The organism is Pantoea sp. X-Soil-YNGN-775 (assembly GCF_059730575.1).
The window spans coordinates 2000342-2056830 of the sequence record NZ_AP035945.1 but is presented as its reverse complement, the minus strand read 5'-3'; the positions used below and the strand labels follow the sequence as shown (position 1 = coordinate 2056830).

The 56489-nt window shown below is 58.0% G+C and carries 55 protein-coding genes (2 of these 55 running past the window's edge); 32 read left to right on the top strand and 23 right to left on the bottom strand.

The features are described 5' to 3' along the window. A protein-coding gene (locus AC6I8I_RS09725) for a methionine aminotransferase (RefSeq protein ID WP_312757031.1) crosses the window boundary here: on the top strand, positions 1 to 378 show its end. Its footprint begins 789 nt before the window's first position; only the last 378 of its 1167 coding nucleotides appear in the window; its start codon lies off the left edge, out of view; the stop codon is at positions 376 to 378. 85 nt (positions 379 to 463) lie between these two features. Further along, positions 464 to 1240 (top strand): transporter substrate-binding domain-containing protein, encoded by a 777-nt coding sequence (locus AC6I8I_RS09720; protein WP_312054713.1) that lies wholly within the window; start codon positions 464 to 466, stop codon positions 1238 to 1240. Between the two features lie 36 nt (positions 1241 to 1276). Here AC6I8I_RS09720 and pepT read toward each other — a convergent pair whose 3' ends face one another. After that, entirely contained in the window at positions 1277 to 2503 is a 1227-nt protein-coding gene (gene pepT / locus AC6I8I_RS09715; RefSeq protein WP_497828619.1) for a peptidase T, read from the bottom strand. Positions 2504 to 2630: 127 nt separating this feature from the next. On the opposite strand from pepT, the gene AC6I8I_RS09710 reads away from it, so the two are divergent. After that, positions 2631 to 4226, top strand: a complete 1596-nt coding sequence (locus tag AC6I8I_RS09710; RefSeq protein ID WP_497828618.1) for an ABC transporter substrate-binding protein — start codon at positions 2631 to 2633, stop codon at positions 4224 to 4226. A 57-nt stretch (positions 4227 to 4283) separates the two neighbouring features. Here AC6I8I_RS09710 and AC6I8I_RS09705 read toward each other — a convergent pair whose 3' ends face one another. Further along, positions 4284 to 5204 carry a LysR family transcriptional regulator gene (locus AC6I8I_RS09705; RefSeq protein WP_497828617.1) on the bottom strand — a complete coding sequence of 307 codons (921 nt, stop codon included), beginning with the start codon at positions 5202 to 5204 and terminating at the stop codon, positions 4284 to 4286. 164 nt (positions 5205 to 5368) lie between these two features. On the opposite strand from AC6I8I_RS09705, the gene AC6I8I_RS09700 reads away from it, so the two are divergent. After that, the gene (locus AC6I8I_RS09700) at positions 5369 to 6790 is read left to right on the top strand and encodes a M20 family metallopeptidase (RefSeq protein WP_312757024.1); all 1422 of its coding nucleotides are present in this window, start codon (positions 5369 to 5371) and stop codon (positions 6788 to 6790) included. After that, a complete protein-coding gene (locus AC6I8I_RS09695) occupies positions 6787 to 8055 on the top strand; it encodes an MFS transporter (RefSeq protein ID WP_497828616.1) in 1269 nt (422 codons plus the stop codon). The genes AC6I8I_RS09700 and AC6I8I_RS09695 overlap by 4 nt, the downstream gene beginning before the upstream one ends. 35 nt (positions 8056 to 8090) lie before the next feature. Here the strand turns inward: AC6I8I_RS09695 and aldA are convergent, their stop codons facing one another. After that, the gene (gene aldA, locus AC6I8I_RS09690; RefSeq protein ID WP_312054564.1) at positions 8091 to 9527 is read right to left on the bottom strand and encodes an aldehyde dehydrogenase; all 1437 of its coding nucleotides are present in this window, start codon (positions 9525 to 9527) and stop codon (positions 8091 to 8093) included. Between the two features lie 196 nt (positions 9528 to 9723). Between aldA and AC6I8I_RS09685 the strand changes: the two genes are divergently transcribed. Then, complete coding sequence (locus AC6I8I_RS09685; RefSeq protein WP_312054565.1) at positions 9724 to 9990, top strand: DksA/TraR family C4-type zinc finger protein; 267 nt, start codon at positions 9724 to 9726, stop codon at positions 9988 to 9990. A gap of 3 nt (positions 9991 to 9993) precedes the next feature. On the opposite strand, the gene AC6I8I_RS09680 is transcribed toward AC6I8I_RS09685, so the two are convergent. Beyond that, the gene (locus AC6I8I_RS09680) at positions 9994 to 10092 is read right to left on the bottom strand and encodes a YoaK family small membrane protein (RefSeq protein WP_008925225.1); all 99 of its coding nucleotides are present in this window, start codon (positions 10090 to 10092) and stop codon (positions 9994 to 9996) included. Between the two features lie 44 nt (positions 10093 to 10136). Next, positions 10137 to 10460 carry a hypothetical protein gene (locus AC6I8I_RS09675; protein ID WP_312757017.1) on the bottom strand — a complete coding sequence of 108 codons (324 nt, stop codon included), beginning with the start codon at positions 10458 to 10460 and terminating at the stop codon, positions 10137 to 10139. 360 nt (positions 10461 to 10820) lie between these two features. Between AC6I8I_RS09675 and rhaT the strand changes: the two genes are divergently transcribed. Further along, entirely contained in the window at positions 10821 to 11855 is a 1035-nt protein-coding gene (gene rhaT, locus AC6I8I_RS09670; protein ID WP_312054567.1) for an L-rhamnose/proton symporter RhaT, read from the top strand. Between the two features lie 49 nt (positions 11856 to 11904). Here rhaT and rhaR read toward each other — a convergent pair whose 3' ends face one another. Continuing rightward, positions 11905 to 12777 carry an HTH-type transcriptional activator RhaR gene (rhaR, locus tag AC6I8I_RS09665; protein ID WP_312054568.1) on the bottom strand — a complete coding sequence of 291 codons (873 nt, stop codon included), beginning with the start codon at positions 12775 to 12777 and terminating at the stop codon, positions 11905 to 11907. A gap of 11 nt (positions 12778 to 12788) precedes the next feature. After that, the gene (rhaS, locus tag AC6I8I_RS09660; protein WP_312757345.1) at positions 12789 to 13610 is read right to left on the bottom strand and encodes an HTH-type transcriptional activator RhaS; all 822 of its coding nucleotides are present in this window, start codon (positions 13608 to 13610) and stop codon (positions 12789 to 12791) included. A gap of 295 nt (positions 13611 to 13905) precedes the next feature. On the opposite strand from rhaS, the gene rhaB reads away from it, so the two are divergent. Genes rhaB through rhaM form a run of 4 tightly spaced genes read left to right on the top strand, consistent with a single transcriptional unit; the run spans position 13906 to position 17783 of the window. Further along, a complete protein-coding gene (rhaB, locus tag AC6I8I_RS09655) occupies positions 13906 to 15378 on the top strand; it encodes a rhamnulokinase (protein WP_312054569.1) in 1473 nt (490 codons plus the stop codon). Continuing rightward, the gene (locus AC6I8I_RS09650) at positions 15371 to 16627 is read left to right on the top strand and encodes an L-rhamnose isomerase (RefSeq protein WP_312054571.1); all 1257 of its coding nucleotides are present in this window, start codon (positions 15371 to 15373) and stop codon (positions 16625 to 16627) included. Before rhaB ends, AC6I8I_RS09650 begins: the two co-directional genes overlap by 8 nt. Positions 16628 to 16636: 9 nt before the next feature. Then, positions 16637 to 17479, top strand: coding sequence for a rhamnulose-1-phosphate aldolase (gene rhaD / locus AC6I8I_RS09645; RefSeq protein WP_312054572.1), 843 nt, complete (start codon positions 16637 to 16639; stop codon positions 17477 to 17479). Further along, positions 17469 to 17783, top strand: a complete 315-nt coding sequence (gene rhaM, locus AC6I8I_RS09640; RefSeq protein ID WP_312054574.1) for an L-rhamnose mutarotase — start codon at positions 17469 to 17471, stop codon at positions 17781 to 17783. The genes rhaD and rhaM overlap by 11 nt, the downstream gene beginning before the upstream one ends. Positions 17784 to 17848: 65 nt before the next feature. Here rhaM and AC6I8I_RS09635 read toward each other — a convergent pair whose 3' ends face one another. Beyond that, on the bottom strand, positions 17849 to 18499 hold the full coding sequence (locus tag AC6I8I_RS09635; protein WP_312054576.1) for a TetR/AcrR family transcriptional regulator: 651 nt from the start codon (positions 18497 to 18499) through the stop codon (positions 17849 to 17851). A 298-nt stretch (positions 18500 to 18797) separates the two neighbouring features. On the opposite strand from AC6I8I_RS09635, the gene bhsA (AC6I8I_RS09630) reads away from it, so the two are divergent. After that, positions 18798 to 19055, top strand: coding sequence for a multiple stress resistance protein BhsA (bhsA, locus tag AC6I8I_RS09630; RefSeq protein WP_312054578.1), 258 nt, complete (start codon positions 18798 to 18800; stop codon positions 19053 to 19055). A gap of 24 nt (positions 19056 to 19079) precedes the next feature. Further along, complete coding sequence (bhsA, locus tag AC6I8I_RS09625; protein ID WP_312757008.1) at positions 19080 to 19337, top strand: multiple stress resistance protein BhsA; 258 nt, start codon at positions 19080 to 19082, stop codon at positions 19335 to 19337. A 43-nt stretch (positions 19338 to 19380) separates the two neighbouring features. On the opposite strand, the gene AC6I8I_RS09620 is transcribed toward bhsA (AC6I8I_RS09625), so the two are convergent. The 4 genes from AC6I8I_RS09620 to ynfM all read right to left on the bottom strand — a co-directional run bounded on the left by AC6I8I_RS09620 (position 19381) and on the right by ynfM (position 23073). Beyond that, positions 19381 to 20565 (bottom strand): sugar transporter, encoded by a 1185-nt coding sequence (locus tag AC6I8I_RS09620; protein WP_312054582.1) that lies wholly within the window; start codon positions 20563 to 20565, stop codon positions 19381 to 19383. Positions 20566 to 20740: 175 nt separating this feature from the next. Then, the gene (cybB, locus tag AC6I8I_RS09615; RefSeq protein WP_312054584.1) at positions 20741 to 21283 is read right to left on the bottom strand and encodes a cytochrome b561; all 543 of its coding nucleotides are present in this window, start codon (positions 21281 to 21283) and stop codon (positions 20741 to 20743) included. 102 nt (positions 21284 to 21385) lie between these two features. Further along, positions 21386 to 21646, bottom strand: coding sequence for a hypothetical protein (locus tag AC6I8I_RS09610; protein ID WP_497820072.1), 261 nt, complete (start codon positions 21644 to 21646; stop codon positions 21386 to 21388). Between the two features lie 173 nt (positions 21647 to 21819). Beyond that, positions 21820 to 23073, bottom strand: a complete 1254-nt coding sequence (gene ynfM, locus AC6I8I_RS09605) for a multidrug efflux MFS transporter YnfM/SxtP(Kp) (protein WP_409519739.1) — start codon at positions 23071 to 23073, stop codon at positions 21820 to 21822. Positions 23074 to 23168: 95 nt separating this feature from the next. Between ynfM and AC6I8I_RS09600 the strand changes: the two genes are divergently transcribed. From AC6I8I_RS09600 to AC6I8I_RS09585, 4 genes are all read left to right on the top strand, one after another. Then, the gene (locus AC6I8I_RS09600; RefSeq protein WP_312054586.1) at positions 23169 to 24062 is read left to right on the top strand and encodes a LysR family transcriptional regulator; all 894 of its coding nucleotides are present in this window, start codon (positions 23169 to 23171) and stop codon (positions 24060 to 24062) included. A gap of 130 nt (positions 24063 to 24192) precedes the next feature. Then, complete coding sequence (gene mlc / locus AC6I8I_RS09595; protein ID WP_312054588.1) at positions 24193 to 25410, top strand: sugar metabolism global transcriptional regulator Mlc; 1218 nt, start codon at positions 24193 to 24195, stop codon at positions 25408 to 25410. 114 nt (positions 25411 to 25524) lie between these two features. Beyond that, positions 25525 to 26223, top strand: a complete 699-nt coding sequence (bioD, locus tag AC6I8I_RS09590; RefSeq protein ID WP_312054590.1) for a dethiobiotin synthase — start codon at positions 25525 to 25527, stop codon at positions 26221 to 26223. A gap of 181 nt (positions 26224 to 26404) precedes the next feature. Then, complete coding sequence (locus AC6I8I_RS09585) at positions 26405 to 27793, top strand: nucleobase:cation symporter-2 family protein (protein WP_497828615.1); 1389 nt, start codon at positions 26405 to 26407, stop codon at positions 27791 to 27793. 44 nt (positions 27794 to 27837) lie between these two features. Here the strand turns inward: AC6I8I_RS09585 and osmV are convergent, their stop codons facing one another. From osmV to AC6I8I_RS09565, 4 genes are read right to left on the bottom strand one after another with little or no spacing between them, the layout of a single operon-like run. After that, a complete protein-coding gene (gene osmV, locus AC6I8I_RS09580; RefSeq protein ID WP_069728336.1) occupies positions 27838 to 28974 on the bottom strand; it encodes an osmoprotectant ABC transporter ATP-binding protein OsmV in 1137 nt (378 codons plus the stop codon). Beyond that, positions 28974 to 29621, bottom strand: a complete 648-nt coding sequence (gene osmW, locus AC6I8I_RS09575; RefSeq protein WP_069728335.1) for an osmoprotectant ABC transporter permease OsmW — start codon at positions 29619 to 29621, stop codon at positions 28974 to 28976. The genes osmV and osmW overlap by 1 nt, the downstream gene beginning before the upstream one ends. Before the next feature lie 9 nt (positions 29622 to 29630). Beyond that, entirely contained in the window at positions 29631 to 30503 is an 873-nt protein-coding gene (locus tag AC6I8I_RS09570; RefSeq protein WP_312054716.1) for a glycine betaine ABC transporter substrate-binding protein, read from the bottom strand. Positions 30504 to 30559: 56 nt separating this feature from the next. Continuing rightward, positions 30560 to 31276 (bottom strand): ABC transporter permease, encoded by a 717-nt coding sequence (locus AC6I8I_RS09565; RefSeq protein ID WP_312054597.1) that lies wholly within the window; start codon positions 31274 to 31276, stop codon positions 30560 to 30562. Between the two features lie 391 nt (positions 31277 to 31667). Between AC6I8I_RS09565 and AC6I8I_RS09560 the strand changes: the two genes are divergently transcribed. Then, positions 31668 to 33134, top strand: a complete 1467-nt coding sequence (locus AC6I8I_RS09560) for an MDR family MFS transporter (RefSeq protein ID WP_312054599.1) — start codon at positions 31668 to 31670, stop codon at positions 33132 to 33134. A 34-nt stretch (positions 33135 to 33168) separates the two neighbouring features. Here the strand turns inward: AC6I8I_RS09560 and AC6I8I_RS09555 are convergent, their stop codons facing one another. Together AC6I8I_RS09555 and AC6I8I_RS09550 are read right to left on the bottom strand one after the other, a co-directional pair. Further along, a complete protein-coding gene (locus tag AC6I8I_RS09555; RefSeq protein WP_159859395.1) occupies positions 33169 to 33465 on the bottom strand; it encodes a DUF1161 domain-containing protein in 297 nt (98 codons plus the stop codon). A gap of 45 nt (positions 33466 to 33510) precedes the next feature. Continuing rightward, on the bottom strand, positions 33511 to 33834 hold the full coding sequence (locus tag AC6I8I_RS09550) for a DUF1283 family protein (protein WP_497828614.1): 324 nt from the start codon (positions 33832 to 33834) through the stop codon (positions 33511 to 33513). Positions 33835 to 33967: 133 nt separating this feature from the next. Here AC6I8I_RS09550 and AC6I8I_RS09545 point away from each other — a divergent pair, with 133 nt between their 5' ends. Further along, on the top strand, positions 33968 to 34294 hold the full coding sequence (locus AC6I8I_RS09545) for a YnfA family protein (RefSeq protein WP_031376729.1): 327 nt from the start codon (positions 33968 to 33970) through the stop codon (positions 34292 to 34294). A 28-nt stretch (positions 34295 to 34322) separates the two neighbouring features. On the opposite strand, the gene ydfG is transcribed toward AC6I8I_RS09545, so the two are convergent. Continuing rightward, positions 34323 to 35069, bottom strand: a complete 747-nt coding sequence (gene ydfG, locus AC6I8I_RS09540) for a bifunctional NADP-dependent 3-hydroxy acid dehydrogenase/3-hydroxypropionate dehydrogenase YdfG (RefSeq protein ID WP_312757000.1) — start codon at positions 35067 to 35069, stop codon at positions 34323 to 34325. 410 nt (positions 35070 to 35479) lie between these two features. On the opposite strand from ydfG, the gene guaD reads away from it, so the two are divergent. The 5 genes from guaD to dcp all read left to right on the top strand — a co-directional run bounded on the left by guaD (position 35480) and on the right by dcp (position 43470). Further along, a complete protein-coding gene (gene guaD, locus AC6I8I_RS09535; RefSeq protein WP_312756999.1) occupies positions 35480 to 36808 on the top strand; it encodes a guanine deaminase in 1329 nt (442 codons plus the stop codon). After that, a complete protein-coding gene (xdhA, locus tag AC6I8I_RS09530) occupies positions 36805 to 38247 on the top strand; it encodes a xanthine dehydrogenase small subunit (RefSeq protein ID WP_497828613.1) in 1443 nt (480 codons plus the stop codon). Before guaD ends, xdhA begins: the two co-directional genes overlap by 4 nt. Next, on the top strand, positions 38237 to 40603 hold the full coding sequence (xdhB, locus tag AC6I8I_RS09525; RefSeq protein WP_497828612.1) for a xanthine dehydrogenase molybdopterin binding subunit: 2367 nt from the start codon (positions 38237 to 38239) through the stop codon (positions 40601 to 40603). Before xdhA ends, xdhB begins: the two co-directional genes overlap by 11 nt. Beyond that, positions 40590 to 41366 (top strand): xanthine dehydrogenase accessory protein XdhC, encoded by a 777-nt coding sequence (gene xdhC, locus AC6I8I_RS09520; RefSeq protein ID WP_312756993.1) that lies wholly within the window; start codon positions 40590 to 40592, stop codon positions 41364 to 41366. Before xdhB ends, xdhC begins: the two co-directional genes overlap by 14 nt. A 61-nt stretch (positions 41367 to 41427) precedes the next feature. Further along, positions 41428 to 43470: a peptidyl-dipeptidase Dcp gene (dcp, locus tag AC6I8I_RS09515; protein ID WP_497828611.1), complete on the top strand. Its 2043-nt coding sequence runs from the start codon at positions 41428 to 41430 to the stop codon at positions 43468 to 43470. Between the two features lie 53 nt (positions 43471 to 43523). Here dcp and hpxO read toward each other — a convergent pair whose 3' ends face one another. Further along, a complete protein-coding gene (gene hpxO, locus AC6I8I_RS09510) occupies positions 43524 to 44681 on the bottom strand; it encodes an FAD-dependent urate hydroxylase HpxO (protein ID WP_312054614.1) in 1158 nt (385 codons plus the stop codon). Between the two features lie 301 nt (positions 44682 to 44982). Here hpxO and AC6I8I_RS09505 point away from each other — a divergent pair, with 301 nt between their 5' ends. From AC6I8I_RS09505 to AC6I8I_RS09480, 6 genes are all read left to right on the top strand, one after another. Then, a complete protein-coding gene (locus tag AC6I8I_RS09505) occupies positions 44983 to 45237 on the top strand; it encodes a hypothetical protein (protein WP_497828610.1) in 255 nt (84 codons plus the stop codon). A gap of 74 nt (positions 45238 to 45311) precedes the next feature. Next, a complete protein-coding gene (locus AC6I8I_RS09500) occupies positions 45312 to 46499 on the top strand; it encodes a glycosyltransferase family 4 protein (RefSeq protein ID WP_312756988.1) in 1188 nt (395 codons plus the stop codon). A gap of 67 nt (positions 46500 to 46566) precedes the next feature. Beyond that, entirely contained in the window at positions 46567 to 46812 is a 246-nt protein-coding gene (locus AC6I8I_RS09495; RefSeq protein WP_312054618.1) for a hypothetical protein, read from the top strand. A gap of 31 nt (positions 46813 to 46843) precedes the next feature. Then, positions 46844 to 47983, top strand: coding sequence for a class C beta-lactamase (ampC, locus tag AC6I8I_RS09490; RefSeq protein ID WP_497828609.1), 1140 nt, complete (start codon positions 46844 to 46846; stop codon positions 47981 to 47983). 218 nt (positions 47984 to 48201) lie between these two features. After that, complete coding sequence (locus AC6I8I_RS09485) at positions 48202 to 48654, top strand: Xre family toxin-antitoxin system antitoxin (protein ID WP_031376718.1); 453 nt, start codon at positions 48202 to 48204, stop codon at positions 48652 to 48654. Next, positions 48654 to 49127, top strand: coding sequence for an RES family NAD+ phosphorylase (locus AC6I8I_RS09480; RefSeq protein WP_312756985.1), 474 nt, complete (start codon positions 48654 to 48656; stop codon positions 49125 to 49127). The genes AC6I8I_RS09485 and AC6I8I_RS09480 overlap by 1 nt, the downstream gene beginning before the upstream one ends. A 29-nt stretch (positions 49128 to 49156) precedes the next feature. Here AC6I8I_RS09480 and AC6I8I_RS09475 read toward each other — a convergent pair whose 3' ends face one another. From AC6I8I_RS09475 to AC6I8I_RS09465, 3 genes are all read right to left on the bottom strand, one after another. Next, positions 49157 to 50980 carry a glycoside hydrolase family 15 protein gene (locus AC6I8I_RS09475; RefSeq protein WP_497828608.1) on the bottom strand — a complete coding sequence of 608 codons (1824 nt, stop codon included), beginning with the start codon at positions 50978 to 50980 and terminating at the stop codon, positions 49157 to 49159. A 92-nt stretch (positions 50981 to 51072) separates the two neighbouring features. Next, entirely contained in the window at positions 51073 to 51966 is an 894-nt protein-coding gene (locus AC6I8I_RS09470; protein ID WP_312054628.1) for an SDR family oxidoreductase, read from the bottom strand. Positions 51967 to 52231: 265 nt separating this feature from the next. Next, entirely contained in the window at positions 52232 to 53266 is a 1035-nt protein-coding gene (locus AC6I8I_RS09465; protein WP_497828607.1) for a LacI family DNA-binding transcriptional regulator, read from the bottom strand. 225 nt (positions 53267 to 53491) lie between these two features. Between AC6I8I_RS09465 and AC6I8I_RS09460 the strand changes: the two genes are divergently transcribed. Both AC6I8I_RS09460 and AC6I8I_RS09455 read left to right on the top strand, forming a co-directional pair. Further along, positions 53492 to 54520: an ABC transporter substrate-binding protein gene (locus tag AC6I8I_RS09460; RefSeq protein ID WP_312756981.1), complete on the top strand. Its 1029-nt coding sequence runs from the start codon at positions 53492 to 53494 to the stop codon at positions 54518 to 54520. An 88-nt stretch (positions 54521 to 54608) separates the two neighbouring features. Continuing rightward, a protein-coding gene (locus AC6I8I_RS09455) for an ABC transporter permease (protein ID WP_312054632.1) crosses the window boundary here: on the top strand, positions 54609 to 56489 show its 5' portion. Its footprint extends 339 nt past the window's final position; the window shows 1881 of its 2220 coding nt (coding positions 1-1881); it begins with the start codon at positions 54609 to 54611; its stop codon lies off the right edge, out of view.

Below are 56489 nucleotides of genomic sequence, written 5' to 3'. Positions count from 1 at the left end.
CAGTTTATGATGTACGCCGCAGACACGCCGATGCAGGTGGGATTTGCCCATTATCTGCAGACGCCGCAACACTATCTGTCACTGTCATCCTTCTACCAGCAAAAGCGCGATCGGCTGATTGCGCTGATGCAGGATTCACCGTTTAAGCTGCTGCCGTGCGCCGGCTCGTTCTTTATGCTGGCCAGCTACGGACATTTCAGTGACGAACCGGACAGCGAGATGGTAAAACGTCTTATCGTCGATCACCGGGTGGCCACCATCCCGCTGTCGGCGTTTTATATGGATGGCACCGACAACAAACTGATCCGTCTTTCCTTTGCCAAAGACGAGGCAACATTAGAGGCTGGCGCGGCTGCGCTGTCGGCGTTCCGGCAGTAAGCAACTGGCGGACACAAGGTTGCCCGACTGACGCACGGTAAAGCAGGGTAGCGATCGGTTAAAAACAATAATTTCGGGGTAAATGATGAAAAAACGCAACGCACTGTTTCTGGCACTCGGCATGATGACTTCGGTATCGGCGCTGGCGCAGGATTTACGTTATGGCCTGGAGTCACAGTATCCGCCATTTGAAAGCCGTAACGCCCAGGGGGAACTGGAAGGTTTTGATATCGAACTGGGTAACGCGATCTGCCAGGCCGGTAAGTTTAACTGTCACTGGGTGGAGAGCAGCTTCGATGCGCTGATCCCGGCGCTGCAGGCGAAAAAGTTCGATGCGATCAACTCGGCGATGAATATCACCGAAGCGCGGGCGAAAAGCATTGGCTTCACCCAGCCGATCTACCGTATTCCGACCATGCTGGTGGCGAAAACCGGTGAGAAGCTGGCGCCCACCGCCGACGCGCTGAAGGGCAAAAACATCGGCGTGTTGCAGGGATCAATTCAGGAAACCTACGCCAAAAAACACTGGGAGTCGCAGGGCGTAACCGTGACCTCTTATCAGGATCAGAACCAGGTCTACAACGACATGGTCGCCGGGCGTCTGGACGGCACACTGGTGATGTCAGCCGCCGGTCAGTCGGGCTTCCTTGACAAACCACAGGGTAAAGGCTTCGGCTTCATCGGTAAGCCGGTCGAGGATGATGCAATTCTCGGCTCGGGCATCGGCTTTGGCCTGCGTAAAGATGACACGCAACTCAAACAGTCACTGGATACGGCGATCGCCAAAGTCCAGACCGATGGCACCCTGAAGAAGCTGGCGGAGAAATATTTTCCGGGCATTGATGTCAGCGTGAAGCCATAAGTGACAATCGGGCGCGTGCTGCGCCCGATTTAATTGTTACTCCGCTGCCAGGTAGCAGAGTTTTTCCGCCACCTGATAGGATTTCACAAACGACGGCAGCGGTAAGAACTCAAAGCGCGAATGGAAGTTGTGCGCACCGGTGAAAAAGTTCGGCGTCAGTAAGCCCTTAGCCGACAGCGCCGCACCGTCAGTGCCGCCCCGCATCGGAATCACTTTCGGTTCGATATCCAGCGCGCTGAACGCTTTGAAAATCAGGTCGATGGCCCGACGATCCTCGCCCAGCGCATTGCTGATATTGCTGTAGATATCGGTAAGGGTGATCTCTACCTTGCCGGTCGGGTAGCGGGCAGCAATCGCCTGCGCCTGCTGCTGTAGCTGCTGCTTACGCTCGGCAAAGCTGGCCAGATCAAAATCGCGAATAGAGGCTTTCAGGATCGCCTGGCTGGCGTTGGCCTGGATCTCATTGAACCAGATATAGCCTTCACGGCCCTCGGTCTGTTCCGGGGTCTGCTGGCGATCAAACTGGCTGATGTAGTCATGTGCCATCAGCAGCGGATTGACCAGCACCCCTTTACCCGACATCGGATGCGCCGGTACGCCGGTAAAGCGGATTTCGGCGGCGGCACCGTTGAAGTTCTCATAAACCACTTCGCCCAGTTCGCAGCAGTCGATGGTCCAGGCGAAATCGACATTAAATCGCGTTTCCAGATCGAGCGCTTTGGCTCCGCGCAGGCCAATTTCTTCATCGGGCACAAACGCCACCACGATATCGCCGTGATCGCCGTTGAGGTTCTCCATCAGCGTCATCACCACCGTCACCGCCGCTTTGTTATCCGCGCCCAGTACGCTGGTGCCGTCGCTGAAAATGATCTCCTGACCGATATAGGGAGCGATCTCCGGATGCCGATCGCGGCGCAGCCAGATATCCTGGTCGGCATTCAGGCAGAGATCCTGATCCTGCCAGCGCAGTATCTGCGGTTTGATATCGGGTGACAGACCGACGTCAACGGTATCGATATGGGTGATAAAGCCGATACGCGGCGCAGCGGGACGATTACCCGGTTTCACCGCCGTGACCGTCGCATGCTGGTCAATCACCACCTGTTCCAGCCCCAGCGCACGCAGCTCCGCCGCCAGCAGTTCCGCCATCGCGTGCTGGCTCGGGGTACTGGGCAGAGTGGTCGATTTCGCATCGCTCTGACTGCTGACGGCGAGGTAACGGAAAAAGCGTTCGGTAAGTTGCGTCTCAAGTTTGTCGGTCATCACTATTCCTTATTAGTCAGCCACGGGCAGGGTTCGCTATGGTGCCGAATCGTGCTATCAATGAAGCATCTGAATGATTCATTTAGGTATTCTGATCACCGGAAGTCAATACAAAGCGAGGATGATAATGAAAATGAAGATAGCCACCTTAGCGCTTGTTACGGCTGGGATGACGCTGGCGGCCAGCGTGAACGCCAAAACGCTGGTCTTCTGCTCGGAAGGATCGCCAGAGAATTTTAACCCGCAACTCTATACCTCAGGCACCAGCGTAGACGCCAGCGCGGTGCCGGTATTTAACCGGCTGGTAGACTTCAAAGTCGGCACCACGGAACTGATCCCCAGCCTGGCGGAAAGCTGGCAGATCAGCCCCGACGGCACGGTTTACACCTTCCATCTGCGTAAAAACGTCAAATTCCAGAGCAACAAACAGTTCAAACCGACGCGCGATTTCAATGCAGATGATGTGATTTTCTCCTTTATGCGCCAGATGGACCCGAAAAATCCCTACCACAACGTCTCGGGCGGCACCTATTCCAACTTTGAAAGCCTCGAACTGTCGACGCTGATTAAACAGATTGATCGGGTGGATGACCATACGGTTCGCTTCACGCTGTCGCACCCTGAAGCGCCGTTTCTGGCCGATCTTGGCTGGTACTTTGCCTCGATTCACTCGGCTGAATATGCCGATAGCATGCTGAAAGCCGGAACGCCGGAGAAGGTCGACATGAACCCCATCGGCACCGGGCCGTTTGAGCTGGTGCAGTACCAGAAGGACTCACGCATTCTTTACCGGGCCTTCCCACAATACTGGCAGGGCAAGGCAAAGCTGGATCGGCTGGTGTTCAGCATTACGCCGGATGCCTCGGTGCGTTATGCCAAGCTGGAGAAGAACGAATGCCAGGTGATGCCGTTCCCCAATCCGGCCGATCTGGAAAAAATGCGCGCCAACCCGGACATCACCCTGCAGCAGAAAGCCGGGCTGAATACCGGTTTCCTGGCATTTAATACCACCAAAGCGCCGACCGACAAGGTCGAAGTCCGCCAGGCGCTGGCGATGGCGATCAACAAACCGGCGATCATCGAGGCGATTTTTAAAGGCACCGGCACGGTAGCAAAAAATATTCTGCCGCCGGGCGTCTGGAGCGCCGACAAAGACCTGAAGGATTACGACTACGATCCGGAAAAAGCCAAAGCGTTACTGCAACAGGCCGGGGTCAAACCGGGCACCGAGATTGCGCTGTGGGCGATGCCGGTCCAGCGGCCCTACAATCCCAATGCCCGCCGCATGGCCGAGATGATCCAGTCGGACTGGGCGAAGGTCGGTATTAAAGCCAATATCGTCAGCTATGAGTGGGGCGAATACCTGAAACGGGTCCGCAGCGGTGAGCATCAGGCGGCATTGATGGGCTGGACCACCGCTACCGGCGACCCGGACAACTTCTTCGGCCCGCTTTACAGCTGCACCTCGGCGCAGGGCGGTTCGAACTCGTCAAAATGGTGCTATCAGCCGTTTGAGAAGTTAATCACCGCCGCCCGCGCCGAACCGGATCAGGGTAAGCGCACCGCGATGTATCTGCAGGCGCAGCAGATGATGCACGACCAAATGCCGGCCGTGATGATTGCCCACTCGACCATTTTTGAGCCGGTGCGCAAATCGGTCAGCGGTTATCAGGTCGATCCGTTTGGCAAACACATTTTCTACCAGGTCGATATCAAACAGTAAGACGAAAGCCATCCGGCTTTACCGCGTAACGCCCGCCAGACGGTGGGCGTTACTGCCTTAGCCGCCAATCGCGCGCAGTTGCCGATCGATTTCAGTTAACCGCTGCTGTAAAAACTCCATAAACAGCGTCAGGGCTGCGGTGCGCTGACGACCCGACACCGTCTGCAGTTGCAGCGTCCGCTGGCTGAGCTGATCGACGCCCATCGACCGTAACACCAGCTGCTGTGTCTGGTGCTCAAACAGCAGGGTAAAGGCGCTACAGATGGTGACCGCCTGCGGCGTGCGCAGCAAAAAATGATACAGCGTGGCGAAGTAATCGCAGGTCAGCACCGGCTCGACCACGCAACCGTTCATCTGACAGGAGAGGTCAAACAGTTGCCGCACCGTGGTGTGCTGGCCCGGCAGTGCCAGCGGCCAGCGTGGCAGATCGGCCAGCGTCACCTGGCGTGACGCCAGCGGGTGACTCTGATGCATCGCCAGCAGCACCGGCGCCGGCCATGAGCCGAGCACTTCAACGCTGCGCTCCGGATGCAGGCTGAACTGCAACGCAACGTCACATTCGCCGGCCCGCACCGCTTCGGCCACGCCCTGCGAGTGGGTCACATTCAGAGCAAACAGCACGCCAGGATTCGCCTGACGAAACTCGGACAGCAGACCCGGCAGCAGGCTGAACGCCATGCCATCGGTACAGGCGATACGGATCCGGGTGCGGCGCACCGCTTTCAGACCCTTAATCTCCGCCAGCGCATATTCCATATCCAGCTGACTCTTGCGCACATGATGCGCGAAAATTTCACCGGCTTCATTCAGCACCATGCCGCGCGCATGCCGCTCAAACAGCGGCGCGCCCACCTGCGCCTCCAGCCGCTGAATCTGACGGCTGATGGCCGACACCGCGACAAACAGCTGTTCACTGGCGGCGCTGAGCGATCCGCAATTCACCACCGCCAGAAAATAGCGGATTTCACTGCTCAACATGGAGACTCCTCGGCCTCAGGGGCGCATTAAAAAGGGGCATGCCTCAGGATCGGGCAGACCTTTGTTGCTTTAAAAGCAAAGCTAACTCGATAAATTGATAATTGTGGCAAAGCCCGAAGTTTGTCAAAGATAACTGACGATAAAAAAAAACAGACAGGGCAAACATGACAGAGCAACAGGCGGTAGACCAGGCGATGAACTATTTCGACAGCGGGGCGTTTCAGCAGCTGCTGGCCCGACGCATCGCCTGTGTAACGGAGAGCCAGCATCCGCAGCGTCAGGCCGGGCTGCAGCACTATCTGCAGGCTGAGATTGGACCGCAGCTTGAGGCGCTGGGTTTTACGCTGCATCCTTTCGATAATCCCCAGCCGGGCAGCCCGCCGTTTTTGATCGCGGTGCGTATCGAGGACCCGACCCAGCCGACGCTGCTCTGTTACGGGCATGGCGATGTGGTGTATGGCGACGAAGAGAACTGGCGTCCCGGGCTGTCACCGTGGCAGCTGACCGTGGAAGGCGATCGCTGGTATGGCCGCGGCAGCGCAGACAACAAAGGCCAGCACTGCATCAACCTGGCGGCGCTGGAACAGGTGATGGCGGCGCGGGGCGGCCGGCTGGGCTTTAACTGCAAAATTCTGTTTGAGATGGGTGAAGAGATCAGCTCACCGGGGCTGGCGCAAATTTGTCAGCAGCAGCAGACGCTGCTAGCGGCCGATCTGTTTATCGCTTCAGACGGCCCGCGGCTCAACGCCGTGCGGCCGACGCTGTTCCTCGGTTCACGCGGCGCGGCCAACTTTCGCCTGACCATTACCGCGCGCGACAACGCCTACCACTCAGGTAACTGGGGCGGGCTGTTAAGCAACCCCGGCACCCAGCTGGCGAATGCGCTGGCATCGCTGGTAAATGCGCAGGGCGTGTTGCAGGTGGCGGCGCTCAAACCTGACTCCCTGACCCCGGCGGTGCGCGACATCCTCAGCGATATCGACGTCGGCGGCATGCCAGGCGATCCGGCGCTGGCTGAAAACTGGGGTGAACCCGGTTTAACCGCGGCTGAACGGTTGTATGGCTGGAACACGCTGGAAGTCCTGGCGTTTGAAACCGGGAACCCGGCCCAGCCGATGAATGCGATTCCCGGTCGCGCCACGGCGGTCTGTCAGCTGCGCTTTGTGGTCGGCACCGACTGGCAGAACCTGGTGCAGCACGTTGACCAGCATTTGCGCCAGCACGGTTTCGACAATGTCAGCGTGGAGTTTCTGCGCGGCTCGCCAGCTACCCGGCTCAATCCGCAGGACCCGCTGGTGGAGTGGGCGCTCAACAGTCTGGCGCGCAGCAGCGGCAAAAAACCGGCGCTGCTGCCTAACCTCGGCGGATCGCTGCCCAATGAGGTGTTTGCCGATATCCTTGGTCTGCCAACCCTGTGGGTGCCGCACTCCTATCCGGCCTGTGGCCAGCACGGCGTCAATGAACACATGCTGACCTCGATTGCCCGCGAAGGACTGGCGATCATGACCCGTCTGTTCTGGCAGCTGGGCGAAGAGGGCCAGCTGCTGCTCGCCCGCCACCGCGACTGGCAGGAGCGTGAACAATGAGCAGTATCGCGCAAAGCCGTCCACAGCTCAGGCCGAGCCTGCATAAAACGCTGTTTGCCACCTGTATCGGTAACGCGCTGGAGTGGTTTGATATCGCCGTCTACGGCTTTTTCGCCAGTTACATCGCCCACGCGTTCTTTCCGGTCAGCGATCCGTCGGTTTCACTGCTGCTGACCTTTGGCAGCTTCGGCATCGCCTTTCTGATCCGTCCGCTGGGGGCGCTGGTGTTAGGCAACTACGCCGACCGTCATGGTCGTAAAAAGGCGCTGCTGCTGTCGATCAATCTGATGATGCTGGGTGGGGCGATCATTACCTTTATGCCGGGTTACGCTACGATCGGACTGGCCGCGCCGCTACTGATCATCCTGGCGCGGCTGATTCAGGGTTTCTCCGCCGGCGGCGAATTTGGCAGTTCCACCGCTTTTCTGGTGGAACATTTCCCGGAGCGTAAGGCGTTTATTGCCAGCTGGCAGTTCGCCACGCAGGGAGCCAGCACGCTGATGGCGTCGGCGTTTGGCCTCGGCCTGACGCAGTGGCTCAGCGAAAGTGAAATTCAGGCGTGGGGCTGGCGCATTCCGTTCGCCTTTGGCTTGTTGATTGGTCCGCTGGGGGTCTATATTCGCCGCCACGTGCACGAGCCCGCCAGTTTCGTCGCGCAGGAGAAACATGCCGCGCCGCTGAAGACTCTGTTTGGCCGCCAGAAGGCGCTGATCACCCTGGCGATTGGGCTGATGGTCATTTCGACCGCCATCAACTACATGCTGAACTACATCCCGACCTATGCCACCAAAACGCTGCATTTATCGGGCTCGGTGGCGTTTACCGCAACTCTGGTGGCCGGGATCATCCTGACGGTCGTCACCCCGATAATGGGATTGTGGGCCGAACGGGTGGGGCGGCTGCCTTTGATGTGGGGATCGCTGTTACTGCTGATGGTCACCATCTATCCGGCGTTTAAAGCGATGGTCGATCACACCACACCGACCACGCTGATTTTGCTGGTGGCGTGTATGGCGCTGCTGAAGTCGGTTTACTTCTCGACGGTGCCGTCGGTGATGGCCGATCTGTTTCCTGCCACCACCCGGGCCAGCGGCATGGCGATCAGTTATAACGTGGCGGTGACGGTGTTCGGTGGCTTTGCACCGTTGATTTGCAGCCTGCTGATCCAGGTCACCGGCAGCAGCCTGGCACCGGGCTATTACCTGATGGCGGTCGCGGTGCTGAGTGGAATTGCGCTGTTGCGCAGCAGTAAGCGGCTGGGATAACAAAACGGGCCGTCACTGCGGCCCGTTTTACCGGCTTAGCTGAACTGCAGATAGGCAACGTGGGTCTGCAGGAACTCTTCCAGCCCATGTTTGCCGTCGGCCCCGCCAACGCCTGATTTACGCCAGCCAGCATGGAAGCCCTGCATCGCCTCGAAGTTTTCGCGGTTAACGTAGGTTTCGCCAAACTTCAGCTGACGCAGCGCCTTCATGGTGGTGTTGATATCCCGGGTATAGAGCGAAGAGGTCAGGCCATACTGGCAGTCGTTAGCCAGCGCGATCGCCTCGTCCAGCGTTTTGAAGCGCATCACCGGCAGCACCGGACCAAAAATCTCCTCCTGCATGATCTCCATCTCCTGACGAACTCCGGTGATCAGCGTCGGCTCAAAAAAGAAGCCCTGATCGCCGACCCGTTTGCCGCCCAGCACCACCGTTGCGCCAGCCGCCACCGCATTGGCCACTTTCTGTTCGACGCGCTGCAGGGCCGCGGCGTTAATCAGCGGTCCCATATCAATATCACTGTGCTGAGCCGGATCGCCCAGCTTCACCTGACGAAAGGCGGCGGTCAGCGCGGTGATAAAGCGGTCGTAAATGCCGTCCTGCACATAGACGCGCTCCGCACAGTTACACACCTGGCCGCTGTTGATCATCCTTGAGCTGACGATTGCCCGCACCGCCAGGTCGATATCGGCATCATCCATCACAATCGCCGGGGCTTTTCCTCCCAGCTCCAGCGACACTTTAGTCACATTTTTCGCCGCAGCCTGCATGGTAGCAACACCGGCTCCGACGCTGCCGGTCAGGCTGACCAGTCCGACTTTAGGATTCGCCGCCAGCTCCTGTCCGACTTCCGGACCGTAGCCATAAACGAAGTTGATCACGCCGGCGGGCAGGCCAAGGGTGTGTAAAATATCGGCAAAGATCGCGGCGTTATTCGGCGTCAGTTCGCTGGGTTTGATCACAATGGTGTTGCCGGTGATCAGTGCCGGTGCCGCTTTGCGTGCAATCAGGAAGAACGGAAAGTTCCACGGTAAAATGCCGGTGGTGACGCCGATGGCCTTTTTAAACAGGAAGATATTTTCGTTTGGCCGATCGCTGTTGATGATCTCACCCTCATAGCGTCGCGCCCACTCAGCCATATAGTCGAGGTAATCCGCAGTAAACAACACTTCTGTCTGCGCCAGACCCTGGGTTTTGCCGCCTTCAGCCACAATGGTGGCGGTCAGTTGCGGTTCACGCGCGCGGATCGCGGTGGCGATTTGGTGCAGCCAGACGCCACGTTCAACCGCAGGCAACGCTTCCCACTGCGGCTGTGCCGCTTCGGCGGCGAGGATCGCGCGCTGTGCATCTGCGGCGCTGCCCTGCGGAATACGCGACAGCAGCGCTTCGGTGGCCGGATTAATCACCTCAATCCACTTATCGTTGTGGTCGGCGACAAACTCGCCATTAATGTAATGTTGATGATGTGTTGTCATTCGCAGGTTTCTCCGCTCTCGGTGCGTTGCAATAATGTGGTTGAAGAGTGAAGCAGATCCGGCGGAGCGACCTTTTGCTGATTGCCACGGGCATAAGACGGCTGGCAACCAATCACAGATATCGGCGCGTTTTACGGCAAAAACGGCAAATTGTTGTAGATTTAACAGAGCGAAGACGTAAAAAGAGGGGGACATCATGGCAAACGGATGGGCGTCTGAAGGCGCCGTGCAGGAGCAGATCGACAGTACCGTTAACGACGGCATTGAACGTGTCCGGCAGTCAATCGGCCACGGCGAAAGCGCCACCGAATGTGAACTCTGTGGCGAACCGATACCCGAGGCGCGACGTCAGGCGCTGAAAGGCGTGCGCTACTGTGTTTCCTGTCAGCAGAAAATCGACAAACAGCAGCAGAGCAGCAGTTTATATAACCGTCGTGGCAGTAAAGACAGCCAGTTACGTTAGATGTCAGGACCCTGGCATGGCCAGGCCGCTGCCAATAAACCACGCCAGAAAGCCGACGCCCGCCACGATAATAGCGATAGGAAAGAGGATTCCAATTCTCATGATTTTCCTGCTGCAAACAGAGAGGAGTAAGGCGGGCGATCTTATCACGACAGGTGCAGGACTGCGCGGTGGGTTTTCAGCAGGGTAAACAGCTGGAACTGGGTGGCGTCATTCACCTCACGCAGCAGTTCGCCCTTGTTGAATACGATGTGGTGAATGTGACCCAGCTGACGCCACACCACGATCGCCGAAGCGATCAGCGCACAATGCTGTTCAGCCTGAACGCATTCCAGGGTGGCGTACTGCGCATCCTCCAGCCCATTTACAAACACCTTTATCGCCTCGGCCGGCAGAATCGCCCGCAGGTCATCCAGCATTACCTGACTGACTGAACGTGAAAGAAACAGCGTTAACCACTTAGTCGTCATGCCAATCCCTGAATTCGATCAATTTTCCCCAGTTTATACGACCCTGGCCGCCGTAAGGAAAGGCTTCTTTGTTGTTTTGCCAAATTGATCGTGCGCATGGCAGCCAGATCGATAATGTGCTGCGCTACACAACAAAATAATAAAAAAGATAGAATAATAAACCACTTAAGCGGAAAGCCGTCCGGTAACCTGACAAAGATGAATTTGTGATCCTTAACGGGAATAACGCGGAGATTTTGCCAACAGGCGGCAGCATCCGGCATTCATTCAAAGGCTGAGGAATTCCTGCAAAACGTAGACTGCCTGCTAAGCGGAAATCGTTGGGTTTCCGTCAGGCCTCAACCTAACCAGGAAAAAACAATGAACAGTGCCATTATTGCCGGCATCTTCTGGCATTTTGTCGGAGCTGCCAGTGCCGCGTGTTTCTACGCGCCGTTTAAACAGGTGAAAAGATGGTCATGGGAAACCATGTGGTCGGTCGGTGGCCTGATGTCGTGGCTGATCCTGCCGTGGGCGGTGAGTGCAATTTTGCTGCCCGACTTCCGCGCCTATTACAGTAGCTTCAGCCTGGCGCAATTGCTGCCGGTGTTTCTGTTTGGTGCCATGTGGGGCGTGGGCAATATCAACTACGGTCTGACCATGCGCTATCTTGGGATGTCGATGGGGATCGGCATCGCCATTGGCATCACGCTGGTGGTCGGCACCCTGATGACGCCGCTGCTGCAGGGCCGGTTTGGTGAGCTGTTTGCCTCTGCCGGCGGACGCTTAACCCTGCTGGGCGTGCTGGTGGCGCTGATTGGCGTGGCGATCGTCTCGCGTGCTGGCCTGCTGAAAGAGCGGGCGCTGGGGATTAACGCGCAGGAGTTTAACCTGAAGAAAGGGCTGGTGCTGGCGGTAATGTGCGGCATCTTCTCCGCCGGGATGTCATTCGCTATGGATGCCGCGAAGCCGATGCACCAGGCGGCGGCACAGCTGGGTATCGATCCGCTGTATGTCGCGCTGCCGAGCTACGTGGTGATTATGGGCGGCGGGGCGCTGGTCAATCTGGCCTTCTGTTTCTACCGGCTGGCAACCCGACCTGAGCTGTCAGTGCGCATGGATCTCTCGGTGGCGAAACCGCTGCTGCTGGCGAACGTCGCCTTTGCGGTGCTCGGTGGCACCATGTGGTATCTGCAATTCTTCTTCTACGCCTGGGGCCATGCGCGTATTCCGGCGCAGTATGATTACGTCAGCTGGATGCTGCACATGAGCCTTTACGTGCTGTGCGGCGGGCTGGTCGGCTTACTGATGAAAGAGTGGAAGTCAGTGGGGCGTCGGCCGGTCGGGGTGTTATCGATTGGTTGTGTAGTGATCATTATCGCAGCCAACATCGTTGGGCTCGGCATGGCCGCCTGATCGGTTCAGCGGAAAACTGCACAATGCGAGCCTGCATCCCAGGCTCGCATTATTGCGATTCGGTGTCGGTGTTTTTCAGCGTCTGCCCGGATGAGATAAAACGCTGACGCCAGGCGCTGGGGGTCAGGCCGGTATCACGGGTAAACACCACCGAAAAATAGTTACTGTCATCAAAGCCGCAGCGGGCGGCCACTTCACCAATCAGACAATCCTGGGTGCGCAGCAAATACTTCGCCTGGCAAAGCTGCAGCTGACGCAGATAATGCCCAATCGTCATGCCGGTCTGCTGACGAAACAGCTGCCTGAGTGCCCGTTCATTTAGCTGATTATGCTGGCAAAATTCGGCCAGATCGAACGGACGGGCAATCGCGCCCTGTAATGCCGACATCAGCAAATCTAACTGTTCACCTTCCGGCAATGCCCACGGGCGATCGGCGGCATAGCCATGACGGCGCAGGATCAGCGCCAGCTGTAAAAACAGCGCTTCTGATAGCTGCACCGACAGCGGATCGCTTTTGCGGCTTTCACGCTCCAGCTGACTAATCACCCCGCGGGCCAGCGCCATGCCGCGCGTGGTCAGACGCCAGCAGCCAGGCGCATCGGCGCCTTGCGGCGGCAACAGCTGATTCCAGTCAAGCCCGAGGCCAAAGCGATCACGGCAGTAGAGGATATTGTCCAGCACCAGATCGTTGACGCTGTCATAGCTGTGGCAGTCACTGTCGCGGATATAAAAAACGTCGCCGCAGGTAATCAGCCACGGGCGATCGTTGAGGACGTGCAGGCCGTTGCCGCGCCAGACAATCACGATTTCGCTGAATTCGTGTCGGTGCGGCGGGAAAGAGGGTTGGGGCATCCGTTCGGCTACCGCCACCGGTAAACTGGTGGCAGGAAAATAATCATCCCGGCTGAGTATCAACGTCATACTGTGCTCCTTTACCCCATCTGCTGGCGCTCCGCGCGCGGCGCGCAGCCAAATTCGCGCCTGAACAGGGTGGAGAAGTGGTTGCTGTCACCGAATCCACACTGAAAGGCGATATCCGTAATGCGTATATCACTGTGACGCAGTAAATGCCGCGCCTGCAACAACCGCAGCCGGTTCAGATAACGCTGCGGTGTGCTGCCGGTTTGCTGCTTCATCTGCCGATGCAGCGTGCGCAGCGACAGGGAGAAACGATCGGCCAGCTGATCCCAGACGATCTCATCGCTGTAATGGTCGTTCAGCCAGTCAAGCAAGCGATGCAGTCGCGCTTCCTGATCCTGACTCTGCTCATCACGGCACGCCTCACGTAACAGCACCAGCAGTTGTAAAAATAGCTGCTCCTGGCGCGCCTGCTTCTCCAGCGACCAGGCATCATCCTGCCGCATCTGACTTGCCACGCTCAGCGCCTGGCTCATCACTTTATGATTAATGCGCCAGTGCGAAGCATACTGTCCATCCTGGTCACCGGGCAGCAGCGCCTGCAGTCCGGAAAGAAAACGAAAAGCGCCGGGACTGCGGTACAGCACATTAGTCAGGCAGAGATTCTCGGTCTGCTCATACAGGTGACGGTCGTGGTCGCGGACAAAACAGACGCAGCCGGCGCACAGCGTTTGCGGCTGACCGTTAAACACGTGAATGCCCGACCCGTGCTCAACCAGCACAATTTCATGAAAATCATGATGATGTTCCGGGAAGGCCTGCTGCGGCACACGCGGTTCAATGGCTATCGCGTAATCGCCTTCAGGAAAGAAATCCGCACTGTGCAAAATGGTCATCATCGCCTCTCGCTACTGTTAACAAATCTGTAACGGAGTCTAAACAGGACGTGGCTACCTTACCTTGAATTTTCCGCTTATCTCAGCAGGAATCCTGCTGATTATTCAAGAAATCCTCAGCAGTTAATAAATTTGCGGCAGGAGTCACATCCCCCTGGCTGCCGTCTCTGTGATCTCTCTCACGAAGTTCTTTGCAAGTCTGCCAGCGCAGGGGGCCCGCTGGCACTGTCGGGAAGGTAGCCGCCCGGCAAGATTTCTACTCTGTGACCATCAAATCACAGGAAAAAATGCTGCCATGACCACGCGAAATATTGTTGCTATCGATCTCGGCGCATCCAGCGGACGGGTAATGCTCGCACACTGGGATGCCGTACAGCGCCACCTCAGTCTGCGGCAGGTCCGGCGTTTCGCAAATACCCGTCAGCGGCGTGCCGGTTATGACTGCTGGGATCTGGCGCTGCTGGAGCAGGAAATCCGAGCCGGGCTGGCGCAGCTGGATGCAGAAGGCGTGGTGGCGGACAGCATCGGGATTGATACCTGGGGGGTGGATATGGTGCTGCTGGATGCGCACGGCGAGCAGGTCGGGCAAGCCGTCAGCTACCGTGATGCCCGCACCCACGGCCTGATGGAGCAGGCGCAGCGCGACCTCAGCCACAGCGCGATCTATGCCCGCACCGGCATTCAGTTCCTGCCGTTTAATACGCTGTATCAAATGCGCGCACTGCATCAGCAGCAGCCCGACTGGCAGGCCCGCGTCGCGCATGCGCTGATGATCCCGGACTATCTGCACTATCGCCTCACCGGCAATCTCAACTGGGAATACACCAACGCCACCACCACGCAGATGCTGAATATCGACAGCGGCGAATGGGATCGCGAGCTGCTGGGCTGGGCCGGAGTCGATGTGGCCTGGTTCGGCCAGCCTCGCGCGCCTGGCAATACGGTCGGCCACTGGCATAACGCCCACGGCGCGGCAATTCCGGTGATTGCCGTCGCCACCCACGACACCGCCAGCGCGGTAGTGGCGACCCCGCTGATGCAGGAGGATGCCGCCTATCTCAGTTCCGGCACCTGGTCATTAATGGGCTTTGAAAGCCTGCAGCCTTACGCGTCGGAGGCGGCGCTGCGCGCTAACATCACCAATGAAGGCGGCGCTGAAGGCTACCGCGTGCTGAAAAACATCATGGGATTATGGTTACTGCAGCGCGTCTGCGATGAGCTCCATCTTGACGATCTCAGCCAGCTGATCGCCGAAACCGAACGGCAACCGGCCTGTGTGTCGCTGATCAGTCCGAACGATGCGCGCTTTATCAATCCGGACAGCATGGTCAATGAAATCCAGAACGCCTGTGCAGAGCAGGGCATGCCGGTGCCGCAATCCGCCGCCGCGCTGGCACGCTGCATTTTTGACAGCCTGGCGCTGCTCTACCGTGAAGTGATCGCCGAACTGGCGCAGCTGCGCGGTAAACCTTTCCGCCAGCTGCATGTGGTCGGCGGCGGCAGCCAGAACCACTTTCTCAATCAACTGTGCGCCGACGCCTGTCAGATACCGGTGCTGGCCGGGCCGGTTGAAGCCTCAACCCTCGGCAACGTGGGATGTCAGCTGATCGCGCTCGGCGAACTGACCGATGTGGCCGATTTCCGCTGCTGCGTGATCAACAACTTCCCGCTCAAAACCTTTGAACCGCAAACCACCAGCGTCTTTGCTGCCAGCCAGGCACGCTTCACGGCGCTGAGCCAACCCGCTAAGGAACTCGCTTATGACTAAGCAGATAGAACAGGCTTTTGAACTGGCTAAACAACGTTATGCCGAGATTGGGGTGGATGTTGAACAGGCCATCCGTCAGCTGGATGCGATTCCGGTCTCAATGCACTGCTGGCAGGGCGATGATGTGCGGGGCTTCGAAAACCCGCAGGGCGCATTAACCGGCGGAATTCAGGCAACCGGCAACTATCCGGGACGCGCCCGTAATGCCGATGAGTTGCGTAACGATATCGACAAAGCGATGTCGCTGATCCCCGGCGCGAAACGCCTCAACCTGCACGCCATCTATCTGGAAAGTGACAAACCGGTGGCGCGTGATGAGATTGAGCCGCAACACTTCGCCAACTGGGTCAGCTGGGCCAAAGAGCACCAGCTGGGACTCGACTTCAATCCCAGCTGCTTTTCGCATCCGCTGAGCGCCGACGGTTTTACCCTGTCACATGCTGATAAAACTATTCGTCAGTTCTGGATCGATCACTGCAAAGCCAGCCGCCGGGTTTCCGCCTCGTTTGGTGAGCAGCTGGGCACCCCGTCGGTGATGAATATCTGGGTGCCCGACGGCATGAAAGATATCACCGTCGATCGGCTGGCACCGCGCCAGAGACTGATGAGCGCGCTGGATGAAATCATCGCCGAAAAACTGAATCCGCAACATCACATCGATGCGGTGGAGAGCAAGCTGTTTGGCATTGGCGCTGAAAGCTACACCGTTGGCTCCAACGAGTTTTTCCTCGGTTACGCGGCCAGCCGTCAGACCGCGCTAACGCTGGATGCCGGCCACTTCCATCCGACTGAAGTGATCTCCGACAAAATCTCCGCCGCCATGCTCTATGTGCCGCGTCTGTTACTGCACGTCAGCCGGCCGGTGCGCTGGGACAGCGATCACGTGGTGCTGCTCGATGATGAAACCCAGGCGATCGCCAGTGAGATTGTTCGCCATCAGCTGTTTGACAAAGTGCACATCGGGCTCGACTTCTTTGATGCCTCGATCAACCGCATTGCGGCCTGGGTCATCGGCACCCGCAACGCCAAAAAAGCGCTGCTGCGCGCCCTGCTGGAACCGATTGATCGCCTGCGGCAGGCCGAAGTGGCCGGCGATTACACCGCGCGACTGGCGCTGCTGGAAGAGCAGAAATCTCTGCCGTGGCAGGCGATCTGGGAAGCCTGGTGCCTGCGCCACGACGTGCCAGCCGATGCCAGCTGGTTGAGCGATGTCCGTCACTACGAACAACACATCTTGAGCCAACGTTAAGGAATTCATATGCAAAGCATTCTTTCTTCCTGGTTTGTAAAGGGAATGGTTAAAGCCACCAGTGATATGTGGCTGAAGGGCTGGGATGAGCGTAACGGCGGCAACGTCAGCCTGCGTCTGCTGGAGGAGGAGGTGAAACCTTTTGCCGCCGATTTCTATCCGGAGCCACGCTGCATTGAACTAACCCAGCCGGCGCCTGCGCTGGCAAACTGCTGGTTCCTGGTGACCGGATCGGGCAAGTTCTTCCGCAACGTGCAACTCGATCCTGCCGATTGCCTGGCGCTGCTGCAGGTTGATGACAAAGGACTGTCATTCAAAATTCACTGGGGGCTGTCGAATGGGGGCCTGCCCACCTCTGAACTCGCTTCACATTTCCAGTCACACGGGGTGCGCAAAGCGGTCAGCAACGGCGTTGACCGGGTGATCATGCACTGCCACGCCACTAATTTTATGGCGTTAAGTTATGTGGTCGAGCTGGATTCAGCGCGCTTTACCCGCTTACTGTGGGAAGGCAGCACCGAATGTCTGGTGGTGTTCCCGGATGGGGTCGGCATTCTGCCGTGGATGGTGCCCGGCACTGACGGTATCGGCGCTGCCACGGCGGAGCAGATGCAGTCGCATAGCCTGGTGATGTGGCCGTTCCACGGTATCTTTGGCAGCGGGCCGACCCTGGATGAAACCTTTGGCCTGATCGATACCGCAGAAAAATCCTCTGAAGTGATGGTCAAGGTGCTGTCAATGGGCGGCATCCGCCAGAGTATCACTACCGAACAGCTGGTGGCGCTGGGTGAGCGCTTTGGGGTTCATCCGTGGCAGGCTGCGCTGGATGTGGGGCCTGCCAATGCTTCGTAGAGCCTTTGTGATGCAGGTGAATGCGGACTGCCACGCCGAATATCAGCGACGCCACTCGCCGATCTGGCCGGAGCTGGCAGCAACGCTGAAGGCGCACGGCGCACACAACTATGCCATCTGGCTGGACGTGGAGCGTAATCTGCTGTTTGCCAGCGTTGAAATTGAGTCGGAAGCGCGCTGGGAGGCGGTGGCCCGCACTGAAGTGTGTCAGCGCTGGTGGGCATCAATGAAAGATCTGATGCCCTCAAATCAGGACAACAGTCCGGTCAGTCAGCCGTTAAAGCCGGTTTTCTTCCTCGAATGAGGTTGGCCTGAAAGGCAACAAGGGCGGCAATCGCCGCCCTGATTTTATTTACGCTTTAGCTGTATCTACGGCTTGTGCTGACAGAGTCCGGTCAGCGTCGGCCACATCGCCATCAGCGTATCAATGATGCTGTCGAGATCGTCCCGCTGCACACCTTCACGCGCCCGCACCGACATGCCTTGCAGCATACAGCCCAGATAGCGCGCCAGCGCCGCGATATTCACCGATTCGCTCAGTTCACCACGCTGCTGGCGGCACAGCAGAAAGTCGTTAAGCGTACTCTCCTGTGACTGATGCTGCTGCTGCAACATGCTGGCGATCTCGGCAGAGGCCGCTGACAGGGTGGTGGAGGTGCAGATAAAGAAACAGCCGCCGGGCGAATCGCCGTCGGTAAAGCAGGCGGCGGTTGCGCGGAAGTAACCTTCAATCGCCTGGTCGACCGGCAACGCATCATTGCCGAGCGCCGCGTCACGCCAGGCGCTGAATTTCTCCACGTAGCGCTCCATCGCGGCCCGGAACAATCCCTCTTTATTGACAAATTCGGCGTAGAGCGTGGGCGCTTTCGCCCCGGTTGCCGCCACCAGATCGGCCAACGAGGTTCCCTCATAACCGTGGGTCCAGAACAGGGTCAGCGCTTTATCGAGCGCAGCTTCACGGTCGAAAACTTTTGGCCGACCGCGGCACTTCTTCACATCGCAATCCTGAACCTGGCTCATATATCCTCACGGGTTGTGAAACACCCCATTAAATTACCGATCATTAATAAATTGTGCAAGGGCTGGTGCATTCCGCGTTCAGGGCTGTTGCCATTTTGTGCGACGATGCGCGGAAATCGCCCCTAAGGTTAAGTGAAAAAGGGGGCTGAAGCCCATAATCACGCCACTTCGCGAATAAAATAACGCTCATTAAATAAATATTGACGGCAGACCACAATCGGGCCTATCATTTAATTAATGATCGTTAATTAAATAGCGACACACATTTTCCCACTACCGAATATTGAGAGAGCAACCTATGAAAAACATCAAACTGAGTCTGGCCGCGCTGGCACTTTCTACCCTGACCTTTGGTGCATTCGCCGCAGATCAGGTCAGCAGCGACCCAATCAATCAGCAGCCGGTCGGCACCATTTCTGTCCAGGGCGGCAGCAACCTCAACTCCCTTGAAGCGCAGTTAAATGCCAAAGCGGATGAAGCGGGTGCCAAATCCTTCCGTATCACCTCAACCAGTGGTCAGAACAAATTGCACGGCACCGCCGTGATTTATCAGTAATTAAATGTTGAGAAGGGGTTCGTTATGAAAAGTATCAGTATGATGGTGGTGGCTGCGCTACTCGGCGGCCTCTCCTTTGCCAGCGTGGCGGCTCAGCAGGTCACTCAATCGCCGCTCGACCAGCAAAAAATTGGCGTGATCAGCGCGACGGGCAGCACCAACCTGACCTCGCTGGAACAGCAACTGTCAGACCGGGCCAGCGATGTCGGTGCAAAGTCTTTCCGCATCACTTCGACCTCTGGCAACAACAACCTGCATGGCACCGCAGTCATTTATAAGTAAGATGAAACAGGCTTCAGATAACCGCTTATATGAAGCCTTTTTTCTAGCCGTTACTGCGTAACTGCGGGTAGCGACGGAAGATATAGACACACCATAACAGCGCGACCAGACCGATCATCCCACCGACATTGCCCACATCGGCCATCTGCAAATGCAGACTGACCTGATTACCCAGCAGCGCGCCCGCGCCAATCCCGATATTGTAAATACCCGACATCAGCGACATCGCAACGTCTGTGGCATCAGGTGCCAGTGACAGCACCCGCACCTGCATACCGAGGCCAATCATCATCATCGCCATGCCCCAGATGACACACAGGGTGGAGATGGCAGCAGGACGGACCGCAGCAAAAATCAGCAGTCCCATGCAGAGTGTAATCAGCGCAATGGCGGCGATCAGCAGACCCGACGGGAATTTATTGCCCAGCGAACTGAACAGGATGCTGCCGATAATGCCGGCCGATCCGAACAGCAGCAGCAGCAGGGTGGTGAAGTTCTCACCCGAATGCGCCACCGCCTGCATAAAGGGTTCGATGTAGCTGTAAGCGGTGTAGTGCGCGGTCACCACCAGCGTCACCAGCAGATACATACTGACTAACGCCGGGCGACGGAACAGCATCGGTACGCTGCTCAGTGAACCGGTGTGTTCACTCGGCAGACGCGGCAGAATGCGCACCAGCATAATCATCAGCACCAGCGCCGAGAGGCCAATCGCACCAAAGGTGGTACGCCAGCCGAGATACTGACCCACCACGCGGCCAATCGGCACGCCCAGCACCATCGCAAGCGCCGTACCGGTTGCCAGCATGCTCAGCGCCTGGGTTTTTTTGCCCGCCGGGGCGACGCGGATCGCCAGCGATGCGGTGATCGACCAGAACACCGCGTGCGACAGCGCGATACCAATACGCGAGACGATCAGCGAACGGAAGTCCCACGCCACGGTTGACAGCACATGGCTGATGATAAAGATCAGGAACAGCACGCCGAGCAGCATACGTCGTTCAATATTGCGGGTCAGCAGCATCAGCGGCAGCGAGAGCAGCGCCACCACCCAGGCATAGATGGTGAGCATGATGCCGACATCCGCGGTCTGCATCGAGAAATCAGCGGCGATATCCGATAGCAGACCCACCGGCACAAATTCGGTGGTGTTGAAAACAAACGCGGCAATAGCCAGCAACACCACGCGAAGCCAGGCCGTTTTACGTGAAACAGTTGTTGATTGCATGAGGAGTCAAATCAGTCAGAGCAGCGAAATCGGATGTGGCAGAAACATCCAGCGAAAGTGACCTGCGTCACAAATTAGTGACTATTGTAGTGAATAAACCGGGAAGGGGAACCTTATAAACCGTTTTTAATCCTGAATATTTTTTATCGCCCTGCGCCAGGGCGATAGCCTGAGGTTATTGACCGCGCCGCCGCGCCGGCATCATCCGCAGCAGGGTGTTGTCTTTCAGCAGATAATGATGAAACAGCGCCGCCGCCGCGTGCAGGCCGATTAACCAGTAGCCAAGCGGAGCCAGCGTCTCATGCCAGTCAATCAGCATATCCGCCAGATCGAAATTGGGTTCCGCCGCCACCGGCATGCTGATACCAAACAGCCACCATTCACGGCCTTTCAGATAGCGTGATGTCAGACCCAGTATCGGCAGGGTAATAAACAGCGCATAGATCAGGGTATGAGTCAGATGTGCCAGCCCGGTTTGCCAGCGCGGCGCGGCAGGAACAATCGGCGGCGAACGATGACGGGTGCGCAGCACCAGGCGGGCAATCATCAACACCAGTACCGACGCGCCTGCGCTGAAATGGGTGATGATCATCGCATAACCCTGCCACGAACCGCGCTGAGCAAAACCACGCAGTTCAATAGTGGCATAGGCGGTCGCCACCAGTAAAAAAGTCAGCCAGTGAAGGGCGATCTGTGAACCCGCAAACTTTTCCCGCATGGTAAAACCCGTTAATAAGAATCAGGCGTTCTAACATAACCGAAAATAGCGGAAAATCTTAACAAATTAGCGCAGCGGAAGCCTTGCTCAATCGCGGTCAGGCTAACGTGAGGTAAAAGTATGTTTCAGGGCCACAGCCGGCTGCGGGTCGTCCCCGGTGTGGCTAATGAGTGAGCAGCAGGTTTCACAGCCCATTGCGCCAGAATAATACTTTTTCGCCTGCAGGATAGCCGCATTGACGTGGTAAAAACTGCCGAGAAACAGCCGTTCGGCTGGCGCGGGCAGAAAGGGACAGCCCGCCGCATGTACCACATGGTTATGGTTGTAACCTGATTGTTTGTTCACGTAATAGTAGAGAGCCACAGGCGATCCTTTTTGCTGTGTCAGGCGACAGAAGGGTGCAGATGTCACAATCAGACCGATTATAGCGGGAAAAATACCATATGTTGCGGCTGGACCTGAAAGTTGTCTCACCGGCGGCGATAAAAAAGGCCCGGCACAGTGGCCGGGCCTGCTGTTCAGGGACAGGCAGGGGGTCAGAGCTTTTTACACTGCAGCCGCCAGGCCACCAGCAGAGCCAGCAGCAGCAGGGCGCTGATAAACAGCGTGATACCGATCCAGCCGTAGTTATGCCAGAACACCCCGCCCAGCGTCCCGGCGACGCTTGACCCGACGTAATAGCTGAACAGATAGAGTGAAGAAGCCTGACCGCGGGCGCGACGGGCCCGCAGGCCAATCCAGCTGCTGGCCACCGCATGGGCGGCAAAAAAGCCAGCGGTGAACAGCATCATGCCGGGCAAAATCAGCCACAGTGAATTAAAGGCGGTGAACAACAGGCCAGCCAGCATAATCGCGGTGGCACCGAACATCACCGGCCCGCGTCCCAGCCGGCTGGTTAACGCGCCCGCTTTCGGCGAACTCCATGAACCGGTGAGATAGACCACCGACAGCAGACCGACCACCGCCTGACTGAGATGCCAGGGCGCAGCCAGCAAACGGTAGCCGATGTAGTTAAACAGCGTGACAAAGGCCCCCATCAGCAGAAAGCCTTCTGCAAACAGCCACGGCAGCCCTTCATCGCGCCAGTGCAGACGAAAATTAATCAGCAGGTTGCGGGGACGCAGCGAGGTGGCGCGGAAATGGCGCGACGCCGGCAGGATTTTCCAGAACATCACCGCCGAAGCCAGAGAAAAGCAGCCGATAACCGCAATCGCCACCCGCCATGAAAAGAAGTCGGTCAGCACGCCGCTCAGCAGGCGGCCACTCATGCCGCCGATGGAATTACCGCTGATGTACAGCCCCATTGAGAACGCCACCACCCGCGGGTCCATCTCTTCACTCAGCCAGGTCATGCCGACTGCGGCGACCCCGCTCAGCGCCAGGCCCATCAATGCGCGCATGATCAGAATGCCGTGCCAGCTGGTCATAGTAGCGGAGATCAGGGTACAGATGGCGGCCAGCATCAGCGCGGTAACCATCACAGATTTGCGCCCGACCGCATCAGACAGCGGGCCGGTCACCAACAGGCCCAGCGCCATCAGCCCGGTAGAAATTGAGAGCGACAGGCTGCTGGCGGCGGGTGATACGCCAAACTGCTGCGACAGCACCGGCAATATTGGCTGGACACAGTAGAGCAGGGCAAAGGTGGCGAGACCGGCTGAAAACAGGGCCAGCGTGACGCGCATAAACTGCGGCGTTCCACGGGTAATCCAGCCCGATGCAGCCAGCGATTCTGGCGATCTGCATCCCACGTCATCCGCAACGGTTCCTGCCTGAGTAGTGCGACCCACAATCTTTCCTTAGTGTTAAAAAACCTGTCGTCAGCTTAGAAAAGGCTGATTATGATGTCTAATATATTAATAATCTCAAATAAGACGTTAAAGATATGAATATCGAGCTGCGCCATCTGCGTTATTTCATTGCGGTCGCCGAGGAATTGCATTTCGGCCGGGCGGCGCTGCGGCTGAATATTTCTCAGCCGCCGCTCAGTCAGCAGATCATTCAGCTGGAAACGGCAACCGATGCCCGGCTGTTTAATCGCACCAACCGCAGCGTGCAGCTGACGGCTGCCGGTCAGCAGTTACTGCAGGATGCGCGTGCCATTCTGTTGCAGGTGGAACAGGCGGCTGACCGGGCGGCGCGGCTGCATCGCGGAGAACAAGGAGAGCTGCGCATCGGCTTTACCTCCTCAGCGCCGTTTACTGCCGTGGTGTCCGATGCGCTGTACCAGTTTCGCCAGCGCTGGCCACAGGTGCATATCCAGATGCAGGAGATCAACACCCGCCAGCAGCTGGCCCCGCTGCATGACGGACGGCTCGATCTTGGCGTGATGCGCAATACGCCACTGCCAGCGGATTTGCGTCACCAGCTGCTGCTGAGCGAACCGCTGTATGCGGTGGTGCACTGGGCGCATCCGCTGGCCTCGGCAGAGAGAATTTCGGTCAGCGCGCTGGCGGCGGAGCCGTTTGTCTTTTTCGATCCGCAGGTCGGGACCGCACTCTACAGCGACATTCTGGCGCTGCTCCACCGTTATCAGATTAAGCCCTACATCACTCAGGAAGTGGGTGAGGCGATGACCATTCTCGGTCTGGTAGCGACCGGGCTCGGCGTATCCATCTTGCCCGCCTCTTTTCGCCGGGCGCAGCTGGCTGATGTTATCTGGCTGCCGCTGGCAGAAAGTGATGCTATTTCAGAGCTGTGGTTAGTCTGGTCCGCAGAGCGCGAAATAAATGAGCAGATGCGCCATATGATGACTTTACTGCAGCAAAAAAAGGCGTAAGTCTGGCCGGTCCCGACGACAATGTGTGCGATAAATCACATTTCTAATCAAATATTTGACGCTGCTGCCTGATCTGCCTCACCATGGCGCATGTTTATTTAGAAGCGCGAAAATAACCGGGAGCAGGGTTGTGAATCTGGACAGTCAACCTGGCCATATTGACCAAATTAAGCAAACCAATGCAGGCGTCGTATATCGATTAATTGATCAATTCGGTCCTATTTCGCGTATCGAACTTTCCCGACGCGCCCAGCTCGCGCCCGCCAGCATCACCAAAATCGTCCGTGAAATGCTGGATGCCCATCTGGTGCAGGAGACGGAGTTTCAGGAGCCAGGCAGCCGCGGCCGTCCGGCCATTGGCCTGATACTCGACACCGACGCCTGGCACTATCTGGCGATTCGCCTGCACCGTGGTGCCATGACCTTTACCCTGCGCGACCTCAGCAGCCGGGAACTGGTGGAGGATAGCCTGCCGCTGCCGGATGAATCGGCTCAGCCGCTGCTAACCGCGCTGATCGACCAGGTTGACGCCTTCTTTATTCGTCATCAGCAGCGGCTGGAACGCCTGACCGCCATCGCCGTGACCCTGCCAGGACTGATTAATGCCGCCTCTGGCGTAGTACACCGGCTGCCGGGATATCAGGTGCGCGACATGCCGCTCGGCGACGCGCTGGCGGCCCGAACCGGCGTACCGGTGTTTGTACAGCACGATATTTCCGCCTGGACACTGGCCGAATCGCTGTTTGGTGCCTCACGTGGCGCAGAAGATGTGATTCAGATTGTAATTGATGAAACGGTCGGAGCTGGGGTGATCAGCGGTGGGCAACTGCTGCATAAACGCGGCCGGGCGCTGGTGGAAATCGGCCATACTCAGATCGATCCCTACGGCCAGCAGTGTTATTGCGGCAATCACGGCTGCCTCGAGACGGTGGCCAGTATCGGTAGCCTGCTGGCGCTGGCTGCGCAGCGACTGCCGACCCAGCCTGACAGCCTGCTGCACCATCAGCCGCTGACGCTGGCCTCGCTCTGTGCCGCGGCGCAGTCCGGCGATCGCCTGGCACGCGACACCATTGCCAGCGTGGGTCATCACGTCGGGCGGATTCTGGCGATGATGGTGAATATCTTTAATCCGCAACATATTCTTATCGGTTCACCGCTCAATGCCGCGGCAGATGTGCTGTTTCCGGCGGTCAGCAACACCATTCTGCAACAGTCGCTGCCGGCCTACAGTGCCGGTATACAGCTGGCACCCACTGCGTTTAGTGAGCCGGGAACGCTGGGCGGCGCGGCGCTGATCAAAGATTCGCTCTACAGCGGTTACCTTTTAGTGAAGTTATTGCAAGGTTAAGCCTGACTAATCTTGCGCTAACGCAATCTGTTCTCATCTTCGATTCCTTAAAATGCGGAGTATTAGTAGGGTTAATCGCCGATTAGCCGCAACCGGTTTAAGAGGAGAAGTAGAGTGAAGAGACTATTTGTTACCGGCACCGATACCGCTGTCGGTAAAACCGTAGTATCGCGTGCGCTGTTGCAAAGTTTTATCAAAGCAAACCTCAGCGCGGTCGGATACAAACCCGTGGCGCGCTGTGCAGTGAAAACCGCTGACGGCCTGCGCAATAAAGATGCGCAGCTGCTGCAAAGCGCATCTTCTGTCGCACTGCCGTATCAGGCCATCAACCCGCTGTTGTTTGAGGAGCAGGAGATCGCCACCCACAGCGGTCAGGTGATTCAGTATGAATTACTGACCCAGGGCCTGAACAACCTGACCGAACAGGCGGATCGGGTGATAGTAGAGGGCACCGGCGGCTGGCGCAGTCTGATGAATGATGCGCGTCCGCTTTCCGGCTGGGTGATTGAGCAGCAGTTACCGGTGGTGCTGGTGGTCGGTATTCAGACTGGCTGTATCAGCCATGCGCTGCTCACCGCCGAAGCGATTCAACAGGACGGATTACCGCTGGTCGGATGGGTCGCCAACCGCATTAATCCGGGCCTGGCGCAATACAGCAACATCATCGAAGTGCTGCGGGAAAAAATCCCGGCACCGCTGCTGGGTGAACTGCCGTATCTGCCGCGCGCCGAACAGCGCGATCTGACGGCCTACTTCGATATCTCACTGCTGGAGCAGCCAGGCCTGCACTCTGTGAGTGCAAAGATCGCCTGATCATGAAACAAAATAACTCATCTGCGCCGGTGGTGAATGTAAAGTTGCACCCTTGCCACCGGCCGCGTCGTGGAATTATAACGTTACTTTTCAGTCACCTGGTCTGCAAGGCGAGGTGACGCAGCGCTGATGGCGCAAAAAATGCATTAGTCCGGCTAATCACTGTTGCCGGAGCACCGTCATGTCGCAATCACACGAGAAAGGTTTGTTATATGGGCTGGATGCCCGTATTGGTCCCGTCCCGGCGTTTTTCGCCGCCCTGCAGCATCTGCTGGCCAGCGTCGTCGGCATCATCACGCCGCCGCTGATTATCGGTTCAGTATTGGGGCTACAGGCCTATATTCCCTACCTGATTAGCATGTCACTATTGGTTTCGGGCCTCGGTACCTTTATACAGGCGCGGCGCCTGTTCGGCATCGGAGCCGGAATGATCTGCCTGCAGGGCACCAGCTTCGCGTTTCTCGGCGTGCTGCTATCAGGCGGCCTGATGGTAAAGGCGCGCGGCGGATCGCCCGAGGAGATCATGGCGATGCTGTTTGGCTGCAATCTGGTGGCGGCGCTGATCCCGATCCTGATTAGCCGCTGTGTCGGTCCGTTGCGTAAAGTGCTGACCCCGGTAGTCACCGGTACGGTGATCACCCTGATTGGCATCAGCCTGATCAAAGTCAGCATCACCGACTGGGCTGGCGGTCACAACGCCCGTGATTTTGGTGCTCCCGGCAATCTGGCGCTGGGCGCGCTGACGCTGCTGGTAATCGTGGCGCTCAATCGTGCGCGTAACCGCTGGACCAGACTGGTGGCGGTGGTGGCCGGAATTGTAGTGGGCTGCATCGCGGCAGCGTTAACCGGCCATCTGCAACTGAAAGCGCCGGACCACAGCGCGGCGCTGGTGCTGCCTGCGCTGTTTAAGTTCGGCTTTGCCTTTGACTGGACCATTTTCTTGCCAATTGCGCTGGTGTCGGTGATTGCGGTGATTGAAGCGGTGGGCGATCTCACCGCCAATTGCCTGATATCACAACAGCCGATCGGCGGCACAGTGTTCCAGCAGCGTCTGCAGGGCGGCATTATGGCTGACGGCGTCAGCTGTCTGCTGGCAGCCATTTTCTCGGCATTCCCGAACACCACCTTTGCGCAAAACAATGGGGTGATCCAGATGACCGGCGTGGCCAGCCGCTATGTCGGGATGGTGCTGGGGTTGATGCTGGTGCTGCTTGGTCTGTTCCCGGCGGTCGGCTCTCTGTTACAGCAAATTCCGCCGCCGGTGCTGGGCGGGGCCACCATCGTGATGTTCGGCAGCGTAGTTGCCGCCGGCATCCGGGTGATGACGCAAACGTCTTTAGGACGCCGTGAGATGCTGATCGTCGCGGTTTCTTTCGGCGTCGGCCTGGGCGTTGAAGCGGTGCCGGAAGTGCTGAAACAGTTACCCCCGCTGATCAACACGCTGTTTGGTCATGCGGTCACTACCGGCGGTTTGCTGGCCATTCTGCTGAATATGGTGTTGCCGGAGGAGGCGCGCGCCGTGGCCGTCGTACCGACCCAGGTGCTCAACAGCAGCGAAGAGCAGGCATAAAAAAAGGGCCATTACGGCCCTTTTTCACTTAGCGGTGAGAGCGATTACGGGTTCAGGCGGCGGCGGGTGCGGCCTGAGCTGAGGTAATCGGCGATGTAATCCTGTGAGATCTCACCGCTGTAGCGACCCTCTTCATCGACAATCGGCATCCAGACGGTGTTGTGCTCATACAGTTTTGACAGCACCACGCGCAGGTTCTCTTCCGCTTTTCCGGTTACCTTAAAGGTGTGCAGGCGCTCTTCGCAGCGGCCGCTGGCGTTACGTGCCTCACGCCGTTTCACAAAGCCGAGCGGCTTGCCATCTTCATCCACCACGGTAATCGAGCGCATATCATTGTCATCCATGGTGCCGAAGGCTTCTTCCAGTGAGGTTGATCGCTGTACGGTGATGGTGGGCTGCTGATCGGTGACGTCACCCGCCTGCACCAGCAGCAGGCGTTTCAGCGTCCGGTCCTGACCGACAAACGATCCGACAAAGTCGTTGGCTGGCGTTGCCAGCAGCTCGTCCGGGCTGGCGCACTGCACAATTTTACCCTGACCAAACACCGCGATTCGGTCACCGAGCTTCAGTGCTTCATCGATGTCATGACTCACCAGCATCACGGTTTTCTTCAGCTGACGCTGCATATCAAGAAATTCGTTCTGGATCACTTCACGGTTGATCGGGTCGACCGCACCAAAGGGTTCATCCATCAGCAGCACCGGAGGATCAGCCGCCAGCGCGCGGATCACCCCAATACGCTGCTGCTGGCCACCCGACATTTCACGCGGGTAGCGATGCAGGAACTTGCTCGGGTCGAGCGCCACCATACTCATCAACTCGGTGGCGCGCTCCCGGCAGCGTTTCTTATCCCAGCCCAGCATGCGCGGCACCACGGTAATGTTCTCTTCGATGGTCATGTTGGGAAACAGGCCAATCTGCTGGATCACATAGCCGATGTTACGGCGCAGCGTGGTGGTGTCCTGAGTGCTGGTATCTTCGCCATTGATCAGGATGCGGCCGCTGGTGGCGGGGATCAGGCGGTTAATCATCTTCAGGGTGGTGGTTTTGCCGCAGCCCGATGGCCCCAGCAGCACGCACATCTCACCGGCTGGCACTTCCAGGCTAACGTTATCCACCGCTTTCATGGTGGTGCCGTTTTTCTGGGTAAAGGTTTTCGTCAGGTTTTCCAGTGTAATCATTATCGAATTCCCTTAGGAGTCAGCGCCTGCTGCAAACGGTGCAGCAGCCAGTCAAGAACAATCGCCAGCAGGCAAATCATTAACGCCCCGGCTATCAACATACGAATATCACTGCCGCTGATGCCGTCGAGCAACAGCTGACCCAGGCCACCGGCACCAATCACCGCGGCAATCGCCATCACGCCGACGTTCATCACTACCGCGGTGCGGATACCGCCGAAAATCACCGGCAGGGCCATCGGAATTTCCACCCAACGTAATCGCTGCCAGAAGGTCATGCCGATGCCGCGACCGGCTTCGCGCAGGCCGTCGGGCAGGTTCTCCAGCGCGGTATGGGTATTACGCACAATCGGCAGCAGCGAGTAGAGAAACACTGCGGTAATCGCTGGCAGGGCGCCAATGCCCTGACCGATGATTGAAAACAGCGGGATCATCAGGCCAAACAGCGCGATGGTCGGAATGGTCAGCACCACGGTGGCGATACCGAGGATCGGCGTCGCCAGCCAGCGGACCCGGACAATCAGAATGCCAAGCGGCACGCCAATCACAATCGCCAGCCCAACCGCGACCAGCACCAGCCAGGTGTGCTGCCAGCTAAGCGTCAGCAGGCTGTTCCAGTTATCCATGATGTAGTGAAGGGTATCCACAGTGCCTCCTTACAGCATGTTTTTGGATTTAAGGAAATCACGCGCCACCTGTTCCGGTGACTGGTGATCGATATCGACCCGCTTATTCATTTCGGTGATCGACTCATCGGTAATCAGCGGTGATAGCTGATTCAGCGCCGCTTCCAGCCCCGGATGGCTCTCCAGCACATCTTTACGCACCACCGGCGTGACGTTATAGCTCGGGAAGAAGTGCTTATCATCCTCCAGCACTTTCAGGTCGAAGCCTTTCACCCGGCCGTCGGTGGTATAGATCAGACCGGCATCGACGAAGCCATCACGGATAGCGTTATAGACTAAGCCGGGGTCCATCTGACGGATCTGCGGCCGATCCAGCGCCATGTTATAGGTCTTCTGTAACGGCTTCATGCCGTCTGAGCGGCCGGAGAACTCCAGATCCAGCCCCAGTCGCCAGTTGTGCTCCGGGTCCTGTTTACGCACCTGCTCCAGCTTCGTCACCAGCTGCGACAGGGTGGTGATCCCCTCTTTTTCCGCCCGCTGCCGGGTCATGGCAAAGGCATAGGTGTTGTTCATCGGGGCCGGGTTAAGCCATACCAGCCCCAGCTTCGCATCGAGTTTCTTCACCGTTTCATACGCCTGCTCAGAGGACATCGGCTGGCTGATATGGTTGAAGATGATCAACGAAGTGCCGGTGTACTCCCAGGTCATGTCGATCTGCTTATTCAGCAGCGCATTACGGCCGATGGTGGTGGCGATATTGCGCTTCGGGATCACCTCAAAGCCCTTTTTCTCTAACCACATCACCGTCATGGCCGACAGGATATGCTGCTCGGTAAAGCTCTTGGTCGCCATCACCAGCGGAGCGGCGGCCTGGGCCGTCTGGCTCAGGGCCAGCGTCGCCATCACCGCAAGTGCACTCTGTTTAATCCAGCGCGTTAGCATCGCAAAATTCCTTATCGTTATGCCGCAGCGTGCGGACTGAGAACGCGGCCCAGGGCGGCCAGCAGCATATCCAGCACCAGGGCCACCAGTGCCGTTGCCACCGCGCCGAGAATCAGCGTCGGGAAGTCATTGAGGTAGATGCCGGGAAAGATCAGCTCGCCGAAGCTGCTGGCACCAATCAGAAACGCCAGCGGCGCGGTGCCGACATTGATAGCGGTCGCGATGCGCACCCCGGTCAGGATTACCGGCAGCGCATTCGGGATTTCGACCTGGCGCAGACGCTGCATTTTGGTCATGCCAATGCCGTTGGCGGCTTCGATCAGCGAGGCGGGCACTGCGCTCAGACCGGAGAAGGTGTTACGCACGATAGGCAGCAGCGAGGCGAGAAACAACGCGATCAGCGCCGGACGGTCACCGATGCCGATAATGACCATCGCTAATGCCAGCACCGCCAGCGGTGGCAGGGTATTGCCGACGTTAAAAATCTGCATCACATATTCAGCCCAGCGACGGGCAAAAGGGCGGCTGAGGATGATGCCGCTGGGAATACCGACCAGCAGGGCGAACAGCATCGACCAGAAGACTAAAAACAGATGTTGTTGTCCGAGATAGAGCAAATCGACCTTTCGGGCAACCAGCTGGTCCCAGCCGAGGCCCCAGATTAGCGCGCCTATTACCACCGCCACCGCCAGCAGTGCCTGACCGGCACGGCGCACCAGTGAAGCATTTTGCATAAGGGAGTCTCCCTGATAACGATCTCAATTGTTATAACAACCATTAACAGTCCGACAGAAGCAGCAAAAAAGGCCACGGCTCCCAATACCGAAACTGCGATAAAATGTAGACAAAATGACTGTTTATCTACGCTTTTTCAGTGAATACTGAGAAAGAAGCCTTATTGCTATAGCAGCCTGAAGCGAAGCGCGCTAGCTTTTTAGCGTCAAATCAGGGGATTAAAAGCAGGTTAAAATAGTGTTAAAGCCGCGTGGCGATTGGGCTGACGCATCAATGAAAATTTTTCATCGACTTTGGGTGACAATGTCACAGAGAGCGCTAATGATGCGCACTGAAGGAAAACTGCCTGAGCGGATTTTCAGCTACGCTTGCAGCAAAAAAAGGAACCCTATGACTGAAAGTGCACAACTCCAGACCGGACACCGTCACTGGATCTTAATTGCCTGCATGCTGGCAATGTTTATGGCGGCGATTGAAGTCACCATCGTTGCCACCGCTATGCCCACCATCATTGCCGAACTGGGCGGTTTTTCGCAGTTTGGCTGGGTATTTTCCATCTATCTGCTCACCCAGGCGGTCAGCGTGCCGCTGTATGGCCGGCTGGCGGATCTTTACGGCCGTAAAAAGATGTTTTTTATCGGCACCTCGATTTTTCTTATTGGCTCGGTGCTGTGCGGTTTCGCCCACAGCATGACCTGGCTGATCCTGTTCCGCGCCTTTCAGGGATTGGGAGCCGGAGCCATCATGCCGCTGAGTTCGACTATCGTGGCAGACATCTACTCACCGCGTGAGCGCGCCAGCGTGCAGGGCTGGCTCTCCAGCGTCTGGGGCGTTGCGGCGATCGTCGGTCCGCTAACCGGAGCCTGGCTGGTGCAGCACTTTAGCTGGTCGGTGATTTTCTGGGTCAACCTGCCCATCGGGCTGATCAGCATGCTGATGCTGGCGCGCTGGTTACCGACGCATCAGCAGCAACAACAGCGGCAGCCGCTGAATCTGGCCGGCAGTGGCTGGCTGATGCTGTGCGTCAGCGCGCTGCTGGTTGCGCTGCTGCAGGCAGAACAGCTCGGCTTATGGCTGATCCCGTTTCTGCTGTTTTCGCTGTTTGCCGGCTGGATGCTGAAACGGCACGAGCAGCGGGCCGACGCGCCGCTGTTTCCGCTGATTATCTGGCGCAGCCGGCTGATCATTGCCGGGAATGCCGGCAACCTGATCATCGGAGCCGCCATGATGGGGATCAGCGCTTTTCTGCCAACCTGGATTCAGGGCATTGGCGGCGGCTCGCCGCTGCAGGCGGGCAGCGCCCTGGCAATGATGTCAATCGGCTGGCCGCTGGCCAGTACCCTGAGCGGCCGTCTGATGCTGCGCACCTCTTATCGCTTTACCGCCCAGCTGGGTGCGCTGTTGCTGATAACCGGCAGCGCCTTACTGCTGCTGTTGCGGCCTGACAGCTCGCTGTATCAGGCTGGCTTAACCGCCTTTGTCATCGGTACCGGTATGGGAATGACCAGCACCACGTTTCTGGTCTCGGTGCAGAATCAGGCGGATTACCAGATTCGCGGCATCTGTACCGCTTCGATTATGTTTAGCCGGATGATTGGCTCGGCGATTGGCACCGCCATCATGGGCGCGGTGCTGAACCTTAATTTACACTGGCGGTTGCCGCAGGCGCAGGACCCGGTGCAGCAGATTATGGCCGATGAAAGTCGTCGTCAGCTGACACCGGAGACGCTGCAGCAGATGGTGCAGGCAATTGCCGCCTCACTGCACTGGGTGTTTGTGGTGGCTCTGGTGATTGCGCTGTTTGCGCTGGGTGTGGCGTGGATGATGCCGCGTCAGCGGCCGGAGCATGCGGAATAGCGAGCAGGGCGACAGGAGGTCGCCCTGCGGTTGTTTACTGTGCGGGCGCGTCCTGTGAACTGCCGGCACTGTCTGGCACGCTGGCGTCATCGTCACGCCCCATGCGCTTGTAAACAATCTTTTGTGTGTCGTTCTCACAATGTCCCACCACCTGACCGCCAGCCTGATCAACCTGATCGTTGGCGACGATGTCGAGACTAAAACCCGATTCGGGCACACCGTTCTGAATAATTTTCTGGCTGATCTCGGTTTTGACCGATTCACAGGATGCCTGTGCCAGCACGGGCAGCGCGAACAACGTCGCCGTTAACAAAACCCTCTGTAGCTTCATCACGTATTCCTTATGTTAGTCGTCCGTCATTACTATAGCTGAAAATCAGGGGGTAACTGGCCGGCCGGAGCGGCGATCCAGACAACGCAGGGTATTCGGCTCCCAGTAAGCGTTGAGGTTCAGGCTTTGCTCACACTTATCGCGGGTATCAAACGCGCGATCGGCCTTATCAAACTCTTTCTCGACGCGGCTATTCACCTTGTTACGCAGCATCCGCGTGTCATTCCACTGCTCTTTATCCTGACGCGCTGCTTCGTTACTGGCGGCGCTGCTGCCATCTTCAATAATCAGGCGATTAGTGGTAGCACTGGCATTAAAGGCTGCCGCTGACAGCAGGCTGACCAGCAGGACCGGGATCAATTTTTTCATTGCGCTTTCCTTCAGTTAACGCAGACATTGCCAATAGTAACGGCTGTTGCCGCGGACAGGCTTAGTATATCATCGCCGTTTCTTTGCTCACCAGCGGTGAGTCGTTTGTTTACGTTTGTGAGAGAAAAGGATGCTGATTAAAACCGCCTTGCTGTTTTTTATCACCGCGCTGGCGGAAATTATCGGCTGCTTTTTGCCGTGGCTGTGGCTGAAAAAAGGCGGCTCCGTCTGGCTACTGCTACCCGCCGCCGCCAGCCTGGCGCTGTTTGTCTGGCTGCTGACGCTGCATCCTGCCGCCAGCGGAAGGGTGTATGCCGCTTATGGCGGAGTCTATGTGCTGACCGCACTGCTGTGGTTGCGGGTGGTCGACGGCGTGAAGCTCAGCGCCTGGGACTGGAGCGGGGCGATTGTCGCCTTTAGCGGCATGCTGATTATCGTGCTGGGCTGGGGGCGGGGCTAGAGCCAGCCGGCAAGGCTGGCTCTGAGGCTTACGGCTTGTGCACCTTCAGACCGGCCACTGTCTGGCTGACAGGCATCATCTCAAGCGTGTTGATGTTGACATGCTTAGGCAGCGTGGCGACCCAGTAAACCGCTTCGGTCACATCATCCGGGGTTAATGCTGTGGCGCCTTCATACACCTGACCGGCTTTGTCATCGTCGCCTTTGAAACGGACGTTAGAGAACTCGGTGCCGCCCACCAGGCCTGGTTCGATGTCGGTAACGCGCAGCGCGGTGCCGTGCAGGTCGGTTCGCAGATTAAGGCTGAACTGACGGACAAAGGCTTTGGTCGCGCCATAGACGTTACCGCCTGCATAGGGCCAGCTGCCGGCGATCGACCCGATATTGATCACGTGTCCGACGTTGCGCTCCACCATCTGCGGCAGCAGGGCGCGCGTCATATAGACCAGACCCTTGGTGTTGGTGTCGATCATATTTTCCCAGTCTTCAACGTTGGCGCGGTGGGCTGGCTCAATCCCCAGCGCCAGGCCGGCGTTATTGACCAGCACATCGATTTCGCGCCATTCCGCCGGCAGCTGTTTTACCACCTCTTCAATGGCTGCCCGGTTACGCACATCAAGCTGCACGGTATACAGGTTATCGCCCAGCTCATCTTTCAGCGCTTTCAGGCGCTCGGCGCGCCGTCCGCTGGCAATCACTTTATGGCCGGTTGCGATAAAGCGACGGGTGATGCTTTCACCAAAACCGGCGGTCGCGCCGGTGACAAAAATAATCATCTCACTGTTCCTTATGCCATTTTCACAATCGATGGCTTCACCATAGCATTTCATTTCCGCTTGCGCCCGCCGAAAAAGCGATCGGGCTGTAAAGGGATTTTACCGTCCCGGCGGCTGCGCTGTTTTGGGGCGTGATGCACACTAACGGGGCAGCGCAGCCACGGATCACCGCGGTAAAAATCAGCCGTTTTCGCAGTCGCTCGCCAGGCAACCGATTGCTAACGCCAGGCAAACGGTTGCGGAGCAACGCTGCCTGCAGAAAGTTGCGCAACAGCCGGGATTTTATTTAATTTACTGATAATTATAGAAAAATAGTCATTTCCGATCTGGCACGGCAGTTGCAACGTGGCATTAAGGCAATCATCTGCATAATTAAAAGAAGGCCGCAGTGCTTTCAGAAAGGAAAAGCCATGTCATCAGCGACAGATACGGCGATACGCGCCAGTTTTTTTGACTTCAAATCGGTGGCAGACCAGCCCGACGCACTGCTCTCTGCGGCGCGCTATCTGGAAGATGGGGTGCTGCGGCTGCGTGACGGGCGGGTGATAGGCTTAGCGCCGTGGCAGGAGTGCAGCGCCGAACTGGCTGGTCAGCCGGTGGTGGATCTGCGCGGAAAACTGATCGTACCGGGCTTCGTCGATACCCATATTCACTATCCGCAGACCGAAATGATCGGCGCGTTCGGCGAGCAGCTGCTGGAATGGCTGAATCACTATACCTTCCCGGTCGAGGCGCAATATCACTGCCCGGACCATGCGGCACGGATGTCAGCCTTCTTCCTGCATCAGCTGCTGTCGAACGGCACCACCAGCGCACTGGTGTTTGGCACCGTGCATCCGCAGTCGGTCGAGGCGCTGTTCAGCGCGGCGGAAGCGCTGAATATGCGCTTGATTGCCGGCAAAGTGATGATGGATCGCAATGCGCCAGACAACCTGATCGAAACGCCGGAACAGAGCTATCAGCAGACCCGCGCACTGATTGAACGCTGGCACCAGCGTGGACGGCTGAGCTACGCGCTGACGCCGCGTTTCGCGCCAACTTCCTCGCCGCAGCTGCTGGCAAAAGTGCAGCAGCTGCGCCAGGAGTTTCCCGATACCTGGCTGCACACCCACCTGAGTGAAAATCCGCAGGAGGTCGCCTGGGTGAAACAGCTGTTTCCTGAGCGCGCCGGCTATCTTGACGTTTACCACCACTATCAGCTGACCGGGCGCCGCAGCGTGTTTGCGCACTGCGTGCATCTCGACGACAGCGAATGGCAGTGCCTGCACGATACCGATTCCTCTGTTGCTTTCTGTCCGACCTCCAACCTGTTTCTCGGCAGCGGGCTGTTTAACCTCAAACGCAGCTGGCAGCAGGGCGTCAAAGTCGGCATCGGCACCGATGTCGGGGCCGGTACCACCTTCAGCATGCTGCAAACGCTGGGCGAAGCCTACAAAGTGGGCCAGCTGCAGCAGTATAAGCTGAGCGCCGCCGAAGCCTTTTATCACGCTACGCTGGGTGGCGCGCGGGCGCTGGATCTCGATCACGCCATCGGCAATTTTAATCCGGGCAAAGAGGCGGACTTTGTGGTGCTCGATCCGGCCGTCTCAGCCTTACAGACCTTACGCATCGGCAACAGCAAAGATATCTGGGAAAAATTGTTTGTCTTAATGACGCTGGGCGATGACCGCAATATTGCCCAGACCTGGGTAAACGGCCGTCCGGTATGGCAGCGCGACGCGGGAGAGCAAGCCGCATGATCCAGTTCCTGTTAAATAACCAACTGATTACCGAAGAGGCGTTGGATCCTAACCTGACGGTACTTAACTATCTGCGCGGCCATCAGCGCCGCACCGGCACCAAAGAGGGCTGCGCCTCAGGAGACTGCGGTGCCTGTAGCGTCACGCTGGCTAAAGCGGTCGATGGGGAAATGCAGTATGAAACGGTCAACAGCTGTCTGACGCTGGTATCGACGCTGCAGGGCAAGCAGCTGATTACCGTTGAGGATCTGCGTCACGGGCGTGCTCTGCATCCGGCGCAGCAGGCAATGGTTGACTGCCACGGCTCACAATGTGGTTTTTGTACGCCGGGCTTTGTGATGTCGCTGTTCAGCCTGCAAAAATCGGCCAAAGGCTGGGATAGCCATCAGGCGGAGAGTGCGCTGGCGGGCAATCTGTGTCGCTGCACCGGCTACCGGCCGATCATGGCGGCCGCGCAGCAGCTCTGTTCACAGCCGGTCAGCGACCAATTCGATCACCATGCAGCCAGCGTGGTGCAGCGGCTGGAGGCGCTGGCGAATAATCAGATGCAGCAGCTGAACGGGGGCGGGCGACGCTGTTTCCTGCCTAAAACTCCGGCCCAGCTGGCACAGATCTATCTGGAGCATCCTGAGGCCACGCTGATTGCCGGTGGCACCGACCTGAGTCTGACCATCACTCAGCAGCATAAGCGAATACCGCTGCTGATCGCACTGGAGCAGGTTGCCGCGCTCAAAGTGTGCAGTGAATTTGACGATCACTATTTACTCGGTGCCGCCGCCTCGCTGCAGCAGATTACCGACTTCCTCGCCGACCGTATTCCGGGCGTCAGTGAGATGCTGCACCGTTTTGCCTCGCTGCAAATCCGCCTGCAGGGCACGCTGGGCGGCAATATCGCCAATGCCTCGCCGATTGGTGATGCCTCGCCGATGCTGCTGGCGCTGAATGCCAGCCTGCTGTTGCAGCACGGCGAGCAGCAGCGCAGCCTGCCGCTCGACCAGTTTTTCACCGGCTACCGCCAGACCTGCTTACAGCCAGGTGAATTTATCCGCGCGATTCGGATCGATAAAGTGACGGTGTCACCGAACTTTGTCGCGTGGAAAGTCTCTAAGCGGCTTGATGACGACATTTCAGCGGTGTTCGCCGCTTTTAATCTTGAGATTGAGCAGGGCCATGTCCGCGCAGCACGCATTGCGTTTGGCGGTATGGCCGCTACGCCGAAAAGGGCCACACAGTGCGAACAGGCGCTGCTGGATCAACCTTTTAACGCCGTGACGGTGTCACGCGCGGCCGCCGCGCTGGCGGAAGATTTCCAGCCGCTGTCTGACTTCCGCGCCAGCGCCAGTTACCGTCTGCAGGTGGCGCGTAACCTGCTGCGGCGTTATTACCATCGCTACAACGGCGAATTATCCTGTGTTGAGGTGGCCCGCTATGTCTCATAACCGTCCTGAATTAAATGAACAGGTGATCAAAGCGCAGCATGCTGCCGCGATACAGAGCGGCGTTGGCCGCAGTAACAAACACGAAAGCGCGGAAAAGCACGTTTCCGGTGAGGCGTGCTTTATCGACGATAAACCCGAACTGCCCGGTTTGCTGCACCTCTGCCCGCGGCTGAGTGAGCACGCCCATGCGCGCATCAGCCGGATTGATGTCCAGCCGTGTTACGCCATTCCCGGCGTGGTCAGTGTGCTGACCTGGCAGGATGTGCCCGGCATCAATGATGTCGGTCCGCTGGAGCCAGGCGACCCGCTGCTGGCGCACGACAAGGTGGAGTATCTCGGTCAGATTGTGATGGTGGTGGCGGCTGAGTCACCGGATGCCGCACGAGCCGGTGCCGCCGCCGCCGTGATTGAATATGAGGTGCTGGAGCCGCTCCTTGATGTCGAACAGGCACTGGCGCAGAACAGTTTTGTTCAGGAGCCGCATGTGCATCAGCGCGGCGACGTCGAGGCCGCACTGGCACGTGCACCGCATCGCATCAGCGGTTCCTTTCACATTGGCGGACAGGAGCACTTTTATCTGGAAACCCAGACCGCGCTGGTGATCCCCGGCGAAGATCAGCAGCTGCAGGTCTTTTCCTCGACCCAGAACCCCACTGAAGTACAGAAGCTGGTGGCCGAGGTGATGGGCATCAGCATGAATCAGGTCACCATTGATATGCGGCGTATGGGCGGCGGATTTGGCGGCAAAGAGACCCAGGCGGCGGGCGTCGCCTGCCTGTGCGCCATCGTCGCTCGCCAGACCGGCCGGGCCGCGAAGATGCGGCTTTCACGCCGTGACGACATGCGCATTACCGGCAAACGGCATCCGTTCTTTGTCCGCTACGAGGTCGGCGTTGAGGATGATGGGCTGTTGTGCGGAGTAAAGATCGATCTGGCGGGCAACTGCGGTTATTCACTGGATCTCAGCGGATCTATCGTCGATCGGGCGATGTTCCACGCGGATAACGCCTATTACCTTGGCGATGCGCGCATTACCGGTTACCGCTGTCGCACCAACACGGCCTCAAATACCGCTTATCGCGGCTTTGGCGGCCCGCAGGGCATGGTGGCGATTGAGCAGATCATGGACCACATTGCGCGTGAACGCGGCCTTGATCCGCTGGCGCTGCGTAAGCGCAACTATTACGGCAAGCAGGATCGCAACATTACCCATTATCATCAGCAGGTTGAAGATAATTTGCTGGACGAGATCACCGAACAGCTGGAGCTGAGCAGCGATTATCAGGCCCGTCGGGCGGAGATCAGCGCATTTAATGCCCGCAGCCCGCTGCTGAAGCGCGGTCTGGCGCTGACGCCGGTTAAATTCGGCATCTCGTTTACCTCCAGCTTTCTCAACCAGGCGGGCGCACTGATTCTGATTTACACCGATGGCACGGTGCAACTCAACCACGGCGGCACCGAGATGGGCCAGGGACTCAATACCAAAATCATCCAGATCGTTGCCGAAGTACTGCAGATTGAAGTTGATAAGATTCAGATCACCGCCACCGATACCGGCAAAGTGCCGAACACCTCGCCGACGGCGGCTTCCAGCGGGGCCGATCTGAACGGTAAGGCGGCGCAGAACGCAGCGGAGATCCTGCGCGAGCGTATGACACAAATGCTGTGTCAGCTCCATCAGTGCGATGCCTCCGAGGTCAGTTTCCGTAACGGCATCGTGCGCGCCGCTGAAAAACATTACACCTTCGCCGACGTGGCGCAGCTGGCATGGCTGAATCAGGTGCCGCTGTCTGCCAACGGCTACTACCGCGTGCCGGGTATTCATTACGACCGGCTGGCGGGGCGCGGCCAGCCTTTTTACTACTTCGCTTACGGCGCGGCCTGCTGTGAAGTGGTGATCGATACCTTAACCGGTGAGTATCGCCTGCTGCGCGCAGATATTCTGCACGACGTGGGTGCCTCGCTGAATCCGGCAATCGACATCGGCCAGGTTGAAGGCGGATTTGTACAGGGCGTTGGCTGGCTGACCTGTGAAGAGCTGGTGTGGAGCGAAAAAGGGCAATTGCTGACTGACGGCCCGGCCAGCTACAAAATCCCGGCTATCAGTGACGTTCCGGCCGATCTGCGGGTGACGCTGGTGGAAAACCGTAAAAATCCACAGGATACGGTCTTTCACTCGAAAGCCGTCGGGGAGCCGCCGTTTATGCTGGGCATTGCCGCCTGGTGCGCGCTGCAGGATGCAGTGGCCAGCGTCGGCGGTTATGTGCAACATCCGCAGCTGGATGCGCCCGCCACGCCAGAGCGGGTACTGAATGGCGTGCTGCAACTGGCAGGAGCCTGTGATGATCTACCCTGACTGGATAACCGTGCTGCAGCAGCTGCGTGAAAAGCGCCAGAGCTGCGTATTAATTACCGTGCTCAGTGAACACGGTTCGGTGCCACGCGACAGCGGCAGCAAAATGGTGGTGACATCGCAGCAGAGCTATCTGACCATCGGCGGTGGCCAGCTGGAATTTCAGTGCATTGCCCAGGCACGCGCCATGTTGCAGAGCGGGGCCAGCGCACCGCACACCGAGGATTACAGCCTCGGCGCGCGGCTGGGACAGTGTTGCGGCGGTAAAACCACGCTGCTGTTTGAGCCGCTGTTGCAGAACCAGCCGGAAATCCTGCTGTTCGGTGCGGGTCACGTCGGCCAGGCACTGGTTAACCTGCTGTCAACGTTACCCTGTCACATTAGCTGGATCGACAGTCGCCCGGATCAGTTTGCGCACGTCCCGCCCGGCGTGCTCACTCTGCAACCGGAAGACCCGCTGGACTGCGTGGCCCAGGCTGCACCGGACAGCTATTTCATCATAATGACCCATCATCATCCGCTCGATTTCGACCTGTGCGAGGCGGTGCTGAAGCGCGGGGATTTTCGCTATGCAGGGGTGATTGGCTCGCAAACCAAAAGCCAGCGTTTCCGCTACCGGCTGGCGGGCAAGGGCGCGCAGGCCGATCGGCTGGCGCGGCTGCGTTGCCCGATCGGCCTGCCGGACGTGAAAGGCAAGCTGCCGGCAGAGATTGCGGTGGCGATTGCCGGTGAAATAATCAGCGTTTATCAGCAGCATCTGAGCTGAGTTGTTCAACCGCCGGCAACCTGCCAGGATAAGACTTTGCGATGCCCACCAGGAGCGAATCATGAACGCCCGTCAGAATCCTTTCTTTAGCGCCAGCACTTTGCCTTATCAGGCACCGCCGTTCGATCAGATCGAAGAGCAGGATTTCCTGCCCGCGTTACAGGCGGGCATTGAAGAGAAACGCCGCGAAGTCGAGGCGATTGCCACCAGCAGTGACGCGCCAACCTTTCAGAATACCTATGAGGCGCTGGAGAAGAGCGGGCAGTTGCTGAACCGGGTCAATCTGGTGTTCAGCGCCATGACGTCGGCGCACACCAGTCCGTATCTGCAGCAGGTGGATGAAGAGATCGCTCCGCAGCTTACCGCGCTCAGCGACGATATTATGCTCAACCGGCCGCTGTTCTCGCGACTGGATGCGGTGTATCTGCAGCGCGCCCGGCTCGACGCTGAATCAAAACGGCTGGTCGAGGTGATCTGGCAGCGCTTTCAGCTGGCGGGCGCCAATCTGCCGGAAACCCAGAAACACCAGCTCAAAGCCCTGAATCAGGAGGCGGCGCGCCTCAGTACCCGCTTCACCAATAAGCTGCTGGCGGCCACCAAGGCGGGCGGTCTGGTGGTGGATGAGGCGCAGAAACTGGCGGGCCTCGCGGCGGCCGATTTAGCGGTCGCTCAGGCAGAAGCCCGCGCGCGCGGGCTGGAAAATGCCTGGCTGCTGGTGCTGCAAAACACCACCCAGCAACCAGCGCTGCAGAGTCTGCGCGATCGCCAGACCCGCGAAGCGCTGTTCCATGCTGGCGTGACCCGCACCGAAAAAGGCGATGAGAATGACACCCGCGAGCTGGTGCTGCGTCTGGCGCAGGTACGGGCGGAGCAGGCCCGGCTGCTGGGCTTTACGAGTTATGCCGACTGGAAGCTGCAGGATCAGATGGCAAAAACGCCGGATGCCGCGTTTGCTTTTATGCGCAATATCGTGCCTGCTGCACGGGCGCGGGCTGAACGGGAAGCGGCGGCCATCCAGCAGACCATCGATCGCCAGCAGGGCAATTTCACCCTGCGCGCCTGGGACTGGAACTTCTATGCCGAACAGGTGCGCCATGCGCAGTACGATCTGGATGAGAGTCAGATCAAACCTTACTTTGAACTGAACAGCGTGCTGCAGAATGGGGTGTTCCGGGCGGCGACTCAGCTCTACGGCATTCAGTTTACGCCACGCCAGGATCTGCCGGTTTACCATCCCGACGTGCAGGTATATGAGATTTTTGATGCCGACCAGACGCCGCTGGCGCTGTTCTACACCGACTTCTTCAAGCGTGACAGCAAAGGCGGTGGGGCGTGGATGAGCAACTTCGTCAACCAGTCGACGCTGCTTGAGAGTAAGCCGGTGATCTACAACGTCTGCAACTTCACCAAGCCGCCGGCCGGTGAGCCTGCCTTGCTGAGCTGGGATGAGGTGATTACCCTGTTTCACGAGTTTGGTCATACGCTGCACGGCCTGTTTGCCAGCCAGCGCTATCCGAGCCTGTCAGGCACCGAAACCCCGCGTGATTTTGTGGAGTTTCCGTCGCAGATCAATGAGCACTGGGCCAGTGAGCCGCAGGTGTTCCGCCAGTTCGCCCGCCACTATCAAAGCGGAGAGCCAATGCCCGCCGCGCTGCATGAAAAGATCATCCGCGCCGGTAAATTTAACAAAGGCTATGAGATGAGTGAGCTGCTGGCCGCGGCGTTGCTGGACCTGCACTGGCATAGCCTGACCGGCGATCGGACGCCGCAAAGCGTCGACGGCTTTGAACAGCAGGCCTTGCAGAGCGACAATCTGGCGTTAGCGGCGGTGCCGCCGCGCTATCGCTCCAGCTATTTCCAGCACATCTGGGGCGGAGGCTATGCCGCCGGTTACTACGCCTATATCTGGACCCAGATGCTGGCCGATGATGGCTACCAGTGGTTTGTCGAACAGGGCGGTCTGACGCGGGAAAATGGCGATATTTTCCGCCAGAAAATTCTGTCGCGCGGTAACAGCAGCGACCTGAAAAATCTGTATGAAAGCTGGCGTGGCGGTCCGCCGCAGCTGGAGCCGATGCTGAAGAATCGCGGTCTGGCGGAGTAAATGCACTCAGCGGGCGGCGATGTCGCCCGCTGGAGGCAGAGAGGGCGGCCGGACTACCCCAGCGGGCCGCCTTCAATGGTTTCACACATTCCGGCCAGCACCCGCTCGCCGGTTTCACTTTTCAGCGAACGATACCATTCCTCGGTCACCGCCGGATCTTTGGCGTGGGTGACGTCACAACGCTTACGCGCTTTCAGCACCAGATCCCTGACCCGCTCAACCCGGCGCGCCTGATAGCGCAGCAGGGCATCCTCGATACCCAGCGAGTGCGATGCCAGCGTCGAAGCCAGCACAATAGCGTCTTCCATTGCCGCGCAGCCGCCCTGGCCGATATCCGGGGTGGTGCTGTGGGCCGCATCACCGAGCAGCGCGACGCGCCCTTTAACAAAGCGGCTGAACGGTTCAATATCGTGTATCTCAACCCGGTTAGTCGTCCCGGGATTAATCGCCGCAATCAGCTTCTGCACCGGTGCGGCCCAGCCAGCAAAATAGCCGCTCAGATCGGCTTTGACTGTCGTGCGATCCTGCGGCAATCCTTTCGGCAGCGGCACGTCGAAGAAGAAGTAGAAGCGGTTGTCGCTTACCGGCATCAGCGATACGCGCTTGCCATCGCCCACGAACGTGGTCCACTGATCGGCGGGCGCGATGCTCTCATCAATCTCCACCAGACCGTTCCAGTTGACGTAACCGGCATAGCGCCGCTCCAGCGCCTGTTCCAGCACATATTCACGGATCACCGAATGTGTGCCGTCAGCCGCAATCAGAAAGTCACCGCTCGCCTGGCTGTTATCAGCGAAAGTGGCAATCACGCCGTTATCGCTCTGTTCAACCTGAATCACCCGCTTACCGAAATTGACCCGCTGGCGACCAAAAGTATCAATCAGCATCGCCTGCAGTTCGGCGCGCGCCACCGGATAGGGAAACTCACCGACCTGCTGCACCAGCGGCGCCATACTGAAACGAGTTAGCGCGGCACCGGTTACTGCGTCGTGATAAGCCATATAGGCCATGTTGCCGCCCAGTGCGCGCAGCGCTGCCTTCATGCCGAGGGCATTCAGGCATTTCACGCCGTTCGGCCAGATTGAAATCGCCGCTCCGACCGGCTTCATCTCCTGCACCGCTTCGAACACTTCAACCTCAATACCCGCTTTTTCCAGCGCAATGGCGCAGCTCATTCCGCCAATGCCGCCACCAATAACGATTGCTTTCATGTTTTTCTCCTGTCTGCTTAATGCTGGTATAGCAACTTTTGTACCAGTCCGTAGCACAGGAGATGGCGGGTGATCTTTTATAATAAAATCATTTAATTAACGGGCGATCAGATGCAAAGGTAGTTTTAGATATGGGGCGACTCGCACGATTATGTGGCACTCTGGCGCGCTAAAACAGTGCATTCTCACTGCTGATAACAGGCTTTTGTATCAATCGTTTCAACAACAGCGTGTCAGATGACCGCTCACTTTGGGACTCTTTGCCCATCAGACTCAAAGTCAGTGTAATAAAATTGATTAGTTGAATTCTTATCAACTAATTTATTCAGGGCTGGCAGGGTTTATTTTTAACAAATATTTAATTTTGCACATCAATATTGGCTCGCTGTTTGCTGCTATTTTACTGTTCACCATAAATCAGAGGCTTACCGCTGCTAAAATGATGATGGATGTAAATAAAATGCCTTATTTCTCTATCCGCACCAGCAAGTCAGCAATAAGGCGCACTGTGCAATCATTAATATTTCTGCCAGCTGGCGGCGAAAACAATTTTTAGGATATTACGCAGGCGCAGCATTCAGGATCGCATGATATAGATTATCCGGGACTCAAGGACTCTGGAATACGATCATGAAAATTGGAATCACTAATAATCACTATCCGGAGCAGCGCAATATTTTGGTTAATCCGGAAAACGAATATATTAATCTCAAAAAGTACAATCTGTTTTACTTTATTAACCCGTTACGGACGCGCTTACTCAAAAAGAATAAAGCTTTTGTTTTTCTGCCGGTGCCATTTTTACCTGCATCCCGGCCCGACATTCTGCACCTGTTTAATGAAGTCGCCATTACCCGTCAGAAATGGGTTGCCTCATTTGAAACTGAATTACCGCGGGTGTTGCCGGTGCCGGGTGTTGCCAAGCAGGATAATCCTGAACTGCAGCGGCTAATTCCCCATCTGCTGAAAGATAACTGTCTGGGGCTGATTGCCATTTCAGACGCGACGCTGAATATACAGATGAAACTGTTCCCGTCCGATGGCGGCGTTGCCCAGCAGATCAGACGGAAAACGGTGGTATTGCATCCGCCACAGACCCTGTTCACCGCGCATAAAGCGCCACGCCAGCCGGGGGTGTTCCGCCTGGTGTTCGCCGGCAATGAGTTTTACCGGAAAGGCGGCGCCGAAGTGGTGCTGGCCGTCAGTGAGCTGATTGAAGAACGAAAGCTGGATGAGTCGCAGCTGGATGTGCAGTTAATCGGCGATCTCACCAGGCGTCATAACGTGGCGCACCGGCAACATCAGGATGACGAGGCATTTTATCGTTCAATTGAGAGCCGCATCGGCCGTTATCGCTGCTTCACGCATCTGGCGCGGCTGGAAAACGCGGTGCTGCTGCAGCTGTTTCGGCGCAGCGACGTCGGTTTACTGCCGACCTGGCAGGAGACGTACGGCTTTTCAGTACTGGAAATGCAGGCCAGCGGCTGTCCGGTGATTACCAGTAACGTACGCGCCTTGCCGGAAATCAATCCGGCCAGCGCCGGCTGGGTGATTGGCGGAACCCTGAATGGCGATCGTGAATACAGTATCACCACGCCACAGCAAAAACAGCAGCTGCGCCAGGCGCTGGTGGACGGGCTGAAGCAGACGCTGCTGGCCATCATTGAGCGGCCGGAAATATTGCAGGAGAAAGGCGAGGCGGCGATCCTGAGGATTAAAGATCAGCACGATCCTCAGCGCTATATTGTCCGGCTGCATGATATTTATCGCCGCGGCGTGATCAACGTCACTCAACATCCACCTGTCCTGCCAATTTGATAAGATTTCCCGGACGACGCGTGCCAGAGTAGTCATACTTAGTGCAGCGTTCATCTGGAGATCAATCATGAAATTACTCATCAGCCTGCTGCTGTCCGGACTGCTGGGCAGCAGCGCCTTCGCTCAACCTGCACCCCAGTTTCCGGCGCGTGCGCCGCTGCCACAGCTGACGCCTGCCGCCGCACGATGCGACGTCTCCGCCTGTCAGACCAACTGCTACGTCGAACGATCCCATTGTAATACCCGTGATACCGGGGCGTGCAGCTCACAAGCACAGATCTGTGTGCAGGCCTGCGCCGACCAGTGCAAATAAATCGATTCAGTGAAGAAACCGTTAATTGCCAATGAAAAAGTCTTTGCCTTACCTTGTTTTGTGGTCCCTTTCTGCCAGCTGTGTTGCCGCCGACTTAACCTCACAGCAGGTCACCTCTCTGGTTAAAACCGCTATTGAACCGCTGATGGAGCAGCAGGAGATCCCCGGTATGTCGGTGGCAATACTCTATAAAGGCCGGGCCCAGTTCATCAACGCCGGTGTGGCTGATCTGGCGTCCGGCCGCAGAGTCACTGAAAACACCCTGTTTGAACTCGGCTCGGTCAGTAAAACCTTCACCGGGGTGCTGGCCGGGGTGATGATCCGCAATGGTGACATCGCCCTTAACGATCCGGTGCAGAAGTACTGGCCGCAGCTGACCGGCACCCAGTGGCACAACATCCGGATGCTGCATCTGGCGACCTACACCGCAGGTGGCCTGCCGCTGCAGTTGCCGGATGAGGTGACCGACCAGGCTTCGCTGCTCAACTATTATCAGCAGTGGCAGCCGCAGGCTGAGCCGGGCACGCTGCGTCAGTACTCCAATGCCAGTATCGGTCTGTTTGGCGCGCTGATGGTGAAGGGCGATTACCAGCAGGCGATGCAGAAAAACGTCTTTCAGCCGCTGCGCCTGACGCGCACTTACATCACCGTACCGTCCTCAATGATGCTGGACTACGCCTGGGGTTATAAAAACGGACAGCCGGTGCGGGTGTCGCCCGGCATGCTGGATGCGGAAGCGTATGGGGTGAAATCTACCGCCCGCGATATGCTGACCTTTATGCAGGCCAATGCCGATCCTAACCGCTTATCGTCAGGCAATACCGTGTTGCGGAATGCGATTCGTACCGCCCAGTCACGCTATTTCAAAGTGCGGGATTTCTATCAGGGGCTGGGCTGGGAGATTTACGACTGGCCGGCCAGTGCCGCCACGCTAATCGCTGACAGCGAAAGCAGCGTCGCGCTTAAACCTCAGCCGGCGACGCTACTGAATCCTGCCGTGCCATCGCAACGCGCCAGCTGGGTGCATAAAACCGGCGCCACCAACGGGTTTGGCGCCTACGTTGCGTTTATTCCCGAGCAGAACACCGGCATCGTGATACTCGCCAACAAGAACTACCCCAATCCGCTGCGAATAAAAACCGCCTGGGAAATTCTTGAAGCGTTGCAGTAATCCGGGTCGCCAGCGCCCGCTGGCCTTGCCATCTCAGGGCCGGCGGGAAGGGCGGGTCACCTCGCAGCAGTTGAGCGGCGGAAAGTCGGACGTTTGCCTTTGGACGGGTCACCGGCCTGACGCCAGCGCGCTATCGCCGACTGATACGTCAGGGGTAAAGCTGGCGCACCATGTTCATTTGCGCTAAAATAAAAATCAAATGAACAGAGGGCCATGCTATGTCAATTGCCATTTATACGCCCGCCAGCAGTCGCCGCAACAGTTCGCTGCTGCATGCGCTGAACTTGCCGGAAACCCTGCCGGATGCGCATCAGCGGATTGCCGTCGGCTTCAGCAGCGGGGTGTTGAAACGTACCGCGTCATTATCCGCCTTCGATGAAATCTGGCTCTGCCGCCTGGCGGGCATCGATCGCAGTACCTACAACCGCAAAGTCAAAGATCCTCAGCAGACCTTTTCGCCCGATCAAAGCGGACGGATTTACATGCTGATCCGCGTCCTGTCCGCCGCCAGCACGCTGCTGCGTGACGATCCGGCGCGGCTGGTGCAGTGGCTGGAAACGCCAGCCAAGGCGCTGGGCGGCAGAAAGCCGGCGGAGATGACCACCACCGTCGCGGGCGCGGAAGCGGTGCTCAACCTGATTGGTCAGCTTGAACATGGCGTGATCACCTGATGGCGGCGGTGCGCTTTTTCCGGCTGGTGAAAAGCGAATATGCGATGACCGCCTTTGACGGTTTCGGTGCCCGCACCTACGGCGGACGCTGGAATTCAGTCGGTATCGGCTGTGTCTATCTGGGATCAAGCCGGGCGCTGTGCGTGCTGGAGGCGCTGGTGCATCTCAGCATTCAGGATCTGGCGCATGACTATTCGATGCTGTCGATCAGCGTGCCTGAAACGCTGATCACCGAGCTGTCGCTGACGGCACTCCCCGACGACTGGCAGGCCGATCCCGCACCGCCCTCGACCCGGGAGATCGGGGATGGCTGGCTCGCCAGCCCGGATCACGGGCTGATCCTCAAGGTCCCGAGTACCCTGACCGGCGAGTGGAACGCGCTGTTTAATCCTGCGCATCCGGCCGCCGCCGCGATAATCAGCAACGTGGTAGTCGAGCCTTTTTTCTTCGATCCCCGTTTCAGGCTGCAATAGCTTCTGCCCCGACACGACAGCCGCGCACCTCAGCCGCTCGCTTTCGATTCTGAAATCGCCTGCGCGGCACAAATCAGCGCCAGATGACTGAGGCCCTGCGGCATATTCCCGCGCCAGCTCTGACTGCGGACATCAAACATTTCGTTAAAAATATCGACGTTGCCGTGCTGGTCGAGCGTCGCGAGAATCTGCTGCATCGTCTGTTCCGCCTGCCCGACATCGCCCATTTCAGCCCAGGCTTCCGCCAGCCAGAACGCGCAGGCGAGGAAGGTACTCTCTTCAACCTCGACGCCGCTGTAGCGATAGAGCATGGCGCTGCCGTTGCCCAGCGTCTGCTGGATGGCGCGATAGGTGGCCAGCATCCGCTGTGGATTGACCGCGTTGCCGTAGCTGTGTACCAGCGCCAGCGAGGCGTCAAGGCGATCCTCGCTGCCGACATAAAACAGGTAAGCCTGTTTCTGTTCTGACCAGCAGTGCGTCTCAATCCAGTCACGAATGCGGTCGCGTTCCCGTTGCCAGCGGCCGAGCCAGGTGGGTTCGATGTGCTGGTTTTCGGCCAGCGCCACCGCCCGGTCCAGCGCCATCCAGCAGGCCATTTTAGAATGGGTATAGTGCTGCAGGTCCGGCAACTCCCAGATGCCGCAATCCTTTTGCCGCCAGTGATCGGCACAGCAGTTAGCCAGCTCACCCAGCATGCGCGAGGTGGTGATATCCAGCACGTGTCCGGCCTCGATAAACAGCTGCGCGGTGGCCAGCATGTCGCCATACATGCTGAGCTGCACCTGGTCACGGGCATTATTGCCGACCCGCACCGGCTGGGAATCCTGATAGCCGCTTAACGGCGGAAAACGTTCTTCCGGCACTTCATCGCCATTCAGCGCATAGCAGGCGCGCAGCCTGACGCCGTGCCGCAGGATGGTCTGCGACAACCACGAAAAGGCCGCTTTACAATCTTCCAGTGCGCCGAGATAGACGAAGGCTTTAATAATCAGGCAGGCGTCCCGCACCCAGGCGTAGCGATAATCGTAATTCTTCTCGCCGCCGATCCCTTCCGGCAGCGAGGTGGTGGCCGCGGCCGCCAGCGCCCCGGTCGGTGAGTACCAGAGAAACTTCAGTGACAGGGCAGAGCGCTTCACCAGCGCCGGGTAGCTGCCGTCATAGCTCAGGCTTTCTACCCAGCTGGTCCAGCCGGTGTGGCTGGTTTCAATTCGCTGATCGATGGCGGACAGTTCTGGGACGGCCAGCGGCTCGTTTTCGGTGATCAGCAGCGCGCAGAGTGAGCGCGACCCGGCCGAGGTCCGCAGCGTAGCGCAGACCTGTTCATCATCCAGCAGCGTAATGTGGATATCGTCGCTGGTGCGGAACATCGCCATGACGTCAGCAATGTGGAATACCTTGCCTTTCTCGGTGTCGGCAATCCACGGCGAACGGGTTTCAGCGGCGGTGCCGAATCGCAGGATAATCTGCAACTCCACTTCGCCGCTGACTCCTTCAATACGGCGCGCCAGTTCGCCCCACGGCAATCTTCCCGCCAGCGTACTGTTGATCGATTCGGTCAGCAGCACGCTGCCGCGGTCGGTGTCAAAACAGGTTTCCAGCACGTTGCTGTTATCGCGATAGCGGCGCGTCACCCGATAGGGATCGCGCGGCACGATTTGAAAGTAGCCGCCGATACCGGCGTCCAGCAGGCGATCAAACAGCGGTTTAGCATCCAGGTTTGGCGCGCACCACCAGTCAATCGCGCCATCCGGCGCAATCAGCGCCACTGAGCGCCCCTCGCCAATGGCGGCATAATCACCCAGACCGGCAAAGCCGTTATCTCGGGCCGGCTGATGGAAGATCTGGTTTTCCATGGCTTTCTTCCTTGTTTCACTGTGACAACTGACAAATCGGGCGCAGGCAGGACAAAAAAGTGGCCGCATTATGCGGCCACCGGGGAGCGTGATTACAGGGTGCCGGTGCCGCCATCGGAGCACCAGACCTGGCCGGAGGAGTAACTGCTCTCCGTCGAGGCCAGCGTAACGTAGAGCGGGGCGATTTCAACCGGCTGGCCAGGGCGGCCCATCGGTGAGTCGGCACCAAACTGCTTCACTTTTTCCTGAGGCTGACCGCCGCTGGATTGCAGCACGGTCCAGTATGGGCCAGGTGCGACCGCATTAACCCGGATGCCTTCGCCGCCCAGCTGTTTCGCCAGTGACTTAGTAAAGGCAACAATCGCCGCTTTGGTCTGGGCATAATCCAGCAGAATATCGCTGGGTTTAAACGCCTGCACCGACGAGGTATTAATAATCGATGCACCGCGTGGCAGATATTCCAGCGCCGCTTTGGTGATCCAGAACATCGCATAAACGTTGGTTTTAAACGTCGCGTCAAAATCTTCGGTACTCAGGGTACGAATGGACTCATTAAACTGCTGGCGTCCGGCGTTATTAACCAGAATATCCAGACCGCCTAATTTATCGGCCGCCTGTTTTACCAGCTGCTGACAAAATTCTTCAGAACGAATATCACCCGGAATAGCGAAAACTTTACGGCCTTCCGCTTCGATTAATTTAATCACTTCATCGGCGTCGGGCTGTTCTTCTGGCAGATAGTTGATCACCACATCTGCACCTTCACGGGCATAAGCGATGGCCACCGCACGGCCAATACCGGAGTCGCCGCCGGTGATCAGCGCTTTACGTCCGGTCAGCCGGCCGGTGCCGCGGTAGCTGGTTTCACCGTGATCGGGAACCGGGATCATTTTGCTGGCTAAGCCAGGTGCCTGTTGCGGTTGTTCCTCAAAAGGAGGCTTAGGAAATTGATCGAGATCGAGCGTCTTGTTCGTTGGTGTCGTCATTGTAAGCTCCTTGAACATCATTATCTGAGTGATTAAGCCTGGCACAAATGTGATATTTGTCACATCTGACTGCTTATTCATTGAGCAGTGAAGCGTCAGGTAAATTAATAATGCTGATCAAGGATAGACAGAAAATCGGGATGCTGCGCCACTGCAGGGCGATAATTTGCGGCAATAAGCCGGCTTATTTAAAGCGAAGCGTAAAGCCGCAAAAGGGTTATTTTACCGGCGTAAACGCAGCGGCAATAAAATTAAATCAGACGATTTACCCGCCGCGTACTGAACCGCGCCACACCACATCAGCCTGATATATCCGTCGATCGCTTTGCTGTTCGGCGGTGGGGGGGAATTGATCCTGCTGCGCCTCGGTGTCGGTCAGCCAGCGTATCGCATCACCGGCAAACTGCTCCACCGGCTGGGCAAAGGTGGTGAGGTTGTAGGAGGACCAGCCCGATTGCGGAATATTGTCGTGGCCAACAATGCACAGATCCTCCGGAATACGCAGGGCAAAACGGTGGCGCGCCTCATCCATAAAGCCACACGCCAGTAAATCGGTGGCACAGAATACCGCGTCAGGACGGATTTTACGGGTCAGCAGCCGCTGCGCCAGGATCTGACCGCTTTCATATGAGGTCGAACCAAAGTGCTCAACCAGGACGCTGACCCCCGCTTTTTCCGCCGCTGCCAGAAAATCCCGCTCGCGTTTCAGCAGGCTCGGGGTACCGGCCAGTGAGTTAACAAACGCGATGCGCTGACAGCCAGCACGGATAAAGGCGTTGACCGCCATCTCGGCTGCCGGACGCGAGTCGAGATTAATGCTGAGGGAGCCGGGCAGGGACTCATCACGATTAATCAGCACCAGATGCTGTCCGTGCTTGTAGCAGAGCTGGGTTATCGCGCTGTCAGGCATGCCGGAGAGAATGATTGAGGCATCGGCACGGAAGTTAATCGCCTGCTGTAAGGCAGCAGAGACCCGTTCATCTGATCGATCGGTGTTAATCAGCATCGCCACCTTTCCCGCTTCCTGCAGGTATTGGGTCATCCAGCGTACCAGGCTGGCGCGGTAGGGGGTGTCCACTTCAGAGGCGATCAGGCAGACAATGCCGCTGCGGTTGCGTACCAGCCCGCGTGCCAGATGATTAACGTGATAGCCCAGCTCTTCAGCTGCTTTCATCACCCGCGCCCGCGTAGCATCCGACACGCTGGCACCTGGCGTAAAGGTGCGCGACACCGCAGAGCGGGAGACGCCTGCCCGGTCAGCGACATCCTGCGCACTGACTACCGCCTTAAGTTGATGCATGGTTTTCTCCGCTGCTGCCGTTAGCTGCCACCGTTAAACGTTTTGAGTCTGCCTGAAGTTGCAAGGCTGTGCAAAACAAATTGCAGGCAAATTGTACAAAATTTGTGAAGACGCCTCACAGTTGCTTAACATGCCGATTGACACATCCTGAGGGTCGCCTTACTACTTTGCACAGCAGTGCAAAAAGCGCGATCAGGCGCCATTCCCGCCCTCAAGGAGAACACCATGCGTTACTCATCTCTGTTCGCTGCGGTCATCGTCAGTTGTCCGGCCTTACCGTTTGCTGCGGCTGCGGCCGGTAATCTCAACATGATCTGCTCTGCGGATGTGGTGGTCTGTGAACAGATGACCCGCCAGTTCAGCCAGTCTCATCCCGACATCAATCTCAGCATGGTGCGGCTGTCAGCCGGGGAGGCCTATGCACGTATCCGCAGCGAGGCGCGCAATCCGCGGACCGATATCTGGTGGGCCGGCACCGGCGATCCGCATATGCAGGCAGCCGAAGAGGGCTTAACTCAGGTGTATAAATCGCCGCTGCTCGACCAGCAGCAGCCGTGGTCGCAAAAAGTAGCGGAGATCTCCGGTTATCGCACCGTGGGCGTTTATGCCGGTGCGCTGGGCTGGGGTTACAACACCCGACTGCTGGCGCAGAAAAAGCTCAAGGTGCCGGCCTGCTGGACCGATCTGCTCGACCCGGGCTTTAAAGGTGAAATCCAGATCGCCAATCCGAACTCCTCCGGCACCGCCTATAACACCCTGGCGACGCTGGTGCAGATCATGGGAGAAGACAAGGCTTTTGATTACCTGAAAAAACTCAACGCCAATGTTTCGCAATATACCAAGTCGGGTTCAGCGCCGGTGAAAGCCGCCGCCCGTGGCGAAACCACCCTCGGCATCGTCTTTATGCACGATGCGGTGGCGATGGAGGTCGATGGCTTCCCGATCAAACCGGTCGCTCCCTGTGAAGGCACCGGCTACGAGATTGGTTCCATGTCGATCATCAAAGGGGCGCGTAACCTGGCGAATGCCAAAAGCTGGTACGACTGGGCGCTGAGTGCCGAGGCTCAGTCGCTGATGAAAGAGGCGAAATCGTTCCAGCTGCCGTCGAACCGCCAGGCGGAGATCTCTGAATACGCGCCGCGCTTTGAGAACATCAAGCTGATTGATTACGACTTCAAAACCTACGGTGACGCGGCGAAACGTAAAGCGCTGCTCGGACGCTGGGATAAAGAGATTGGTGCCAGCGCACAATAAGGCTGTTTTCCGTCCGGCGCAGTGATGCCGGGTCCACGCTGAACCGCGGTGGCGCAAGCCTGGTGTCCGCAGCTGATCGAGGTGATTCATGAATGCGCACAATCGCCGCTTAACCGGCGCGTTAGTTGCTGGCGCACTGGCCCTGATGGTGTTGCCCTGGTACAGCCTGGAGCAGGGGTTCTTCTCTGGCCACTGGCTGATGAGCTTATGGCAGGATGAGAATAGCGCGCCGGCGCTGTGGCAACTGATGCAGCATCGCTGGCTGACGGTCGCCGTGGCGCTGTGGCTCGCTTCTGCCGCCTGCCTTTTCCTGCCGCCGGGGCGTATCCGTAGCGGCCTGCTGCTGCTGCTCAGCGTCTGCGGCATTCTGTTCCTGGTGCTGGAAGGGCATGCTATCGGGTTCAGCGGCTGGAACTGGCTGTGGCTGGAGAACCTGGCCGGCCCGCTCGCGCTGGGCCAGCCGGCGATGGGCGCGGGCGCGTTACTGCTGCTGACGGTTTTCCTGCTGATTTTTTCCTTTGCGCTGGCCGAACGCGGCGTGCTGAAAGGCGATGCGTTTGTGGTGTCGGCGATCGTACTGCTGGTGGCGCTGGTGACCACCTTTGTGCTCTATCCGGTGCTGAGCCTGTTTGTCGCCTCGGTGCAGGACATTGATGGCAGTTTTAAACCGGATGGCCTGATCGCCAATCTGCAGGACCCGGCTATCTGGAGCGTCGCCTGTGTCACCGGCGGCACCTGCGGGACGGCGTGGCGCACGCTGGGCCTGGCGCTGATGACCGCCAGCGGCTCGACGCTGCTGGGACTGGCGTTTGCGCTGGCGGCGACCCGCACCTCGCTGCCGTGCAAAAAAGCGCTGCGGATGCTGACTATCCTGCCGATCATTACGCCGCCGTTTGTTATCGGGCTGGCGCTGATTCTGCTGTTTGGTCGTTCCGGGGTGATCACCACCTCGCTGGCGACGCTGTTTGGCGTCGAGCCGGGCCGCTGGCTGTATGGCCTGACCGGCATCTGGATCGCCCAGGTGCTCTCCTTTACGCCGATTGCGTTTCTGGTGCTGATTGGGGTAGTTGAAGGGGTCAGCCCGTCGCTGGAAGAGGCGTCTCAGACCCTGCGCGCCAGCCGCTGGCGCACGTTTTCCCGTATTTCTCTGCCGCTGATGGCGCCGGGACTGGCTAATGCCTTTCTGATCAGCTTTATCGAAAGCATGGCGGACTTCGGCAACCCGATGGTGCTGGGCGGCAGTCACGGCGTGCTGTCGACCGAAATCTTCTTCTCGGTGGTCGGCGCGCAGAACGATCCAAGCCGTGCGGCGGTGCTGGCGATGATTCTGCTGGGCTTCACGCTGGCGGCGTTTCTGGTGCAGCGGGTCTGGCTGTCGGGTAAAAGCTTCGCCACGGTAACCGGCAAAGGCGACGGCGGCCGTCACGTGCAGCTGCCGCGTCCGGTGCGCTACAGCGTTTATGGCATGGTGATCCCGTGGGGTCTGTTTACCCTGGTGATCTACGGCATGATCATGATTGGCGGCTTCGTGCAGTCGTGGGGGCTGAATAACGCGCTGACGCTCGACCACTATATCCGCGCTTTTAGCGTCAGCCTGAATCAGGGACAGCTGGTATGGAGCGGCGTCGCCTGGAACTCTTTCTGGACCACGCTGGAGATCGCCCTGATAGCCGCGCCGCTGACCGCAGTAGTTGGCCTGCTGACCGCCTGGCTGATTGTGCGGCAGAAATTTGCCGGACGGCAGACCTTTGAGTTCATGCTGATGCTGAGTTTCGCCATTCCCGGCACGGTGATCGGCGTGAGTTACGTGATGGCGTATAACCTGCCGCCGCTGGAGATCACCGGCACCGCGATGATCCTGATCGCCTGCTTTGTGTTCCGCAATATGCCGGTCGGGGTGCGTGGCGGTATTGCAGCGATGAGTCAGCTCGATAAAAGCCTGGATGAAGCCTCACTGACCCTCGGTGCC

Coding starts and splice junctions, on each gene's coding strand:
- cybB (WP_312054584.1), bottom strand. CDS start 21,283: ATGCGGGAAAAGTTTGCGGGTTCACAGATCGCCCTTCACTGGCTGACT.
- ampC (WP_497828609.1), top strand. CDS start 46,844: ATGAAAAAGTCTTTGCCTTACCTTGTTTTGTGGTCCCTTTCTGCCAGC.
- AC6I8I_RS09710 (WP_497828618.1), top strand. CDS start 2,631: ATGAAAATGAAGATAGCCACCTTAGCGCTTGTTACGGCTGGGATGACG.
- AC6I8I_RS09485 (WP_031376718.1), top strand. CDS start 48,202: ATGTCAATTGCCATTTATACGCCCGCCAGCAGTCGCCGCAACAGTTCG.
- AC6I8I_RS09465 (WP_497828607.1), bottom strand. CDS start 53,266: ATGCATCAACTTAAGGCGGTAGTCAGTGCGCAGGATGTCGCTGACCGG.
- AC6I8I_RS09475 (WP_497828608.1), bottom strand. CDS start 50,980: ATGGAAAACCAGATCTTCCATCAGCCGGCCCGAGATAACGGCTTTGCC.
- rhaT (WP_312054567.1), top strand. CDS start 10,821: ATGAACAGTGCCATTATTGCCGGCATCTTCTGGCATTTTGTCGGAGCT.
- AC6I8I_RS09460 (WP_312756981.1), top strand. CDS start 53,492: ATGCGTTACTCATCTCTGTTCGCTGCGGTCATCGTCAGTTGTCCGGCC.
- AC6I8I_RS09565 (WP_312054597.1), bottom strand. CDS start 31,276: ATGCAAAATGCTTCACTGGTGCGCCGTGCCGGTCAGGCACTGCTGGCG.
- AC6I8I_RS09635 (WP_312054576.1), bottom strand. CDS start 18,499: ATGAGCCAGGTTCAGGATTGCGATGTGAAGAAGTGCCGCGGTCGGCCA.
- aldA (WP_312054564.1), bottom strand. CDS start 9,527: ATGACAACACATCATCAACATTACATTAATGGCGAGTTTGTCGCCGAC.
- AC6I8I_RS09700 (WP_312757024.1), top strand. CDS start 5,369: ATGACAGAGCAACAGGCGGTAGACCAGGCGATGAACTATTTCGACAGC.
- AC6I8I_RS09555 (WP_159859395.1), bottom strand. CDS start 33,465: ATGAAGCTACAGAGGGTTTTGTTAACGGCGACGTTGTTCGCGCTGCCC.
- AC6I8I_RS09570 (WP_312054716.1), bottom strand. CDS start 30,503: ATGGCGACGCTGGCCCTGAGCCAGACGGCCCAGGCCGCCGCTCCGCTG.
- AC6I8I_RS09695 (WP_497828616.1), top strand. CDS start 6,787: ATGAGCAGTATCGCGCAAAGCCGTCCACAGCTCAGGCCGAGCCTGCAT.
- AC6I8I_RS09675 (WP_312757017.1), bottom strand. CDS start 10,460: ATGACGACTAAGTGGTTAACGCTGTTTCTTTCACGTTCAGTCAGTCAG.
- AC6I8I_RS09705 (WP_497828617.1), bottom strand. CDS start 5,204: ATGTTGAGCAGTGAAATCCGCTATTTTCTGGCGGTGGTGAATTGCGGA.
- pepT (WP_497828619.1), bottom strand. CDS start 2,503: ATGACCGACAAACTTGAGACGCAACTTACCGAACGCTTTTTCCGTTAC.
- xdhB (WP_497828612.1), top strand. CDS start 38,237: ATGTCTCATAACCGTCCTGAATTAAATGAACAGGTGATCAAAGCGCAG.
- AC6I8I_RS09650 (WP_312054571.1), top strand. CDS start 15,371: ATGACTAAGCAGATAGAACAGGCTTTTGAACTGGCTAAACAACGTTAT.
- bhsA (WP_312054578.1), top strand. CDS start 18,798: ATGAAAAACATCAAACTGAGTCTGGCCGCGCTGGCACTTTCTACCCTG.
- AC6I8I_RS09585 (WP_497828615.1), top strand. CDS start 26,405: ATGTCGCAATCACACGAGAAAGGTTTGTTATATGGGCTGGATGCCCGT.
- AC6I8I_RS09685 (WP_312054565.1), top strand. CDS start 9,724: ATGGCAAACGGATGGGCGTCTGAAGGCGCCGTGCAGGAGCAGATCGAC.
- ydfG (WP_312757000.1), bottom strand. CDS start 35,069: ATGATTATTTTTGTCACCGGCGCGACCGCCGGTTTTGGTGAAAGCATC.
- osmV (WP_069728336.1), bottom strand. CDS start 28,974: ATGATTACACTGGAAAACCTGACGAAAACCTTTACCCAGAAAAACGGC.
- AC6I8I_RS09500 (WP_312756988.1), top strand. CDS start 45,312: ATGAAAATTGGAATCACTAATAATCACTATCCGGAGCAGCGCAATATT.
- xdhC (WP_312756993.1), top strand. CDS start 40,590: ATGATCTACCCTGACTGGATAACCGTGCTGCAGCAGCTGCGTGAAAAG.
- rhaB (WP_312054569.1), top strand. CDS start 13,906: ATGACCACGCGAAATATTGTTGCTATCGATCTCGGCGCATCCAGCGGA.
- rhaD (WP_312054572.1), top strand. CDS start 16,637: ATGCAAAGCATTCTTTCTTCCTGGTTTGTAAAGGGAATGGTTAAAGCC.
- xdhA (WP_497828613.1), top strand. CDS start 36,805: ATGATCCAGTTCCTGTTAAATAACCAACTGATTACCGAAGAGGCGTTG.
- hpxO (WP_312054614.1), bottom strand. CDS start 44,681: ATGAAAGCAATCGTTATTGGTGGCGGCATTGGCGGAATGAGCTGCGCC.
- bhsA (WP_312757008.1), top strand. CDS start 19,080: ATGAAAAGTATCAGTATGATGGTGGTGGCTGCGCTACTCGGCGGCCTC.
- rhaS (WP_312757345.1), bottom strand. CDS start 13,610: ATGACCATTTTGCACAGTGCGGATTTCTTTCCTGAAGGCGATTACGCG.
- AC6I8I_RS09470 (WP_312054628.1), bottom strand. CDS start 51,966: ATGACGACACCAACGAACAAGACGCTCGATCTCGATCAATTTCCTAAG.
- AC6I8I_RS09560 (WP_312054599.1), top strand. CDS start 31,668: ATGACTGAAAGTGCACAACTCCAGACCGGACACCGTCACTGGATCTTA.
- AC6I8I_RS09680 (WP_008925225.1), bottom strand. CDS start 10,092: ATGAGAATTGGAATCCTCTTTCCTATCGCTATTATCGTGGCGGGCGTC.
- AC6I8I_RS09550 (WP_497828614.1), bottom strand. CDS start 33,834: ATGAAAAAATTGATCCCGGTCCTGCTGGTCAGCCTGCTGTCAGCGGCA.
- AC6I8I_RS09495 (WP_312054618.1), top strand. CDS start 46,567: ATGAAATTACTCATCAGCCTGCTGCTGTCCGGACTGCTGGGCAGCAGC.
- AC6I8I_RS09600 (WP_312054586.1), top strand. CDS start 23,169: ATGAATATCGAGCTGCGCCATCTGCGTTATTTCATTGCGGTCGCCGAG.
- guaD (WP_312756999.1), top strand. CDS start 35,480: ATGTCATCAGCGACAGATACGGCGATACGCGCCAGTTTTTTTGACTTC.
- dcp (WP_497828611.1), top strand. CDS start 41,428: ATGAACGCCCGTCAGAATCCTTTCTTTAGCGCCAGCACTTTGCCTTAT.
- AC6I8I_RS09720 (WP_312054713.1), top strand. CDS start 464: ATGAAAAAACGCAACGCACTGTTTCTGGCACTCGGCATGATGACTTCG.
- rhaR (WP_312054568.1), bottom strand. CDS start 12,777: ATGACGTTGATACTCAGCCGGGATGATTATTTTCCTGCCACCAGTTTA.
- rhaM (WP_312054574.1), top strand. CDS start 17,469: ATGCTTCGTAGAGCCTTTGTGATGCAGGTGAATGCGGACTGCCACGCC.
- AC6I8I_RS09480 (WP_312756985.1), top strand. CDS start 48,654: ATGGCGGCGGTGCGCTTTTTCCGGCTGGTGAAAAGCGAATATGCGATG.
- AC6I8I_RS09620 (WP_312054582.1), bottom strand. CDS start 20,565: ATGCAATCAACAACTGTTTCACGTAAAACGGCCTGGCTTCGCGTGGTG.